The 57,090-nt window shown below is 64.8% G+C and carries 50 protein-coding genes (2 of these 50 running past the window's edge); 22 read left to right on the forward strand and 28 right to left on the reverse strand.

Translation table 11 applies throughout. The annotated features are described in order from the left end of the window. From AC54AF_RS08480 to AC54AF_RS08495, 4 genes are all read right to left on the reverse strand, one after another. Positions 1-543 carry the 5' end (the start) of a patatin-like phospholipase family protein gene (locus AC54AF_RS08480; protein WP_496636197.1) on the reverse strand. Its footprint begins 627 nt before the window's first position, so 543 of the gene's 1,170 nt are visible here — the first part of the coding sequence; it begins with the start codon at positions 541-543; its stop codon lies beyond the left edge, outside the window. A gap of 206 nt (positions 544-749) precedes the next feature. Continuing rightward, positions 750-2,525, reverse strand: a complete 1,776-nt coding sequence (ggt, locus tag AC54AF_RS08485) for a gamma-glutamyltransferase (RefSeq protein WP_496636198.1) — start codon at positions 2,523-2,525, stop codon at positions 750-752. An 84-nt stretch (positions 2,526-2,609) separates the two neighbouring features. Next, complete coding sequence (locus AC54AF_RS08490; RefSeq protein WP_496636199.1) at positions 2,610-3,368, reverse strand: 3-hydroxyacyl-CoA dehydrogenase; 759 nt, start codon at positions 3,366-3,368, stop codon at positions 2,610-2,612. 161 nt (positions 3,369-3,529) lie between these two features. Beyond that, the gene (locus AC54AF_RS08495) at positions 3,530-3,967 is read right to left on the reverse strand and encodes a hypothetical protein (RefSeq protein WP_496636200.1); all 438 of its coding nucleotides are present in this window, start codon (positions 3,965-3,967) and stop codon (positions 3,530-3,532) included. Positions 3,968-4,212: 245 nt separating this feature from the next. Between AC54AF_RS08495 and AC54AF_RS08500 the strand changes: the two genes are divergently transcribed. Beyond that, positions 4,213-6,288 carry a TonB-dependent receptor domain-containing protein gene (locus tag AC54AF_RS08500; RefSeq protein ID WP_496636201.1) on the forward strand — a complete coding sequence of 692 codons (2,076 nt, stop codon included), beginning with the start codon at positions 4,213-4,215 and terminating at the stop codon, positions 6,286-6,288. A gap of 51 nt (positions 6,289-6,339) precedes the next feature. Here the strand turns inward: AC54AF_RS08500 and AC54AF_RS08505 are convergent, their stop codons facing one another. The 7 genes from AC54AF_RS08505 to AC54AF_RS08535 all read right to left on the reverse strand — a co-directional run bounded on the left by AC54AF_RS08505 (position 6,340) and on the right by AC54AF_RS08535 (position 12,672). Further along, on the reverse strand, positions 6,340-8,463 hold the full coding sequence (locus AC54AF_RS08505; protein WP_496636202.1) for a sodium-translocating pyrophosphatase: 2,124 nt from the start codon (positions 8,461-8,463) through the stop codon (positions 6,340-6,342). A gap of 179 nt (positions 8,464-8,642) precedes the next feature. Further along, the gene (gene adk, locus AC54AF_RS08510) at positions 8,643-9,299 is read right to left on the reverse strand and encodes an adenylate kinase (protein WP_034782090.1); all 657 of its coding nucleotides are present in this window, start codon (positions 9,297-9,299) and stop codon (positions 8,643-8,645) included. A gap of 244 nt (positions 9,300-9,543) precedes the next feature. Continuing rightward, entirely contained in the window at positions 9,544-10,299 is a 756-nt protein-coding gene (gene kdsB / locus AC54AF_RS08515) for a 3-deoxy-manno-octulosonate cytidylyltransferase (RefSeq protein WP_496636203.1), read from the reverse strand. Between the two features lie 2 nt (positions 10,300-10,301). After that, positions 10,302-10,478: a Trm112 family protein gene (locus AC54AF_RS08520; RefSeq protein ID WP_010395789.1), complete on the reverse strand. Its 177-nt coding sequence runs from the start codon at positions 10,476-10,478 to the stop codon at positions 10,302-10,304. Beyond that, the gene (lpxK, locus tag AC54AF_RS08525) at positions 10,459-11,514 is read right to left on the reverse strand and encodes a tetraacyldisaccharide 4'-kinase (protein ID WP_496636204.1); all 1,056 of its coding nucleotides are present in this window, start codon (positions 11,512-11,514) and stop codon (positions 10,459-10,461) included. The genes AC54AF_RS08520 and lpxK overlap by 20 nt, the downstream gene beginning before the upstream one ends. 112 nt (positions 11,515-11,626) lie before the next feature. Beyond that, on the reverse strand, positions 11,627-12,070 hold the full coding sequence (locus AC54AF_RS08530; RefSeq protein WP_131687065.1) for an ExbD/TolR family protein: 444 nt from the start codon (positions 12,068-12,070) through the stop codon (positions 11,627-11,629). Next, entirely contained in the window at positions 12,067-12,672 is a 606-nt protein-coding gene (locus tag AC54AF_RS08535; RefSeq protein ID WP_353658435.1) for a MotA/TolQ/ExbB proton channel family protein, read from the reverse strand. Before AC54AF_RS08535 ends, AC54AF_RS08530 begins: the two co-directional genes overlap by 4 nt. Positions 12,673-14,001: 1,329 nt before the next feature. On the opposite strand from AC54AF_RS08535, the gene xseA reads away from it, so the two are divergent. Beyond that, on the forward strand, positions 14,002-15,363 hold the full coding sequence (xseA, locus tag AC54AF_RS08540; protein WP_496636260.1) for an exodeoxyribonuclease VII large subunit: 1,362 nt from the start codon (positions 14,002-14,004) through the stop codon (positions 15,361-15,363). A gap of 93 nt (positions 15,364-15,456) precedes the next feature. Here the strand turns inward: xseA and AC54AF_RS08545 are convergent, their stop codons facing one another. The 6 genes from AC54AF_RS08545 to AC54AF_RS08570 form a co-directional block, all read right to left on the reverse strand. Then, positions 15,457-17,907 (reverse strand): TonB-dependent receptor, encoded by a 2,451-nt coding sequence (locus AC54AF_RS08545; RefSeq protein WP_496636205.1) that lies wholly within the window; start codon positions 17,905-17,907, stop codon positions 15,457-15,459. 107 nt (positions 17,908-18,014) lie between these two features. Beyond that, complete coding sequence (locus AC54AF_RS08550) at positions 18,015-19,067, reverse strand: ABC transporter ATP-binding protein (protein ID WP_496636206.1); 1,053 nt, start codon at positions 19,065-19,067, stop codon at positions 18,015-18,017. Between the two features lies 1 nt (position 19,068). Next, positions 19,069-20,427, reverse strand: a complete 1,359-nt coding sequence (locus AC54AF_RS08555) for a GH1 family beta-glucosidase (RefSeq protein WP_496636207.1) — start codon at positions 20,425-20,427, stop codon at positions 19,069-19,071. A 41-nt stretch (positions 20,428-20,468) separates the two neighbouring features. After that, positions 20,469-21,287: a carbohydrate ABC transporter permease gene (locus AC54AF_RS08560; protein ID WP_496636208.1), complete on the reverse strand. Its 819-nt coding sequence runs from the start codon at positions 21,285-21,287 to the stop codon at positions 20,469-20,471. Beyond that, positions 21,284-22,273, reverse strand: coding sequence for a carbohydrate ABC transporter permease (locus AC54AF_RS08565; protein WP_496636209.1), 990 nt, complete (start codon positions 22,271-22,273; stop codon positions 21,284-21,286). Before AC54AF_RS08565 ends, AC54AF_RS08560 begins: the two co-directional genes overlap by 4 nt. A gap of 7 nt (positions 22,274-22,280) precedes the next feature. After that, positions 22,281-23,570 carry an extracellular solute-binding protein gene (locus AC54AF_RS08570; protein ID WP_496636210.1) on the reverse strand — a complete coding sequence of 430 codons (1,290 nt, stop codon included), beginning with the start codon at positions 23,568-23,570 and terminating at the stop codon, positions 22,281-22,283. Positions 23,571-23,984: 414 nt separating this feature from the next. Between AC54AF_RS08570 and AC54AF_RS08575 the strand changes: the two genes are divergently transcribed. The 4 genes from AC54AF_RS08575 (at position 23,985) to AC54AF_RS08590 (ending at position 29,345) form a co-directional block, all read left to right on the forward strand. Further along, a complete protein-coding gene (locus tag AC54AF_RS08575) occupies positions 23,985-25,004 on the forward strand; it encodes a LacI family DNA-binding transcriptional regulator (protein WP_496636211.1) in 1,020 nt (339 codons plus the stop codon). Between the two features lie 185 nt (positions 25,005-25,189). After that, positions 25,190-25,768: a superoxide dismutase gene (locus tag AC54AF_RS08580; protein WP_034751750.1), complete on the forward strand. Its 579-nt coding sequence runs from the start codon at positions 25,190-25,192 to the stop codon at positions 25,766-25,768. 120 nt (positions 25,769-25,888) lie between these two features. Then, the gene (locus AC54AF_RS08585) at positions 25,889-28,861 is read left to right on the forward strand and encodes a sensor histidine kinase (RefSeq protein ID WP_496636212.1); all 2,973 of its coding nucleotides are present in this window, start codon (positions 25,889-25,891) and stop codon (positions 28,859-28,861) included. A 112-nt stretch (positions 28,862-28,973) separates the two neighbouring features. Then, positions 28,974-29,345 (forward strand): lysozyme inhibitor LprI family protein, encoded by a 372-nt coding sequence (locus tag AC54AF_RS08590; RefSeq protein WP_496636213.1) that lies wholly within the window; start codon positions 28,974-28,976, stop codon positions 29,343-29,345. A gap of 110 nt (positions 29,346-29,455) precedes the next feature. Here AC54AF_RS08590 and AC54AF_RS08595 read toward each other — a convergent pair whose 3' ends face one another. Then, complete coding sequence (locus AC54AF_RS08595) at positions 29,456-31,036, reverse strand: CYTH and CHAD domain-containing protein (RefSeq protein WP_496636214.1); 1,581 nt, start codon at positions 31,034-31,036, stop codon at positions 29,456-29,458. A 121-nt stretch (positions 31,037-31,157) separates the two neighbouring features. On the opposite strand from AC54AF_RS08595, the gene mgrA reads away from it, so the two are divergent. Then, positions 31,158-32,198 (forward strand): L-glyceraldehyde 3-phosphate reductase, encoded by a 1,041-nt coding sequence (gene mgrA, locus AC54AF_RS08600; protein WP_496636215.1) that lies wholly within the window; start codon positions 31,158-31,160, stop codon positions 32,196-32,198. Between the two features lie 5 nt (positions 32,199-32,203). Here the strand turns inward: mgrA and AC54AF_RS08605 are convergent, their stop codons facing one another. From AC54AF_RS08605 to AC54AF_RS08615, 3 genes are all read right to left on the reverse strand, one after another. Beyond that, on the reverse strand, positions 32,204-32,692 hold the full coding sequence (locus AC54AF_RS08605; RefSeq protein WP_496636216.1) for a DUF2244 domain-containing protein: 489 nt from the start codon (positions 32,690-32,692) through the stop codon (positions 32,204-32,206). 77 nt (positions 32,693-32,769) lie between these two features. Beyond that, positions 32,770-33,087, reverse strand: a complete 318-nt coding sequence (locus AC54AF_RS08610; RefSeq protein ID WP_496636217.1) for a hypothetical protein — start codon at positions 33,085-33,087, stop codon at positions 32,770-32,772. A 149-nt stretch (positions 33,088-33,236) separates the two neighbouring features. Continuing rightward, positions 33,237-33,578 (reverse strand): hypothetical protein, encoded by a 342-nt coding sequence (locus tag AC54AF_RS08615; protein ID WP_496636218.1) that lies wholly within the window; start codon positions 33,576-33,578, stop codon positions 33,237-33,239. A 285-nt stretch (positions 33,579-33,863) separates the two neighbouring features. Between AC54AF_RS08615 and AC54AF_RS08620 the strand changes: the two genes are divergently transcribed. The 6 genes from AC54AF_RS08620 to AC54AF_RS08645 all read left to right on the forward strand — a co-directional run bounded on the left by AC54AF_RS08620 (position 33,864) and on the right by AC54AF_RS08645 (position 39,720). Next, positions 33,864-34,181 carry a DUF4148 domain-containing protein gene (locus AC54AF_RS08620; RefSeq protein WP_496636219.1) on the forward strand — a complete coding sequence of 106 codons (318 nt, stop codon included), beginning with the start codon at positions 33,864-33,866 and terminating at the stop codon, positions 34,179-34,181. 125 nt (positions 34,182-34,306) lie between these two features. Further along, positions 34,307-35,719, forward strand: coding sequence for an efflux transporter outer membrane subunit (locus tag AC54AF_RS08625; RefSeq protein ID WP_496636220.1), 1,413 nt, complete (start codon positions 34,307-34,309; stop codon positions 35,717-35,719). A 232-nt stretch (positions 35,720-35,951) separates the two neighbouring features. Continuing rightward, positions 35,952-36,458, forward strand: a complete 507-nt coding sequence (locus AC54AF_RS08630) for a transcriptional regulator, SarA/Rot family (protein ID WP_131687082.1) — start codon at positions 35,952-35,954, stop codon at positions 36,456-36,458. A 10-nt stretch (positions 36,459-36,468) separates the two neighbouring features. Continuing rightward, positions 36,469-38,613 (forward strand): FUSC family protein, encoded by a 2,145-nt coding sequence (locus AC54AF_RS08635; protein WP_496636221.1) that lies wholly within the window; start codon positions 36,469-36,471, stop codon positions 38,611-38,613. Beyond that, positions 38,603-38,803 (forward strand): DUF1656 domain-containing protein, encoded by a 201-nt coding sequence (locus AC54AF_RS08640; protein ID WP_086138240.1) that lies wholly within the window; start codon positions 38,603-38,605, stop codon positions 38,801-38,803. The genes AC54AF_RS08635 and AC54AF_RS08640 overlap by 11 nt, the downstream gene beginning before the upstream one ends. Before the next feature lie 41 nt (positions 38,804-38,844). Continuing rightward, entirely contained in the window at positions 38,845-39,720 is an 876-nt protein-coding gene (locus AC54AF_RS08645; RefSeq protein ID WP_496636222.1) for an efflux RND transporter periplasmic adaptor subunit, read from the forward strand. A 3-nt stretch (positions 39,721-39,723) separates the two neighbouring features. Here the strand turns inward: AC54AF_RS08645 and AC54AF_RS08650 are convergent, their stop codons facing one another. From AC54AF_RS08650 to AC54AF_RS08665, 4 genes are all read right to left on the reverse strand, one after another. Beyond that, positions 39,724-40,470, reverse strand: coding sequence for an SDR family oxidoreductase (locus AC54AF_RS08650; protein WP_496636223.1), 747 nt, complete (start codon positions 40,468-40,470; stop codon positions 39,724-39,726). A 90-nt stretch (positions 40,471-40,560) separates the two neighbouring features. After that, positions 40,561-40,785, reverse strand: a complete 225-nt coding sequence (locus AC54AF_RS08655) for a hypothetical protein (RefSeq protein ID WP_034782054.1) — start codon at positions 40,783-40,785, stop codon at positions 40,561-40,563. Positions 40,786-40,797: 12 nt separating this feature from the next. Continuing rightward, positions 40,798-41,469 carry a thiol:disulfide interchange protein DsbA/DsbL gene (locus tag AC54AF_RS08660; protein WP_496636224.1) on the reverse strand — a complete coding sequence of 224 codons (672 nt, stop codon included), beginning with the start codon at positions 41,467-41,469 and terminating at the stop codon, positions 40,798-40,800. Positions 41,470-41,615: 146 nt separating this feature from the next. Then, complete coding sequence (locus AC54AF_RS08665; RefSeq protein WP_496636225.1) at positions 41,616-43,151, reverse strand: TonB-dependent receptor domain-containing protein; 1,536 nt, start codon at positions 43,149-43,151, stop codon at positions 41,616-41,618. A 228-nt stretch (positions 43,152-43,379) separates the two neighbouring features. Here AC54AF_RS08665 and AC54AF_RS08670 point away from each other — a divergent pair, with 228 nt between their 5' ends. Further along, positions 43,380-45,668 (forward strand): M1 family metallopeptidase, encoded by a 2,289-nt coding sequence (locus tag AC54AF_RS08670; RefSeq protein WP_496636226.1) that lies wholly within the window; start codon positions 43,380-43,382, stop codon positions 45,666-45,668. After that, a complete protein-coding gene (locus AC54AF_RS08675) occupies positions 45,665-46,549 on the forward strand; it encodes a hypothetical protein (RefSeq protein ID WP_496636227.1) in 885 nt (294 codons plus the stop codon). Before AC54AF_RS08670 ends, AC54AF_RS08675 begins: the two co-directional genes overlap by 4 nt. Here AC54AF_RS08675 and AC54AF_RS08680 read toward each other — a convergent pair whose 3' ends face one another. Next, complete coding sequence (locus AC54AF_RS08680) at positions 46,550-47,440, reverse strand: LysR family transcriptional regulator (RefSeq protein ID WP_496636228.1); 891 nt, start codon at positions 47,438-47,440, stop codon at positions 46,550-46,552. Positions 47,441-47,552: 112 nt separating this feature from the next. On the opposite strand from AC54AF_RS08680, the gene AC54AF_RS08685 reads away from it, so the two are divergent. Next, complete coding sequence (locus AC54AF_RS08685) at positions 47,553-48,356, forward strand: DODA-type extradiol aromatic ring-opening family dioxygenase (protein WP_496636229.1); 804 nt, start codon at positions 47,553-47,555, stop codon at positions 48,354-48,356. Positions 48,357-48,425: 69 nt separating this feature from the next. Here AC54AF_RS08685 and ylqF read toward each other — a convergent pair whose 3' ends face one another. Continuing rightward, complete coding sequence (gene ylqF, locus AC54AF_RS08690; protein ID WP_496636230.1) at positions 48,426-49,373, reverse strand: ribosome biogenesis GTPase YlqF; 948 nt, start codon at positions 49,371-49,373, stop codon at positions 48,426-48,428. A gap of 258 nt (positions 49,374-49,631) precedes the next feature. On the opposite strand from ylqF, the gene AC54AF_RS08695 reads away from it, so the two are divergent. Both AC54AF_RS08695 and AC54AF_RS08700 read left to right on the forward strand, forming a co-directional pair. Next, the gene (locus AC54AF_RS08695) at positions 49,632-50,372 is read left to right on the forward strand and encodes a hypothetical protein (RefSeq protein ID WP_496636231.1); all 741 of its coding nucleotides are present in this window, start codon (positions 49,632-49,634) and stop codon (positions 50,370-50,372) included. Positions 50,373-50,527: 155 nt separating this feature from the next. After that, positions 50,528-50,854 (forward strand): hypothetical protein, encoded by a 327-nt coding sequence (locus tag AC54AF_RS08700; protein ID WP_496636232.1) that lies wholly within the window; start codon positions 50,528-50,530, stop codon positions 50,852-50,854. A gap of 12 nt (positions 50,855-50,866) precedes the next feature. On the opposite strand, the gene AC54AF_RS08705 is transcribed toward AC54AF_RS08700, so the two are convergent. Beyond that, entirely contained in the window at positions 50,867-51,793 is a 927-nt protein-coding gene (locus AC54AF_RS08705; RefSeq protein ID WP_131687096.1) for a histone deacetylase family protein, read from the reverse strand. Positions 51,794-52,019: 226 nt separating this feature from the next. On the opposite strand from AC54AF_RS08705, the gene AC54AF_RS08710 reads away from it, so the two are divergent. The 4 genes in view from AC54AF_RS08710 to mltB are tightly spaced (at most 5 nt apart) and all read left to right on the forward strand, a layout consistent with a single transcriptional unit that may run on beyond the window. Beyond that, complete coding sequence (locus AC54AF_RS08710; RefSeq protein WP_496636233.1) at positions 52,020-52,928, forward strand: AAA family ATPase; 909 nt, start codon at positions 52,020-52,022, stop codon at positions 52,926-52,928. Positions 52,929-52,933: 5 nt separating this feature from the next. Next, positions 52,934-53,935, forward strand: coding sequence for a DUF58 domain-containing protein (locus AC54AF_RS08715; RefSeq protein WP_496636234.1), 1,002 nt, complete (start codon positions 52,934-52,936; stop codon positions 53,933-53,935). Then, a complete protein-coding gene (locus tag AC54AF_RS08720; RefSeq protein ID WP_496636235.1) occupies positions 53,932-55,953 on the forward strand; it encodes a transglutaminase TgpA family protein in 2,022 nt (673 codons plus the stop codon). Before AC54AF_RS08715 ends, AC54AF_RS08720 begins: the two co-directional genes overlap by 4 nt. Then, positions 55,944-57,090, forward strand: partial view of a lytic murein transglycosylase B gene (mltB, locus tag AC54AF_RS08725; RefSeq protein WP_496636236.1) — the 5' portion only. The gene runs 32 nt beyond the window's last position; 1,147 of the gene's 1,179 nt are visible here — the first part of the coding sequence; it begins with the start codon at positions 55,944-55,946; its stop codon lies off the right edge, out of view. Before AC54AF_RS08720 ends, mltB begins: the two co-directional genes overlap by 10 nt.

The following is a 57,090-nucleotide window of genomic DNA, read 5'->3' on the forward strand; positions in this document are numbered from 1 at the left end:
CGTGCGCACCCAGGGCGCGATCTCGGCCCCCGTCTGGTAAAACGTCATGTGGCGGCTGCCCGAATACGACGACGCCGTGACGGCCAGCGCATGCAGCAGACCGTCGGCCAGGGCCGCGTCCAGGCGCGGCAGGTCGAGCATGCGGTGCAGCAGGCTGACCAGCGGCGTATTGTCGAGCAGGGAATTGGGCGGCGACGCATGCCACTGGCGCAGCAGCCAGCCGAACGACAGCAGCGACAGCCAGCGCGCGCCCGAGCGGATCACGCCCAGCGAATCGGCGCGATACACTTGCTCGACTTCGATGTGCTGCCACACGTCGAGCAGCTTTTGCACGCCTTCGCCAAAATTGTCGGCGCGGCAGGCCAGCGCCGTGGCGTTGATGGCGCCGGCCGAAGTACCGCAGATGATGTCGAACGGGTTGCGCGCCGGCGCCCAGCCCGCTTCCCACAGAATCGCTGAAATCGCCTGCAGCACGCCCACCTGGTAGGCGGCACGGGCGCCTCCTCCCGTGAGTATCAAGCCTGTTTTATTTTGCATTCCCATGCCGGCAGATTAGCAGGGTCTGGATGCTTTGTGGAAAAGTTTGGAAGGCAGACGCCAGTTCCTGCAGGTATATTGTTTGCATCACGGCGCCGGACAAAACCGTAGCGAGCGGAAGGGAGAGGCGGCTAAGAAGCGCAACCGTACTCTAGTACGGTGAGCATCGCAGGCCGCCTATACCGACGCGCAGTAGGTTTGGTCCGGTGCCCCTAATCCCCTCTGACCATGCCTTCCCGCCGCGGGTCCGCGCCGCCAAACCAGAAATCCTTGCCATGCGCGTTCAGGCGCATGATGCCCTGCAAGCCGGAATTCTGTTCGATGACGCGCACCTCGTGGCCCATGGCTTGCAGCGCCTCGATCTGCGCGGCCGGCGCGCGGCCCTTTTCCAGCTCCGTGGGGCCGTTGCGGCTGCCGAAGTTCGGCAGATTGATCGCCTGCTGCACATTCAAGCCCCAGTCCATGGTGCCGACCAGCACCTTGGCGACATAATTGATGATGGCCGAGCCGCCCGGGGACCCCGTCGCCAGCACCAGCTTGTGCGTGCCCTTCTCGAACACGAGCGTGGGCGACATGGCGCTGCGCGGACGCTTGCCCGCTTCGACCCGGTTGGCGATGGGGCCATCCGCATCGCGCGAATCGAACGAGAAATCCGTCAGCTGGTTATTCAGCAGGAAGCCGTCGACCATCTGGCGCGAACCGAACGCGTCTTCCACGCTGGTGGTCATCGACAGGCCGCCGCCAAAAGCATCCACGGCCACCAGGTGCGAGGTCGACGGACGCTGCAAGGCGTTGTCCATGCCCCACGCCACCTGCATGCCGGGCGGCGTGCCGGGCAAGGCGCGGCCCATGGATTTCTCGCCGATCAGGGAGGCGCGCTGCGCCAGGTAGGTTTTATCGAGCATCGAGGCGACGCCGTTGCCCGGCAGCGGCACGAAGTCCGTGTCGGCCACGTAGCGGTTGCGGTCCGCGTAAGCCAGCCGCCCCGCTTCCGAGAACAGGTGGATGGCTTGCGCATCGAGCACGCCGTCGGCCGGTGCATAGGGACGGATATCCTTCACTTCCAGCATGCCCAGCATCTGCGCGATGGCGATGCCGCCCGACGATGGCGGCGGCATGCCGCACACGGTCCAGGCCTTGTAGTCGCTGCAGACGGGTTCACGCACCTTGGCCCGGTAGCCGGCGATGTCAAGCGCCGTCAGCTTGCCCGGATTGGTCGGATGCGCCGCCACCTTGGCGGCGATGTCGCGCGCGATGCGGCCCTGGTAAAACGCGTCGGCGCCGCCGCGCGCGATCTCGCGCAGGGTGCGCGCCAGCTGCGGGTTTTTCAGCACGTGCCCGACGGGCCAGGGCTTGCCGTCCCGGTCATAGAAGTACGCGGCGGCGACAGGGTCGCGCTTCAATGCCTGGTCCCAGCTCAATAGGCCGTTGAGGCGCTGGCTGACGGGAAAGCCGCCGTGCGCAAGGCGGATGGCGGGGCCGAACAGGGTCGCCCACGGCAGCTTGCCGTGTTCCCTGTGCGCCAGTTCCAGCATGCGCAGCACGCCCGGCACCCCGACGGAACGCCCGCCTACCACGCCCGTGGCGCGCGAGACGGGACTGCCGTCCGCATTCTGGAACAGGTGTTCATCGGCGCTGGCAGGCGCCGTTTCGCGTCCGTCGAACGCCTGCACGCCCTTGGCCGTGGAATACAGCAGGAAGGCGCCGCCACCGATGCCCGACGACTGCGGTTCGACCAGGGTCAGCACCAGCTGCGTGGCGATGGCCGCGTCGATGGCGCTGCCGCCCTTTTTCAGCATCTGGTAGCCGGCATCGGCGGCCAGCGGATTGGCGGCGGCGACCATGAATTTCTGCGCCGCCCAGCCACCTTTTTCCGCATACGCGGTGGCGATTTCCGGCGCCTTTTGCGGCACTTCGGCAAATACGGGACTGGCGGCCAGGGCTCCCAGCAAGGTCAGGCTCAGCGCCAGCGGCTTCAATGTGATCATGGATTCTCCGATAAAAAAAGGGCGCACAGCCAAGCAAGGCTGTACGCCCCATACGGGGGTATCCTACATCAAATCACGCCGGGCTTATTTCGGTTGCATGCGGATGGCGCCGTCCAGGCGGATAGTCTCGCCATTGAGCATGACGTTTTCCACGATGGCTTTCACCAGTTGCGCGTATTCGCCGGGCTTGCCCAGGCGCGATGGGAACGGCACCATCTTGCCCAGCGCATCCTGTACTTCGGCGGGCATGCCGAGCAGCATGGGCGTTTCGAAAATGCCGGGCGCCACCGTCATCACGCGGATGCCGTTGCGCGACAGGTCGCGCGCCATCGGCAGGGTCAGTCCCACCACGGCCGCCTTCGACGACGCATACGCGGCCTGGCCGATCTGGCCATCGTAGGCCGCCACGGAGGCCGTGTTGATGATGACGCCGCGCTCGCCTTCGGCCGTCGCATCCTGTTTCGCCATGGCGTCGGCCGCCAGGCGGCACATATTGAAGGTGCCCACCAGGTTGATGTTGACGACCTTCTGGAACAGGGCCAGCGGATGCGGGCCATCCTTGCCCACGGTTTTCACGGCCGGCGCCACGCCGGCGCAGTTGACCAGGCCGCGCAAGGTACCCAGCCTGCCTGCCGCTGCCACCACGGCCATGCCGTCTTCTTCCGACGTCACGTCGCACTGCACGAACGCGCCACCGAGTTCAGCGGCCAGCGCCTGGCCCGCCTCCGTCTGCACGTCAGCCAGCACGACCTTGCCGCCCGCCGCCGTCAGCATGCGCGCCGTGGCCGCGCCCAGGCCCGATGCGCCGCCCGTGATGATGAATACATTGTCCTGAATCTGCATGAAATCTCCTGAGTATCCTGAGTAATAGGGGCCGTGTTCCCGGCGCCTGATGGTGGAAGCATGATGCCATGATTACGTTTACGTAAACGTAATGTCGGCGACAATTGTAGCCATTTTTGCGCTCACCGAGCGAAAACTTGCAGCGCTGGCGTACGGCGGGGTTAAAAACACTGGATAAAGGCGCCGTTGCGGTGGCAGATGCGTCCATTGGCATCGAGCGTGGCGTTGCCCGGGCCGTTGTAGCGCGCGCCGGCAGCGTCGCGGCAACCGCCCGTGTCGCATGAACCGATGGGCTGCGGCGCGCGCGGCATCGGTACGGCCGGGCTGGGCGGCAGGGGCGCCATGGGCACGAAGGGTGGCGCAGGCTGCGCCGGCATGCGGCCGATCACCTGCGCCACGGAACGGCGCGGCTGCGCGGGCGGCGCCGGGCGGCATGGCTCCACGGCCAGCTTGCCGCTGTCGCGCGGGTCGAGCTGGCACACGGGCAAAGGGGCAATCAAGGACTCGGCGGGCGCCGCCTGCTCCTGCGCCCAGGCATGGCCGCCAGCGAGCAGCATGGCACAGGCCAGCGCCGGTATGGTTTTTATCGTCGTCTGCATGCCACCTCCCCAAGCGTCGATCATACCGCTTTCATTATTGGCACACGCGGCGCCAGATGCCAACGCACCTTGCAGCGGTGTTTTATTTCCTCTCGGCACTTTCCTTCTTGCCAGCATGGCATTACAATAAGAACGATTCCCATTCTCATTCACAAAATGGGAGAGCAGTTTATTCTCTTTTCATTCATTCATACCCAAGCCACCCGGAAGGCAGCCAGGAAATAACAACATCCGGAAAGTTCACCATGACCCAGCGTAGCACCGCCTTCGTAGCCCCCGTCGCCACTCCCGCCCGCGCCATCCATTCCACCGCCATGCTCCTGCCCTGCCTGCTGTCGCTGGCCGTCAGCAGCGCCTGGGCCGAAGGCAATGTGGCCGCCGATCCCACCATGAATACGGTGGTCGTCACCGCGTCGGGCACGGCCATCGACATCAAGGATGCGCCGGCCAGCATCAGCGTCATCACGCGCGAGGAAATCGAGCGCCAGCCCGTGTATGACTTGAATACCCTGCTGCGCCGCATCCCCGGCGTGACGGGCGGCATCAGCCCCGTGGGCGAGGAATCGAAGATCAAGCTGCGCGGCTTGCCCGACAAATACACCTTGATCCTCGTCGATGGCAAGCGCATGGGCAGTTCGGCCGACACGGCTTACCGTCCCGACCTGGGCCGCCAGGACTTGAACTGGATCTCGCCCGAGATGATCGAGCGCATCGAAGTGGTGCGGGGACCCATGTCCTCGCTGTACGGTTCGGACGCCATGGGCGGCGTGATCAATATCATCACGCGCAAGGTGCCGGGCAAGTGGAACGGCTCGGCCACGGCCAACTACACGCAGCCGCAGGACAGCGGCCGCGGCACGGCGCACCAGCTGGGCGTGAACCTGGCCGGCCCCCTGTCGGAGTCGGTGGGCATGCGCCTCGGCGTGGCGCAATCGAAGCAAAATCCCGATGAGCGCAGCAGCGGCAAGGCGGGCGGCATTGGCGGCGAGCGCAACCAGACCGTTACCGGTCAGTTGAACTGGGCACTGAATAACAGGCACAGCCTGTCGCTGGACGCCAGCTATGGCCGCCAGGAAGCGAGCGATTCGCCCACGGTCGACGCCAAAGGCAGGCCGCTGTTCAGTGCCTGGGGCGCCAGCAAGCTGATACGCAAGAGCGCCAGCCTCGGCTATGAAGGCCGCTATGACTTCGGCAAGGCCAAGGTCAACCTGTACCACAACGATTATGACAACCAGTTCATCGGCACGGTGGCCAAGTCCAAGGACAGTACGCTGGACGCGACCCTGGAAAAACGCCTGGGCTGGGGCATCGAGCAATTATTGGTGATGGGCGGCCAATGGAAACACCAGGAGTTGACGAACACGGACACCATCGGCACCGTGCCCACCGATTACCTGGGCAATCCGGTGAGCGGCGCCACCCTGTCCGGCACCACCTCGGCCCTGTTTGCGGAAGATCAGCTGTTCCTGCGCGAGGACTTGACGGCCACGGCCGGCCTGCGCCTCGATCACCATAGCAAATTCGGCAACCACTACAGCCCGCGCCTGTACCTGGTGTACCACCCGCTACCTGCCTGGACCGTCAAGGGCGGCGTGTCGCAAGGCTTCCGCGCCCCCAGCCTGAAGGAAAATGCACCGGGCGCCGCCACCCAGTCGGGCGGCAACGGCTGCAACGGCTTGCGCCCGATGGGCTACATCACGGGCGGCTGCTACATGGCCGGCAATGCGGACTTGAAGCCGGAAACGAGCACGGCGGCCGAATTCGGCGTGGCGTACGAACACAACGGCTGGGATGCAGGGCTGACGTACTTCCACACGGATTTCAAGAACAAGATCGACTATACGCCGCTGGGCTTCTTCCAGGGACAATGGTGGACCAAGATGACGAATATCCAGAAGGCGCGCACCAGCGGGCTGGAAGGCACCCTGACCATCCCGCTGACGAAAAATGTAAGCTGGCGCAACAACCTGACCTATATGGCGGAAGCGAAAAACCTGACGACAGGCGTCAACCTGCTGTCGACGCCGAAAGTGTCGCTGTATTCGGCGCTGGGCTGGCAAGTGAACGACCAGCTGTTCGGCGAAGTGTCGGCCCAGTACACGGGCAAGGAACTGGACGCCGAAGCGCGCTCCTCGACGCGCCGCAAGCCCAACAAGGCCTACACCATCGTCGATGCCATCGTATCTTACAAGATCACGCCAAACTGGACCGTGCGTGGCGGCGTGGAAAACCTGTTCAAGAAGGGACCGGCCAACGACGGTCTGGTCACCTATTACGTGCCGGGACGCCGCATGTTTGCAGGCCTGACGTCGCGCTTCTGACGCGGCGCAGCCCTGCGGCATGTGCCGCGGGGCTACAGGGAATGCCTGGCCTTACTGGGCAGGCAAGCTTTGCACGGGCGTCGCCGGCGCCAGGATGGCCGGTGCGGGCGCGTGGACGGGCGCCGGCGCGGCCACGGCCAGCCAGCCCGTGGCCGGCAGCAGCGGCACCAGCAGCAGGGCCACGATATTGATGATCTTGATCAAGGGGTTCACTGCCGGACCGGCCGTGTCCTTGTACGGGTCGCCCACCGTGTCGCCCGTGACGGCCGCCTTGTGCGCGTCGGAACCCTTGCCGCCGAAATGGCCATCCTCGATGTATTTCTTCGCATTGTCCCAGGCGCCGCCGCCCGTGGTCATGGAAATGGCCACGAACAGGCCCGTGACGATGGTCCCCATCAGCAAGCCCCCCAGGGCCGCAGGCCCCAGCAGCATGCCGACGACGATGGGCACGACCACGGGCAGCAGCGATGGCACGATCATCTCGCGGATGGCCGACGCCGTCAGCATGTCGACGGCCTTGTCATATTCGGGCCGGGCCGTGCCTTCCATGATGCCCTTGATGTCGCGGAACTGCCGCCGCACTTCCACCACCACGGCACCGGCCGCGCGGCCCACCGCCTCCATCGCCATGGCGCCGAACAGATACGGTATCAGGCCGCCGATGAACAGGCCGACGATGACCATGGGGTTCGACAAATCGAACGTGATGTGCTGGCCCACGGATTCGAGTGCATGCGTGTAGTCGGCGAACAGCACCAGCGCGGCCAGTCCGGCCGAGCCGATGGCATAGCCCTTGGTGACGGCCTTGGTCGTGTTGCCGACGGCATCCAGAGGATCGGTGATGGCGCGCACGGAGTCGGGCAGGCCCGACATTTCCGCGATGCCGCCCGCGTTATCCGTGATCGGGCCATACGCGTCGAGCGCGACGATGATGCCCGCCATCGACAGCATAGCCGTGGCGGCGATGGCGATGCCGTACAGGCCGGCCAGTTGATACGAGACGAGGATGGCGACGCAGACGGCCAGCACCGGATACGCCGTGGACTTCATCGACACGCCCAGGCCGGCGATGATGTTCGTGCCGTGGCCCGTCGTCGACGCTTCGGCGATATGGCGCACGGGCTTGAAGTCCGTACCCGTGTAGTACTCGGTGATGTACACCATCAGCCCCGTGAGCACGATGCCGACGACGGTGGCGCCCAGCATCTTGTAGCGCATGGCGTCGTCGGGCCACAGCAGCCACGTCACCACGGCAAAGCCCACCAGCGACAGGCCGGCCGCCCACCACAGGCCCGTGTACAGGGCCGACATGATCTTCGCGCCGGGCTTTGTTTTCACCATCGAGCAGCCGACGATGGACGCGAGGATGGAGACGGCGCCCAGCAGCAGCGGGTAGATGATGGCCGTGCTGCTCGCCTCTGCCATCAGCAAGGCGCCCAGCAGCATGGTGGCGATCAGGGTCACGACATAGGTTTCGAACAGATCGGCCGCCATGCCGGCGCAGTCGCCCACGTTGTCGCCCACGTTGTCGGCGATGACGGCCGGGTTGCGCGGGTCGTCCTCGGGGATGCCTGCCTCGACCTTGCCCACCAGGTCCGCGCCCACGTCGGCGCCCTTGGTGAAGATGCCGCCACCGAGCCGCGCGAAGATGGAAATGAGCGAGGCGCCGAAGGCCAGGCCGATCAGGGGCTTGATCAGGTCATGCTGCGTGAGGCCGGGCGCGCCCGTCTTCACCAGCAGCCAGTAGAACAGGGTCACGCCCAGCAGGCCCAGGCCGACGACCAGCATGCCGGTGATCGCCCCGCCCTTGAAGGCCACGTTCAAAGCCTGGTTGATGCCCAGCGTGGCCGCCTGCGCCGTGCGCACATTGGCCCGCACGGAGACATTCATGCCGATGAAGCCGCAGGCGCCCGACAGCACGGCGCCGATCAGAAAGCCCAGCGCCGTCTGCAGGCCCAGCAGCACGTAGATGGCGATCAGCAGCACCACGCCGACGATGGCAATGGTGCGGTACTGGCGCGCCAGGTAGGCGGCCGCGCCCTGCTGGATGGCCAGGGCGATTTCCTGCATGCGCGCGTTGCCGGGATCCTGCCGCAGGATCCAGCTGCGCGACACCAAACCGTAAATGACTGCGACCACGCCGCAGGCTACCGCAAACCACAAACTGGCTGCCATATCGTCCCCTTCTGTTTTTATCCGACGTCATTGCCAACAGCTGCAGACCGCACCGGGTAGGTGCGCGCAGCCAGGAAAACACGACCTGCAAAAAAACTGAACCACGAAAACGATACGGCGCCCGGCTGAAGCGCGGGCACAAAAAAAGCGGACACTCGGGTCCGCTTTTCAACAACTGCTTATTCCGCCAGGGCGGCAAAGGCGCTGTCGCGGATTTGCTCGACCGGACCGACGCCGGCGATGCGGCGGTATTTCGGCGCGCCTGGCAGACCGGACTTGGCCCAGTCATTGTAGTAGCCGAGCAAGACCTTGGTCTGGTTGTGATACACGTCCAGGCGCTTCTTGACCGTTTCCGCCTTGTCGTCGTCGCGCTGGATCAGCGGTTCGCCGGTGATGTCGTCGATGCCGTCAACCTTGGGCGGGTTGAATTTGACGTGGTACACGCGGCCCGAACCCGGGTGGCTGCGGCGGCCATCCATGCGCTCGATGATCGAAGCGTCAGGCACGTCGATTTCCAGCACGTAGTCGACATTGATGCCGGCATCTTTCATGGCATCGGCTTGCGCGATGGTGCGCGGGAAGCCGTCGAACAGGTAGCCATTGGCGCAATCGGCTTCCTGCAGGCGGTTCTTGACCAGGCCGATCATGATGTCGTCCGACACGAGGCCGCCCGCATCCATGACTTTTTTCGCAGCCAGGCCCAGTTCCGTGCCTTCCTTGATCGCCGCGCGCAGCATGTCGCCCGTGGAGATTTGTGGAATGTTGTATTTTTCTTTGATGAAATTAGCTTGGGTGCCCTTGCCGGCACCGGGTGCTCCTAAAAGTATCAGACGCATTGATAAGTTCCTAAAAAACAGATTTTGGATGGTGGTATGTGTAATTATTTTTAGATGGTGTTGCCAAGGCTATCTTTCCCTACGAAACTTACCACAAAAAAACCCCGGAACGCCAGTTTGCTATCGAATTGCTATGTCCTGATTGATCAAAGCCAGCAATTCGCGAGACGGACGTTTCAAAATGTGGTTTTTACTGCAGGCACACAAAATTATATTTGCACGCCTGCCGTTTTGCGGGTAGCGCTTACAGGGCGCCGTAGTGGGCTTGCACCCGGGCAAGATCTTCCGGCGTGTCGACACCGGCGGCCGGGGCCGAGTCCGTGACATGCACGGCGATGGCGACACCGTGCCACAGCACGCGCAACTGCTCCAGCGCCTCGATGGCTTCCAGCGGCGAAGCGGACAATTGTGGGTATTCCTGCAAAAACGCATTGCTGTATGCATACAGGCCGATATGGCGCAGCGGCGCATAGCCTTGCGGCAAGCTCTCACGGGACTGCGCGAAGCCGTCGCGGTGCCACGGAATCGTCGCGCGCGAGAAATACAAGGCGCGGCCATTCTTGTCCAGCACGACCTTGACCACATTCGGATTGAACGCATCAAGCACGTCGTGCAGCGGATGCGCGCACGTGGCCATGGGGACGGCGGCGCTGATCTGCGCCGCGCAGGCGGCCAGCAGGGATGGATCGATCAAGGGTTCGTCGCCCTGCAGATTGACGACGACGGCGTCCGGCGGCAGCTCGAGCGTGCGCGCCACTTCGGCGATGCGGTCCGTGCCCGAAGGATGATCGCTGCGCGTCATGCACACTTCCACGCCATGCGCGGCGCAGGCGGCGCGAATGGACTCATGGTCGGTGGCGACGATGACGCGCGCGGCGCCCGACAAAGCTGCCTGCTCGGCCACGCGCACCACCATCGGCTTGCCGCCCAGATCAGCCAGCGGCTTGCCCGGCAGGCGCGTCGAGGCCAGGCGGGCCGGGATGATGACGATGAACGCCATCGTTATTCCACTGCGTCTTGCAGGGTGCGCGCTTCGTCCGCCCACATGATGGGGATGCCATCACGGATAGGATAGGCCAGGCGGTCGGCGCGGCAAATCAGTTCCTGCGCCTTCTTATCGTGTTCAAGCGGACCCTTGCAAACAGGGCAGACCAGGATATCAAGCAGTCGAGCGTCCACGACATTTCTCCACAATTTGTTGGGCCAGCGCGCTATCGATGCGCGCACTGACGGGGACGACCCACAGTCTCGGGTCATCTTTGAGATGTTCAATTTGCGCACATTTTACTGCATCCTTCTCGGTGATCAAGATCACATCCGTGTCGAGTGCCGCAAATGGCTGGTCGAGGAAGTCGTGGTGGTCGGGCAGCGGCAGCTCCATGAAGTGCAGTCCGGCGCCGCGCAGCATGGCAAAGAAACGCTGCGGGTTGCCGATGCCGGCCGCCGCCACGATGCGCTGGCCGCCTGCCGCCAGGTCAGCCAGAGCCATGCGTTGCGTGCGGTCGGTCAGGCGCTCGGCCACGCCACCGGCCAGCAGCATCTGCACCACCAGCCCGCCCTGCGGCGCGACACTGGCCACCAGCTCCGGCGCCAGCGCGGGCGCATTGATCACCGTCACGTCGCGCCGGCGGCGCGGCGATTCGCGCAAGGGTCCGGCCGGCAGCAGCCAGCCGTTGCCGGCGCCGCGGCCATCGAACAGCACGATTTCCACGTCGCGCCGCAAGGCGTAATGCTGCAAGCCGTCGTCCGTCACCAGCACGTCGACGTCGGGGTGCGCGGCCAGCAGCGCCCTGCCCGCCTGCGCGCGGTCGCGCCCCACCATCACGGGACAGCCGCCGCGCTGAAAGATCAGCAGCGGCTCGTCGCCCACCTGCTGCGGCGTGGAGCTGGCGGTGACGGCGCGCGGCGAACGGTCGGCGCTGCCATGGCCCCGCGAAATGACGCCCGGGCGCATGCCTGCCTCGCGCAAGGCTTGCACCAGCCAGATCGTCAGCGGCGTCTTGCCCGTGCCGCCGATAAAGATGTTGCCGACGACGACGACGGGCACGGGCAGGCGCGCCGATTTCAGTAGGTTGGCCCGGTACAAAACGCGCCGCACGGCGCTCAGGGCGCCAAACAGCAAGGAGATGGGCCACAGCGCGCACGCCAGCGGGCCGCGCGTAAGCCAGGCGCGGGTCAATGTGGTTTCAAGCTTGGCGGGGGGGGATGTGGGCATGAAGGAAGACGTAAAAATAGTGTAGGTCGGATTAGCTGCGCCGTCAGGCGCAGCTAATCCGACATGCTCGGCTGCGGCTTGTGTCGGCTTACGCCGTTCCGGCTAAGCCGACCTACTTGCTGCCGCCCGCCTGCGCCGCGAACGTCAGCTTTTCATAGCCGGCCAGGCGCGCCGCTTCCATCACGTGGATGACCATCTGGTGCATGGCAAACTGGTCGGCGTTGACCACCACCACGGGCGTTTGCGCGGGCGCCTTGCCGCCATTGGCTGCTTTCGCCGCGTTCTGCAGGGCGTCGGCCAGGCCGGCCACGTCGCGGAACGAGACGGGCTCGCGGTTCACCGTGTAGTTGCCCTTGGCATCGATGGTGACGTCGATCTGCTGCGGCTTGTCCTTGGCTTGCTCGGCGTCGGCCGTCGGCAAGGTGATCTGCAGCTCCGTAAATTTGCTGTAGGTGGTGCTGACCATGAGGAAGATCAGGATCACCAGCAGCACGTCGATGAACGGGATCAGGTTGATTTCGGGGTCTTCACGCCCCTTGCCTTTGCGGAAGTTCATTTGCGGCCACTGTGGACGATGTCGACGAACTTGACCGCTTGCTGCTCCATGTCAATGACGAAGCTGTCGACGAGGGCGCGGAAGTGGCGGTAGAAGACCAGGGCCGGCATGGCGATGGCCAGGCCAAAGCCCGTATTATACAGGGCCACCGAGATACCGTGGGCCAATTGTGCGGGATTGGAGCCGCTGGCGTTTTGCGAGCCGAAGATTTCGATCATGCCCACCACCGTGCCAAACAAGCCCATCAGCGGAGCCAGGGTGGCGATGGTGCCCAGGGTCGTCAGGAAACGTTCCAGCGTATGGGCCACGCCGCTGCCGGCCTCTTCGATCGATTCCTTCATCACCTCGCGCGGCGCGTCGACATTGCGCAGGGCGGCGGCCAGCACCACGCCCAGCGGCGAATTGTCTTCCAGCTTGGCCACCGTGTCCGGCGTAATCTTGCCGCTGCGATACACCTGCACCACTTCGTCGAACAGCTTGCGCGGCAGGATCTTGGCGCGTCGCAAATACAGCAGGCGCTCGATGATCAGGGCCAGGGCGACGATGGAAGCGATCAACAACAGCCAGATGGGCCAGCCAGCGGCTTGAAATATAGCGAGCAAAAGAAACTCCTGGTAAAGGGAAGGCGGTGAATTGCCCGAACAGCCTGTATTGTACCGAGCGCCAAAGAACGATGGTACGTCCGCGCGGGAATGGCGCAATGTAGCGCGTTGCCGCGCCGGCGGCAAGTGGCGCCCGCATGGCACTTGTCCACACCGCGCGGCGAGCACCTGCCACTGCGGCACAGTTTTGCACACTTTGTGTGGATAAGATTGTGAGCAAGCATGAAGTCCAGCATGCAAGCCCTTGATTTACATGAAGATTATTGCACTGCGCAAAATACAGGCATAGCAGCGCATCGCCAGTAGTCAATGTCAATAAATTAATATTTGAAGAGTTCTGCACATTTACTGTGGACAAGATTGTGTGCAAAGCCGAGGAATCAAATTAAGCCATTGATTTTAAAGGAAATTAAATCAATGAGTAAAAAAGTGGCAGCCAGCGCGAAATTGTCGGCAGACAAGCCGTCAAAGTTCTGCACACAATCTGTGGACAAGATTGTGCGCAAGCGCAAAGATACGCGCCAAGTACTTTGATTTATATCGTTTTTATTGCCTTGCATAAAAATGTAGCAAGGGCAAAAAAGCGCGCTCTTCGGCGTCTTATTTCTCTTCAAAACAGCACTTTTCCACCGCCAGCGCAGTTCCACACATAAAGTGTGGATAAGATTGTGAGCAAGCGGATTGACTCCATGCAAGAGCATTGATTTTAAAGGGATTTTTTTCTTTGCTCAAAAATAAGGCAACAATATACGACGTCCACGCAGTGGAAAACCCGGGCAAACCAGGAAACGGTTTATGCAGTTTTGCACACATTCTGTGGATAAGATTGTGAGCAAGGCCCACGACATGATGCTACACCCTTGATTTATATGGCTATTTTTATCCTGCGTAAAATTCAGGCAAGCCATGCCATGGACGCTCCAGTGGATAAATGGGGCGCTGCGCCAGAGTTCTGCACATTTTTTGTGGATAAGATTGTGCGCAAGGCCATGCATGGCATACTAAGCGCTTGATTCATATGGACTTTGTTTCCGTGCGCAAAAATGTAGCAAGGCATTTTTATCGCTCAGTATTGGTTTGCCGGGCCACGTTTGTCCAAGGCAAAAAGTTCCGCACACTTTCTGTGGATAACTTTGTGCGTAAGTGGCAGGGGCTGTACTGATGTGCTTGATATTAAAGGTTTTTTTCCCTGTGCACGCAAATCAGGCATACGGGAATTCATCATGAAATCAAATACTTAGAAATAGAACTTGTTGTTTTGCGCGATATATGACATAAGCATGACCTCGCCGATAATATGTGGACAGCTTCCCTCTTTCCCCCTGCCTGATGATGAACGACAACCCGACTGACAGCGGCTTTGCCGCCCCGCCCGTGCTGACCGTCAGCGCCCTGAACCAGGCCGTCGCGCGCCTGCTCGAACGCTCGTTTCCCCTGACCTGGATCGCCGGCGAGATTTCCAACTTCACACGCGCCGCTTCCGGCCACTGGTATTTCACCTTGAAGGACGATGGCGCCCAGGTGCGCGCCGTGATGTTCCGCGGCCGCGCCCAGTTTGCCGGCTTCACGCCACGCGAAGGCGACAAGGTCGAAGTGCGTGCCCTCGTCACCCTGTACGGCGCGCGCGGCGACTACCAGATCAACGTGGAAGCCATCCGCCGCGCCGGCGTGGGCGCCCTGTACGAGGCGTTCCAGCGCCTGAAGGAAAAGCTGGCCGCGCAGGGACTGTTCGAGCAGGAACGCAAGCGCGCCATCCCCATGTTCGCGCGCACGATCGGCATCGTCACCAGCCCGCAGGCGGCGGCCCTGCGCGACGTCTTGATCGCGCTCCAGCGCCGCGCGCCGCACGTCTCCATCATCCTGTATCCCACACCCGTGCAGGGCCAGCAGGCGCCGGAAAAGATCGCGCACGCCATTCGCACGGCATCAGCACGGGCCGAGTGCGACGTGCTGCTGGTGTGCCGTGGCGGCGGCAGCATTGAAGACCTGTGGTCGTTCAACGATGAAACCGTGGCATACGCGATCGCCGATTGCGCCATGCCCGTGATCAGCGGCGTGGGCCACGAGACCGATTTCACGATCGCCGACTTCGCGGCCGACCTGCGCGCGGCCACGCCGACGGCGGCGGCCGAACTGGCGGCCACGCCGCGCGCCGACTGGCTGGCCTCCCTGCGCGCCGATGCGGCCGACCTGCGCCGCGCCATGCGCCGCCGCCTCGACGATGCGGCGCAGACGCTGGACCGCCACAGCCGCCGCCTGCTCAACCCGAAGGCGCAGCTGCAGCAGCAGCGCCTGCAGCTGCTGGCCCTGTCGACGGCGATGACGCATGCGGCGCGCGCGCCCGTGACCCAGTCGCAGTACGCGCTGGAGCGCCTGCGTTCACGCTGGGCGGCCTTGCGGCCCGACGTCACGGCGCCGCGCGCGCGCCTGGTGGAAATGCAGAGGCGCGGCGGCGCGGCCATGGCGCAGCAGCTGGGCCAGCGGCGCCACCGCCTCGACGGCCTGGCGGCGCAGCTGGAGCTGTTGAATCCGCAGCGCACTCTGGAGCGGGGCTATGCCATCCTGCGCGATGAAAAGGGGAATATCGTGCGCTCGCCGGCCCAGCTGCAGGCGCGCCAGAACGTCAACGTGCGCCTGGCCGAAGGCAGCGCGCAGATCGGCATCGCCAGCGTGCAAGCCACCCTGGAATAAGCGTTGGAATAAAAAAGGCCGGGGAAGAACCCCGGCCCAACACCTGCCCTACTGAGTGGACTGCGACTGCGACTGCTCTTTCACCCTACCCGATCAGAACTTCATCGACACGCGCGCGCCAAACGTGCGCGGCGCGTTGTAGAAGGCGCCGTAGATCTGCTGCGTGGGCTGGCATGGCATGCCCACGTCCGTGCAGATTTCATTGACGTCGAGCTTGACGGCCTTGTCGGTGGCGTTCTGCACGAACGCTTCCACCGTGTAGGCCTTGTTCGCCGGCTGGAAGCGCAGGCTCAGGTCCAGCGTCGTGTAGGCTTCCTGGCGCTTGACACCCGCATGGCCCGGCACGTCGCCATTGAACGCGCCCGCGCCCACGTACGACATGGTTTCATAGTGCACCGAGGCGCGCGGCGTGAGCTGGCCGCCGGCGACAGTAAAATCATGCTCGTACTGCACCGTGGTGGAAAACTTCGGCGCATGCTTCATGGTACTGCCGCCCACGTTCACCAGTGGCGCCGTCGAGCCGCAGGACTGGCCATTCGCGCGCGCCGCGTCGACATCGCACGACATGAAGTCGTCATACACGGCTTTCAACCAGGTGGCGTTGCCCGTCAGGCGGTCGACCTTCGTTGGCCGCCACACCCACTCCGCTTCCAGGCCCTTGACGGTGGCGCCGGCCGCGTTGAAGTTGGCCAACACGCTGTTGACCACCTGCGATTCGAGCTTGTCCTTGTACTTCATCAGGAAGGCATCGAGGTTCAGCGTCAGTTCGCGGTTCAGCAAGTCCGACTTGAAGCCGATTTCATAGCTGGTCAGCTTTTCCGGCTTGGTGGTGGCGCCGCCGTCGCCGATGGCCGGCGAGTGGAAGCCCGTCGTCACGGAACCGAACAGCAAAATATCCGGGCGCAGCTTGTACTCGATGCGGCCCAGCCAGGTGGCCTGGCCGTATTTCAGGTCGGCCGTGTTGTCGCCCGGCGTATTGCCGCAGGCGGCGGCCGTGATGGCGCCGCCTGGCCCGATATTGTGCGTATTGGCCAGGCCCGTGCCGGGCGTGACGAGCTGGCGCAGCTGGTCGGCGGTGAGGACCGTGGTGCCCAGCGGCGTGTTGGCGGGCCAGTTCGGGCAAGCCCAGTTCTTGCCGCCGATGTCGAATTTATGGTCTTTCGTGTAGCGCGCGCCGGCCGTCAGCTTGATCTGGTCCGTCACCTGCTGGCTGACCTGGCCGAACACGGCCTTCGATTTGAGCTGGCGGTCGCCCTGGATGAAGGACATGGCCGAGGCATACTGGCCCACGGTCGGCTGCACGAAAATCACGGCGCCGTTGGCGATATCCTGATGCACGGCGGCCTGCGAAATCTGGCTGCGGTCGATATCGAAGCGCACCTTGTTCTTTTCATTGAACAGGAACAGGCCGGCCACCCACTGGAACGGCGCATCGTCGTCCGAGCGCGCCTGCAGCTCGTGCGAATAACTGTCGAACTGCGCCCAGTCGGTGCGGTTTTCCGATTTAAAGCCGGGGAACAGGCCCGCATCCGAGTCGTTGCTGTTCTGGCGCTTGTAGCGGCTCCAGCTGCCCAGGTACGTGAGGTCCAGCGCGTCCGTCGGCTTGTAATTGAGCTTGCCCTTGTAGGTGAGAATCGACTGGTCCAGGGTGCCCGGCGTGTCGATCAGGGCCGAGCGCAGCTTCTCGCCCGGCTTCGGTTCGGCGGCCAGGTAGACGTTGCCGGCCCCCTGGTCGAGGAAGTAGTCGGCGATGAAGGTGCCGCGCAGCTGCGGCGTGAACTTCCACAGCAGCGAGGCGCGCACGCCCATCTGGTCGCCGGCGCCATACTTGGCCGTGCCCGGCATGACGTTCGAGCCGCGGCGGAAGTCCACCGTGCCGTCGTGGCTATCCTTGATGGCGGCGATGCGCAGCGCCACGTCGTCGGAAAGCGGGATATTCAACATGCCCTGCGTCTGCAGGTGGCGGTAGTCGCCCACCGTGATGCCGGCCGAACCCATGAACTTGGCCGTGCTCGGCGCGGCCGACACGAGGTTGACGGCGCCCGCCGTCGAATTGCGGCCGTTCAGGGTACCCTGCGGTCCGCGCGCCACCTCCACGTGCGACAGGTCATACATCAGCGCCGTGGCGCCCTGCGGACGCGGCGAATACACGCCATCGACATAAAAGGCGACGGCCGGGTCGCCCAGCTCCGTGTGGTTGGCCGAACCGACGCCGCGCATGTAGACGTGCACGCCGCCCGAGTCGCCATGCTGTTCGACGACGAGGCTGGGTACCATGGTGGCCAGCGACGCCAGATCTTTCACTTGATTGTTTTGCAGGGTGTCCTGGTTGAAGGCGGTGACGGCCAGCGGCGTCTCCTGCACGAAGGTGTTGCGGCGCGTGGCCGTGACGACGATGCGCTCCATCTGTTCTGAGGCCGGTTTTTCCGCCTCCGTGGCTACCGCCTCCTGTGCCATGGCGGCGCCGCTGCCCAGCAAGATGAACTGGGCGAAGGTCGCATGCGCCAGGCTGAGGGCGATGGTATTGCGTTTGAGCTGTTGCATTGTTGTTGTCTCCTGTACCGCTGGTTGAGTGATGATCACATAGCTCTTTGGCTACTGCTGCACATTTTTGGGGTGTCAATCTGAAGTCATGTCGCCTCCGTGCGGGGTCAATGGGTGGCCACGGCGCGCCCGGCCGTGTCGAATAGAAAGGCATGGCCTTCTTCCGGCGCAAAGCCGATGGCGCTGCCCTGCGCCAGCGCGTGGCGCGCCTCGCCATGCAGCTTGATGGCCACCGCATGCGGGCCGCCGCCGATGCGGTCGTCCAGCGTCGCGTGGATGATCTGCGCATCGCCCAGCTGCTCGATCAGGGTTACGGTGGCGCCATAGCCTTCATTGCGCGGCACCAGGCGCAGGTGTTCGGGACGTATGCCGACCAGCATGCCCGCCGCGCCACCGAGCTGGCTGGCCAGCGCCGGGACGGCCGCGCACGGCAAGAAGTTCATGCGCAGTGCGCCGATGAAGCCGGCCACGAACTGGCTGGCCGGACGGCGGTACAGGTCCAGCGGCGCGCCCACCTGCTCCAGGTGGCCGCCGTGGAAGACGGCGACCCTGTCACCGAGCGTCATGGCCTCGACCTGGTCGTGCGTGACGTAAATCATCGTGGTGCCCAGTTCCTGGTGCAGCTTGGCCAGCTCGATGCGCGTCTGCACGCGCAGCGAGGCGTCGAGGTTGGACAGCGGCTCGTCGAACAAAAACACCTTGGGCTGGCGCACGATGGAGCGGCCGATGGCCACGCGCTGGCGTTCGCCACCCGACAAGGCCTTGGGCTTGCGCTCGAGCAGGTGCGTGATCTGCAAAATCTCGGCCACCTTGCCCACGGCCGCGCGCACTTCCGCTTCTGGTTTACCCGCCAATTTGAGGGCAAAGCCCATGTTGTCGCGCGCCGTCATGTGCGGATACAGGGCGTAGCTCTGGAACACCATGGCGATGCCCCGTTCGGCCGGCGCCACGTCGTTGGCCAGCAGGTCGCCGATGCGCAGCTGGCCCGCGCTGATGTCTTCCAGTCCCGCGATCATGCGCAGCAGGGTCGACTTGCCGCAGCCGGAGGGCCCGACAAAGACCATGAATTCGCCATCATGGATATCGAGGTCCAGGCCCTTGACGATTTCCGGGCCGTCGCCGTAGGTCTTGCGGATGCCGCGCAGGGAAATGGCGGCCATGTCAGTGCTCCCCGGCCAGAGCAGCGGCATGGGACGCGCGCTGCGCGGCGATGAAGTCGCGGTACCACAGGGCGCTGTCCTTGAAGCTGCGCTGCTGCGTGGCGTAATCGACGTACAGCATGCCGAAGCGCTTGGCGTAGCCCGAGTTCCACTCGAAGTTGTCCATCAGGCTCCAGTAGAAATAGCCGCGCACGTCGATGCCCTGCGCGATCACGGCGCGCAAGGCGTCCAGGTGCAGCCGCACGTACTCGATGCGCGGCGCGTCATGGATCTTGCCGTCGACGGGCTTGTCGGCGACGGCCATGCCGTTTTCCGTGATGTAGACGGGCGGCAGCCGGTATTCGCGGTGCAGGCCCACCAGCAGTTCCGTCAAGCCCTGCGGATAGGTTTCCCAGCCCATGTCGTTGACGCCGAGCTTGCACTCGGGCTTGCGCGGCGGCGTCTCGGCGCTCATGAAAGCGCGCGTGTAGTAGTTCACGCCGAGGAAATCGATGGGCTGTTTGATATCGATGAAATCGTTTTCAAAGATGGATAAAGCAGAAGCATCCGGGTGTTTCAGGGCCAGGGCCGGGTAGCGGCCCTTGAAGATGGCGTCCATATACCACTGCACCGAGCGCGCATATTCGAGTTCGGCCAGTTCGCGGTCCTGGGCGCTGTCGGTGGCCGGCGTGGCCGTCCATTGATTGAGCACGATGCCCAGTTTGGCCGGCGAATTCACGGCGCGCATGGCTTGCATGGCCAGGCCGTGCGACAGCAGCAGATGGTGCGACACTTGCACGGCGGCGGCCGGGTCGGCCATGCCGGGGGCGAACTGGCCCGTGCCGTGGCCCAGCACGGCCGTGCACCACGGTTCATTGTGCGTGGCGATGCTGGCGACCTTGTGGCCGAAGCGGCGCGCCACCTCGGCTGCATAGGCGGCGAAGTGGTAGCAGGTGGCGCGATTGAGCCAGCCGCCCTCGTCCTGCAAGGCTTGCGGCAAGTCCCAGTGGTACAGGGTCAGATGGGCATCGAGTCCCTTGGCGGCCAGCGCGTCGAGCAGGCGCGCATAGAAGTCGAAGCCGGCCTCGTTCCAGGCGCCGGAACCCGTGGGTTGCACCCGCGACCAGGACATGGAAAAGCGGTAGGCGTTCACACCCAGATTGGCGATCAGCTCCACGTCATCAAAGTAGCGGTGGTAGTGGTCGCAGGCCACGTCGCCATTGCTGCCGTCGATGATCTTGCCATCCGCATGGCTGAAGGTATCCCATATGGACGGGCCGCGGCCATCGATGGCGGCGGCGCCCTCGATCTGGTAGGCGCTGGTGGCCACGCCCCAGGTGAAGGTGGCGGGAAAGTTGGTGTCAATGTCGTCGTTATGCATGGTGGTGGTATCAGCGTGAGGGGTTGAAATAAGTGAGTGCATCAGCCTTTGACGGCGCCCTGGGTCAAACCTTCAATCAGGCGCTTCGAGGCGACAAAAAACAGCAGCAGCAGCGGCAGCACGGCGATCGCGGCGCCCGTCATCAGCGCGCCCCACTCCGTGTTGTTGGGCGCCTGCATGCTGCGCAGGGCCAGCGGGATCGTGTAGTTCTCGACCGAGCGCATGACCACCAGCGGCGTGATGAAATTGTTCCACGAGTTGATGAAGGTGATCAGGCCCAGGGTCCCCATGGCGGGGCCGATCAGCGGCAGCACGACCCGCCAGTAGATGGCGAATTCGCCGCAGCCGTCGATGCGCGCCGCCTCGATCAGGTCCTTCGGAATCGCCGTGCCGATATACTGGCGCATGAGGAAAATCCCCAGCGCGCCGGCCGCGCCCGGCACGTACAGGGCGCGCGGCTGGTCCAGCCAGCCGAGGAAATCCATCAGCATGAAGGTCGGGATCATATTCATGAACGACGGGATGATCATCGACGCCATCACCAGGGTAAACAAGGGCCGCTTGAAGCGGAACTCGTACATGGCGAAGGCATAGCCGCCCAGCGAACAAAAGAACAGGGTCAGCGCGGTGGTCATCAGGGCCACGTACAGGCTGATGCCGATATTGCGCCAGAACGGCAGGCGCTCCTGCAGCAGCTCGATGTTGTTGAGCAGGGCCGTGCCGAACCAGCGCGGCGGGGGCAGGCTGTAGATCTCGGCGCTCGTGTGCGTGGCGAAGACGAACATGAAATAGAACGGCGCGACCATGATCAGGGCGCCGATGGCCACCATGGCGTAAGCCGTCCAGCGGGTAGTTTTCATTTGGCCTCCTTGCGCTCGTTGCGGCTGAAGATGCGGTTATTCACCCAGGTGGTGCTGGCGATGATGAGGAACAGCAGCCAGGAAATGGCCGACGCCGTGCCGAAGTCGCCCGAGGAAAACGCCGTCTTGTAGACGAAGATGGCCGTCGTCATCACCGACTGGCTCACGCCGCTCGATTCGGCCACCAGCACGAAGGGTTCCTCGAACAGTTGCAGATTGCCCATGATGGTCAAGGTCACGGCCAGGTAGATCATGGGGCGCAGCTGCGGCAAGGTGATGTACCAGAATTGCTGGCGTGTCGAGGCGCCATCGATGGTGGCCGCTTCATACAAGTCCTTGGGGATGACCTGCAGCGCGGACAGGTACAGCACCAGGTTCCAGCCCAGGTAGCGCCAGAAAATGACGAAGGCGACGGCCGGCTTGATGAACAGCGAGCTGCCCAGCCAGTCGATCGATTCGGCAGGGAACAGGCCACCGATCAGCGGCAGGTTGGCGCACCATTGGATCAGCACATTGATCTGTCCATAGTCGCGCGAAAACAGCGTATTGAAGACCATCGCGATGGCCACGCTGGAGGTGATGAACGGTAAAAAGTAGATGCCGATCACCAGGTTGCGCGAGCGCTTGAAACTGTTGTGGATGAAGGCCGCCAGCGGAATGGCCACCAGGTGCTGCGGCACGCCCGAGGCCAGTGCCAGCCACACGGTATTGCCCAGCGAGCGCAGGAACCACGGGTCGCTCAAGGCATATTTATAGTTGTCCAGGCCCACCCACTGCATGGCTTCCACGCCGCTGGCCGCTTCCCACTGGTTGAACGACAAATAGATGGAAAACAGCAGCGGGAACAGGCTGAAGACGGCGAACAAAATGAAGAAGGGGCTGATGAAGATGTACGGCGCCCACTGCTTCATGTTGAAGCGTTTTTTTGCGGGCCGCGCTGCTGCTGCAGCGGGCGCGCCCTCGGTACAAGGCATGGAGGTAGTCATGCTGCTCCTAGCGCCGCGCGCGGTGGGTGATCAGGGCTTTGGCGTCGGCCAGCGCCGTCTTGATATCCTTGTTTTGCGCCAGCACGCTTTCCAGTTCCATGTTGACGATGTCGCGCGCCACGGCGTCGAACTTGTCGACGCGGATGACGGGAATCTTCGCCGCCGTGTCGCGCGCCAGCAGGCGCGTCTTCTGGCCGCCGAAGTACGGCTGCGGCTCGTCCATCATCGGGTCCGCATAGGCTGCCTTCAGGGCCGGGAAGGCGCCGATCTCTTTCAGCGAATGCAGCTGGATATCCTTGTTGACGGTCATGAACTTGATGAATTCCCAGGCCTGAATTTTATTCGCGGCCTTTTTCGGGATGCCGTAGAAGGAGCCGCCGTAGGACGCCAGCGCGCCGGCCGGCAGGTTCGCCGCGCGCCACTGGCCGGCGGACGCAGGCGCCAGCCACTTGGCCAGGTGGCCGCTGAGCCAGGAACCCATCATCTGACTGGCCACCTTGTCGCGTTTGAAGCCTTCGGCCCATTCGCCCGTCCAGGCCACGGTGCGCGCATCGATGCCGGCCACGCGCGCCGCCTTGGCCAGTTCGAAGGCTTTGACGAAACGGGGCGAGTCGACCAGCACCTGGCCCTTGTCGCCAAAGTAAATGCCTTCGCCATCTTTCAGATTGGCGCGGATATAGATGTCGGCCAGGTCGCTGGCGCCGGCCAGCAGATAGGTGCCGGTGGCGGCCTTGAGCTTCTTGCCGGCGGCGATGTACGACTCCCACGATTGCGTCAAATCGCTTTCCTTGATACCCGCCTTGTCCATCAGGTCCTTGCGGTAGAACAGGGTGCCCGGCCCCAGGTCGGCCGGCATGGCGCCCAGGGTGCCGCGCGAACTGGTCGCCTGCACGAAGGTGAACGGCACGAACTGGGCGCGGTACTGCCCTGCCCCGTAGGGCGGCAGCAAGAGATCTTCCATGCCCTTTGATTCGGCGAAGCTGCCGACATAGCGGAAGTCGATGGCCATCACGTCGGGCAGGCGCGCGCCGGCCGCCAGCGCCGTCGTCATCGAGTTATGGTGGTCGTCGATCTGCAGGCTGACCAGCTTGACCTTCACTTGCGGATACAGCTTTTCCCACAGGGGCAAGGCCGTCTTGACGGCGCGGTCCAGGTCGGGAAACGAGGCGACAGTAATCGTGGCTGGCGCCAGCGACGGCAGAGGTGCGGCAGCCTGGACGACTGCGGGCGCGGCGGCCACGCTGGCGGCCAGGGTCAGCGCTGCCAGCGGGGCGGCGCCAAGGATGCTTGACTTCATTATTTCATCTCCGTTTATTGAGCGTCTTCTATCTTGAAAACGTTTTCACAACACGTGTCCATTTAACACCGCAAAGAAAATCAAGTCAACCGAAAAAGTTGTCATTTTTATTGAGGACAGCGTGGCAAGCGGGGCGCTGCTGCGCGTGTTCTCCTATGAAAAAGCACAAAAAATTCGCCATTTTGAGAGGCGTTGTTTTTTGTGAAAACGTTTTCAGACATAGATCGGGTTAGCGGGGCCGCCGAGGTGCGCAAGCGCGTAATCCGACGTGAACGGCCAACAATATGTCGGGTTACGCCCGCAGGGCTAACCCGACCTACGCCGGCCTACGGCCCTGCGGCCATTTATGGTAATCTTTCACTGAAAAGGTTTTCAGAGCACTGACAACCGGCCATCTTGATACCAGGAATCACCTTGAACGCTAGCGCCCACGCCGCTCCCCCTTCCACCCTGCTCGACGTCGCGCGCCAGGCCGGCGTGTCGCCCAGCACCGTCTCGCGCATCCTGAATGGCACGGCCAGGGTCTCCGACGACAAGCGCGACGCCGTGCTGGCGGCCATCGCGCACATGAAATTCGCGCCGAACCAGATGGCGCAGGGCTTGAAAAAGGGCCGCTCGATGACCATCGGCATCGTGGTGCAGGATATTTCCAGCCCCTTCTTCGACGAAAGCCTGCGCGGCGTGGACGACGGCCTGAAAGACACGGGCTATGCGTCCGTCATCGTCAGCGGGCACTGGAATGCGCAGGAAGAGGCCGACCGCATCCGTTTGCTGCTGGCAAGAAAGGTCGACGGCATCATCCTGCTGTCAGGGCGCATCTCGGACCAGAGCGTGCTCGATTTCTCGCAGCAGCGGCCCATCGTATCGACGGGACGCCTGCTGGCCACGAAAAGCGCCATCGGTTTCAAACTCGACAACGAATACGGCGCCTACCTGGCCGTGCGCCACCTGGTGGAACTGGGCCACCGCCGCATCGCGTTCGTCGCCGGTCCGGCCAACAACACGGATGCGGCCGAGCGCCTGACGGGCTACCAGCGCGCGCTGCGCGAAGCGGACATTCCCATCGATCCGAAGCTGATGGCGGAAGGCGATTTCCACGAGGCAAGCGGGATGCTGGCCATGAACCGTTTGTTCGATACGCAGCAACAATTTAGCGCCGTCTTCGCCGCCAACGACCTGTCCGCCTATGGCGTGCGCCTGTGCCTGTACCGCAAGGGCATCCGCGTGCCCGACGATATCTCGCTCGTCGGCTTCGATGACTTGCCCGGCTCGTCCTACACGACGCCGCCGCTGACGACCATCCACCAGCCCCTGTACGACATCGGCCGCATCGCCACCGAAGCGCTGCTGGGGCTGATCAATGGCGAAGCCGTGCAGGCAGCCATTCCGCCTTTGGCGCTGATCGTCAGGGAAACAACGCGCCGTTTTCGCTAGGCTCGGCGCTGAACGAGAATCACTACGCCACCGGCATCCGCGACGCGTGCCGGAATCTGCAGCAATGGCGCATCCGCTTTACAATAGTGGCTCGTTCAGCAAGAATGCCTGCTTCAAGCAAGCTTGGCTCAACCCTCCGGCCACAGGCTGGAAGACTCCGAACACTCACCACAAAGGGACATCACATGGAACATACTCTGCCACCACTGCCGTATGAAATGGACGCTCTGGCGCCGCATATTTCGAAAGAAACCCTGGAATACCACTATGCCAAGCATCACCAGGCGTATGTCACCAACTTGAACAACCTGATCAAGGGCACCGAGTTCGAGAACCTGTCGCTGGAAGAGATCATCAAGAAATCGTCGGGCGGCATCTTCAACAATGCGGCGCAAGTATGGAACCACACCTTCTACTGGAACGGCATGAAGCCGGCCGGCGGCGGCGCGCCTGCGGGTGCCGTGGCTGACGCGATCAACGCCAAATGGTCGTCGTTCGACAAGTTCAAGGAAGAATTCACCAAGTCGTGCGTGGGCAACTTCGGTTCGGGCTGGACCTGGCTGGTGCAAAAAGCCGACGGCTCCGTCGACATCGTCAACACCTCGAACGCCGGCTGCCCGCTGACCACCGGCGACAAGCCGCTGCTGACCTGCGACGTCTGGGAACACGCCTACTACATCGACTACCGCAACCTGCGCGCCAAGTACGTGGAAACGTTCTGGGGCCTGGTCAACTGGGACTTCGTTGCCAAGAACTTCGCGTAAGCGATTCTTGTCAACGTAGGACGAAAAGAGGCCTGCGCCACACGGCGCAGGCTTTTTTTTGCCTGCGAAAAAGCCAGGCGCTGCGCTACAATCAGCATCCTCCCACCTCGCCCTGCCCCGATGTCCGCTCGCCTGCTGCGCCGCCTGTTGCTGTTGCCCCTGCTGGCGTGCCACCTGCACGCGTGCGCGGCCCCCCCATCGCCCCTGCTGTCCGACTACACCCACAACGCCTGGGGCGCCTTGCAAGGCGCGCCCGTCGATGTGCTGAAATTTGCCCAGGGCCAGGATGGCTGGCTGTGGATCGCCACGGCCACCGGTCTGTACCGTTACGACGGCGTGCACTTCGAGCGCGTCGACAGTGTGTACGGCCACCGCCTGCCGTCAAGCAATGTGCTGGGCCTGGCCACGCCGCCGGACGGCGCCGTCTGGGTCGGCTACCGCCTCGGCGGCGTCAGCGTCTTTCGCCAGGGGCGCGCGCGTACCTACCGGGAAGCGGACGGCTTGCCGTCGGGCGCCGTGTTCCATATCGAGGCGGCGCCCGACGGCACCATCTGGGTCGGCACGCGCGATGGCGCGGCGCGCCTGGCACCGGGCGCCGACCGCTTCGAAGCGCAGGCCGCCAACGTGGGCCTGCCCGACAAGCGCGTGTACCAGATCCTGTTCGGACGCGACGGCACGCAGTGGATGGGCACCATGCATGGCGTCTTTTTCCGCAAGCCGGGCCAGGCGCGCTTTTCCCATGCCTGGCCACGCACCATGCTCGTCAGCATGGATGAAGCGCCCGATGGCGCCATCTGGGCCGTCGACAACCAGAACAATTACTATCGCGTGCGCACCAGCGCGCCGCGCGGCGATGCCCCCATCCGGCCCGACGCCAGGGGCAACGGCCTGCGCTTCGACCGCGCCGGCACCATGTGGCTGATGCAGCCCGACGGCATTGAACGCAAGTTCGATCCTTCCGGCCCCAGCCTGCCGGCCCAGCGCCTGACGCGCCAGAACGGCATCAGCGGCCCGCTACCGCAAACGTCGTTCCAGGACCGCGAAGGCAATCTGTGGTTCGGCACCTCGACCGGCCTCGATCGTCTGCGGTCGAACCGCCTGCAGACCTTGCCCGTCGCCGTCCCCTTCGACCATCCCGGCATGCTGCCGGGACCCGATGGCGACGTGTGGATCGGCGACTACGTGGGCGACGTGCGCAGCTTTACCGCCGACGGGGTGAAAAAAGTGGAACTGAAAGGGACGCTGGCGGCCAGCCACTGGGCGCCCGACGGCACGCTATGGCTGGGCAACGAGCAGGAGCTGCACCATCGCGCGCGCAACGGCGCCATGACGCGCGTGGTGCCGCCCGTGCTGGGGGTCGATCCGCAGGCGCTGCAGCAGGACCGTTCGGGCGCGCTGTGGGCGTCGTTTTCCGGCGGCGGCCTGTTTCGCCTGAGCGAAGGAAAATGGATGGCGAACGGCGGCCTGACCGGCCTGCCGGCGGCGCTGACCACGGCCATGGCGCTCGATGGCGCCGGCACCGTCTGGCTGGGCCATGCCGACAATACGCTCAGCCTGGTGGCCGACGGCCAGCGCGCGGGCGCCGTCAGGCGGCTCGGCGCGCCCGAGGGCCTGCAGGTGGGCACCGTGCTGCAGCTGTACCGCGATGGCGAGGCGATGTGGGCCGGCGGCGAAAACGGCGTGGCCCTGTACCGCGCCGGCCGCTTCCAGATGCTGCGCGGCGCGCACGGCGCGGCGTTTCGCGGCGTGTCGGGCATCGTGCGCCTGCCGGACGGCGACCTGTGGCTGCATGGCGCGGATGGCATCGATCATATCGGCGCCGCCAGCCTGGCCGCGTGGATGCGCGACGGCAGCGCCGTCGTCTCGGAACGCTTCGACGCGCTCGACGGCTTGCAGGGCCATGCCTCGCAGCTGCGCCCCGTGCCGTCGCTGATCCATGCGCCCGACGGCAAGCTGTGGTTTTCCACCTCGGCCACCATCGCCATGCTCGACCCGCTGCATATCCGCCGCAATCGCCTGCCGCCGCCCGTGCAGATCCACAGCTTGCTGGCCGATGGCGTGCGCTATGCCCTGGACGCCGGCAAGCCGCTGCACCTGCCGCAAGGCAGCAAGACCCTGCAGATCGGCTTCACGGCCCTGAGCCTGTCGATGCCGGAACGCGTGCGCCTGCGCTACCGGCTGGCGGGCGTGGACGCCGGCTGGCAGGAAGCGGTGGGACGCCGCGAAGCCTATTACACCAATCTGGCGCCCGGCAGCTACCGCTTCGACGTCACTGCCGCCAACGAAGACGGCGTCTGGAACACGCAAGGGACAGGGCTCGACATCGTCATCGCGCCAGCCTTCGTGCAAACGCCATGGTTCGTGCTGTTGCTGGCGCTGGGCGGCGCGCTGCTGCTGTATGGCGGCTATGTGCTGCGCATCCGCCACCTGACGCGCAATATGCAGGAACGGCTGCAGGAACGCTTGCAGGAGCGCCTGGCCGAACGCTCGCGCATCGCCCGTTCGCTGCACGACACACTGCTGCAAAGCGTGCAGGGCCTGATCCTGTCGTTCCATGCGCATGCGGACATGCTGCCCAAGGGCACGCGCGAACGGGCGCGCCTCGATGGCACCCTCAATCTGGCCGACCAGCTGCTGATCGAAGGCCGCGACCAGATCATGGACTTGCGCGCCTCGGCCGAACCCGACGAACTGCGCCTGGCGCTGCAGCAATTCGGCAAGGGCCTGGCCGAGCACCGCGCGCACGCCTTCGCGGTGCATGTCAGCGGCATCTGCCGGCGCCTGCAGCCGCGCGTGCATGACGAGATCTATGCCATCGCGCGCGAAGCGCTGTTCAACGCCTCGCGCTATGCCGAGGCGGCAAACATCGTGCTGGAACTCGACTATGCGGAGCAGGCATTCACCCTGCGCGTGCGCGACGACGGCTGCGGCCTCGATGACGCCGTGGCGCAAACGGGCCAGCGGCCCGGCCACTGGGGCCTGGTCGGCATGCGCGAGCGCGCCGCCGGCATCAAGGCCAGCCTGCGCATCGACAGCCGGCCCGGCGCCGGCACGCAGATCGAAGTGAGCGTGCCGGGCCGCCTGGCCTACTGACGGCCAGGCACGCAGGCAAGCGTCTGCGGCCAGGATAGAAAATGTTATACGATGCGCAAGAGCACTGCCTTGCTCGCCCATCCTGCCCCCAACCACTTTCTGAAAGCCCACCATGCAAAAATACCTGCTCGCCCTGCTCGTGTTTGCCTCCGGTTCCACCTTCGCCAACTCGGCCTGCGACACGCCGCGCAACGACTTCGACGGCCTGTATTGCCTCAACAAGGTGTACCAGGAGGCGGACAAGGAACTCAACGCCAACTACAAGAAGCTTGGCTCCCGGCTCGATGCCGGCGGCAAGCAAAAGCTGAAAGCGGGCCAGCTTTCCTGGATCAGCGAGCGCAACGAGCGATGCTCGAAAAAGGATGGCTCGGGCTTCTATGTGAACCTCGACTGCGCCACGCGCACCACCATCGAACGCGCGCAATTCCTGCAAGACCGGGTGCGCGAATGCGTGAGCGCCGGCTGCCAGAACAGCAAACTGTGAGCTGAACCGGCGCGCCATGGCCGCCCTCCCCACAGGTCGCCGCTGGCCTCGTTGAGCGCCGCTTGCAACGTCCGCGGGCCTGGCGGGGCCTCACGCCACTGCCAACCGGCTCAGGCCGGCAAGCGGGCCGCCTTGAAGCGCCGCCATGCCTTGTGCATGCGGCCATCGCTGCCCTGCGCCTGCGCGCGCGCCGCCAGATAGCCGCGGATGAAGGCCGCGTGCAGGCGCAGCCCGTCCTGGGCGGACTGGTCAGCCTGGTCGGCCTGGGCATCGGGCAATTGCAGCAGCAGCCGGTCGGCCACCTGCACGTCATTCAGCCAGCCCAGTTCATCCTGCAGGTCCGACAACCGCCCCACATACGGTTGCACTTTGCGCGCGGCAAACAGCGAGGCAAAAAATTCCGTCGCATAGCGCGTCTTCTTGGCCGCGATGCGCACCCGGTGGCGCTGCTGCGGCGTGGCCTGCAGCAGGCGCTTGCCGCGCTTCATCAGGCGGCGCTGGTCTTCACGCAGGGTAGCGCGGGCAAACGGCGCGACGCGCGCGTCCAGGCGCCGCAATTGGCGCACGGAACAACCGTCGCGCCAGGCACGCGCCTGCAGCCAGCGCTGCAAGCCCAGCATGCAAGCCGTGTAGCGCGCCGAGGTGACGGCCTGAGCCGCTTGCACATGCTTGCGCCGCGCCTGCGCGTGCGCCGCCGCTGCCAGCGCCGCCGCATCTGCCTGCGCCTCGCCATCGAGCTGCGCCAGGGTATTGCCAGCCAACACATCCCAGTCGCGCGCCTCGCCCAGCGCGCCGCCCAGCCAGCCGAGTTCACTCTTCAAGGCGTCCGGCAGCGCCAGCAAGGACTGGAACATGCCCAGCGCCGAGCGCAAACGGCGCAGTCCCACGCGCATCTGGTGCACGCTTTCCACGTCCTCGCCCCCCGCCACGCCATCCTGGTTGCCGCTGACCTGCTCCAGGCAATTGTCGGCGATGGCCAGGAACACTTGCTCCACTGACATCGCCGCATCCAGCGCCAGGGGCTGCGCCTTGACGGCGCGCAAAGGCTGCGGCACTGCGAGGCGGTAACCGCGCTCCGCCTTGCTCATGTGGCCCAGCTGCAGCGGCACGTCTTGCAGCAGGGCCAGCGCCACGTCGAACAGGCTGGCCGCCTGCCCCTGCTTCAACTCCAGTTCAATCTCGCTGACGGGCACGCTGCGCGCAGCCCCGCCCACCCCATCCGCACCGCTTTCAATGACCCCCTGATCCAGCACGCATTCGATCCGGTCGCCCTGCGGCGTGCGCAGCTGCCATACGGTGCGCTCGATGCGCGTGGTAAACACGGGCTGCAAGGCGTCGCGGATGGCGTCCTGGCGCAGCAGCGCGCGGATGGGCTGCTTGCGGCCGATGGCAGAGTCGAGCGCGGCGAGGTCCGGTTGCGGCCCCGGCACGTCGCCTTCCCATTCGTGGCGGCTGTGCAAGCCGCCGCTGACCTTGCCGCCCGCCTTCAGGGTTTGCACCCAGCGCCCGTCCACCTGGCGCACACGCAAGCCCGCCTGGTGGCGGCACAGCTGCAAATCGGGCGTATCGACATAGATATCGTGCATGTGCAGCAGCAGTGGCTCACCTTGCGCAGTCTGCGCCAGCAGCGGGTGGGCGCGCAGACGGGGCGCGTCTTGCGGCTCCAGCAACAATTTCAATTCGATTTCCATGACCGCTCCTTGCGAAACTCCTCAACGCCTATTGTAAGGCGCGTCCCGTCGCGCGCAAGGCGCACGCACGCACACCTTGATTTTGCGCGAAAATAAGCGCTTCATTCAAGCAGGAGATGCCATGACCTACCACGCCGCCGAGAACCGCTACGACAGCATGCCATACCGCACGTGCGGTCGCAGCGGGCTGAAACTGCCGCTGCTGTCCCTGGGACTGTGGCACAACTTTGGCGACAGTAACAGCCTCGCTTCGCAGCGCGACATGCTGCGCACCGCGTTTGACCTGGGCATCACGCATTTCGACCTGGCGAATAACTATGGCCCACCGTATGGCAGCGCCGAAAGCAATTTCGGCAAGCTGCTGCGCGACGATTTTTTACCATACCGCGATGAACTGATCATTTCCACCAAGGCAGGCTGGGACATGTGGCCGGGTCCGTACGGCCAGGGCGGCGGTTCGCGCAAATACGTGCTGGCCAGCCTGGACCAGAGCTTGCGGCGCCTGGGCCTCGACTACGTCGACATCTTTTACTCGCACCGCTACGACGCCGACACGCCGCTGGAAGAAACCATGGGCGCGCTGGCCAGCGCCGTGCAACAGGGCAAGGCGCTGTACGTGGGCCTGTCGTCGTATTCGCCGCAAAAGACGGCCGAGGCCGCCGCCCTGCTGAAGGAATGGAAAGTGCCGTGTCTGATCCACCAGCCGGCCTACAACATGCTCAACCGCTGGATCGAGGAAGACGGCTTGCTCGACACCTTGCAGCAGGAAGGCATGGGTTGCATCACGTTCACGGCACTGGCGCAGGGCTTGCTCAGCGACAAGTACCTCGATGGCGTGCCGCAGGATGCCCGCGTCAACCGTCCCGGCGGCGGTTCGCTGCTGCAACAGCACCTGAGCGCGGAAAACCTGGCCCGCGTGCGCGCCCTGAACCAGATCGCCGCGCAGCGGGGGCAAACCCTGGCGCAGATGGCGCTGGCCTGGGTGCTGCGCGATCCCCGCGTCACCTCGACCCTGATCGGCGCAAGCAGCAGCGCGCAAATCCGCGAAAACGTGGCCGCGCTGCAGCAACTGACGTTCACAGCCGACGAGCTCGCCGCCATCGACGTGCAGGCGCGCGAAGGCCATATCAATCTGTGGGAAGGCCCGTCGCGGGCCGTGTAAGGCGATCACGGCGGCGCTGGCGGCGGCAAGGGTGGTGGAAGCAGGGCCAGCAGTTCCTGCGCCACCTGCCAGCGCCGTTCGGGCGTGGCAAACACGCCCACGTCCACCTGCGCGCCGCCAGCGCCGATATCCTTGATGTGTATCAACTGGCGCGGCCCTTGCGGCATAGCGATGCGCGTGCGCCACGGCGAAAAATGGTGGCGCCGGCAACGCCCGGCGCTGACCTGTTCAATGATCAGCTCGCCGTCGCGCAGGGCGATGTGTTCATAGTCGCGCGCATGGCGCAGGTAATGCTGCAAGGCGATGGCCACCAGGCCCAGCTCGGCGAACGAAAAGACGGGAATGATCCAGAGGCCACGCAGCGCAAAGGCGGCGGTAATGACGAGGGAAAACAGGCATAGCAAGCCATAGGCGCGCAGCAACTGGCGCGCCGTCAAGGCACTGTGGCGCGCCAGCAGCCATTGCGGCTGCTCGCGCGAGTGATCGCGTGGCATGGCGCCCCCCGCACTGTCGCTCCATCACCGCCACGGCCCTGGCAGTGGCCGCCAAGTGCAGCCAGAATGCGCCCGGCTCAGGCGCCCATGCGCACCAGCGCGTGGCCCACGTGCTGCCACCAGTGATCGCGCGACTTGACCTGTTTCAGGCACGACGTGTCGATTTCCGTGGGGAACACGCGATCCTGGCACACCTTCGTTTCCAGGGCATGGCGCTGGTTTTCCGCCGCCACCAGGGCCACGACGAGCCAGAACGCCAGCGCCAGCAAGACCACCAGCAAACTCCAGGCCAGGTGATTGGTATCACTTTTTTCACCAAAAAACTCGCGCGGCCGCGTCTCGCGGTACATCGACATCAAGTCTTTTTCTTTCTCTTCCGACATCTGCGTTTGCATCCTCTGACATCCTATCCTGTGCCGGCCGGCTGGCCATGGCGGCGCGCGCGCCGCCTTGCCTGCATTTTACGCTGATGGCGCAGGGGAGGCGGTAAATGAGGCGGTAAATGAGGCAGTAATTCCTGGCGGCCATTCGCCGCCGCCAGCGATCAGAGACGCGGCACCGGCGCCGGCCGCGTGCGCGGTTCGGTGCGCGGTTCGTCCTCGTCCCCTTCTGCCGGCGGCACGGGCGTCAGGCTTTCCACATGATCGACGTCGATGTCGCCGCCATCGGGTGCCCCGTTATGCGGCTCCACCCCGGCCCGCTCGCCCGTGCCTGCCGCATCGCTGTCGTTATCGAGCTCTTCCGCATCCTGGCCCGGCACACCCTGCATGTCGCTGCCGCTGTCGGAACTGTCGCTGGGACCAAGCGCCCCCTTGCCATGGCCGCTGCCCAGGACGCGGTCGGGCGTGACGGGCAAATTGTCCGGATCGAGTGTGCTGCCGCTCATGGCTGACTCCCTTCATCAAAAAACCAGCTTACTCCCCTGGCACGGCCAGCGGCGCACGCCTGCACGGCATTGTTCGCAGGGAAAATGCGGCGGCGCACAAATATTTTCAGAAAATACTTCACAAATGTACTATTCATTGATATAATTAATTCAAGTAAGCATCTTCTCATCCAGAAACTGCTTCATCGGCGGCACGGCGCCCACCAGCGCCGTGCCGCCGAACCGACCGGTACGTGGCGAGCCGGCCCATCCACCCAGCCATCATGCACATATTGGAGTCTTATCATGCAAGCCAAATCACTGATCGCAGCATTGTTTGCCATTACCACCGCCACTTCGGCTTTTGCCCAAAACGCCGCGCCTGCCGCTGCCAGCCAGCAACTCACGCGCGCCGACGTCACGGCCGAATACATCCATGCCCGCAACGCCGGCGAAATCGCCACGAGCGAAGTCGACTACCCGAAAACGCCGGCCACCGCCGCCAGCAAGGTGACGCGCGAGCAAGTCATGGCCGAGTTCTACGCCGCCCGCAAGGCTGGCCTGATCCCGCAAACGGAAGCGGACTTTGATGTCGCGCAAACGACCAAGCACGTCGTCAAATAAGAAACCAGTCAGCCGGTTTCAATCAGTAACAACTCAGTTGCGGCGCAGCACCCGGGCCACTCCCGAAGCTCACCGCGGCGAGCTGTCAGCATCACCCCCAACACGATCTCTCCCGGAGTCCCTGCATGTCCCTGCACCGCCGTTTGCTTGCCGCCAGCCTGATCCTTGCCTTGAGCGCTTGCGCCGACATGGGCCATATCGCGCCGCAATCGGCCATGCTCGACGCCAACAAGCTGCAAGCGAGCCAGGCCATGGGTGCCGCCGCCAGCGCCGCCATCCAATGGCCGCGCACGCAATGGTGGCAAGACTTGCACGATCCCCAATTGAACCGTTTGATGGACCAGGCGCTGGCCGACAGTCCCACCCTGCGCGGCGCCCAGGCACGCGTGCGCCAGGCCGAGGCGCTGGCCGGCGCGTTTGAAGACAAGACCCGCCCGCAGGCGGACGCGAATGTCTCCGTCAACCGCGAACTGTATTCGCAGCACGGCAGCACGCCGGCGCCGCTGGCCGGCAACTACGCGTGGCGCAACCAGGCCACCGTCACGGCCTCGTACGACCTGGACCTGTGGGGCCGCAACCGCGCCGCCCTGTCCGCCGCCCTGGGCGACGTGCAGATGGCGTCGGCCGAATCGCAGATGGCGCGCCTGGCCCTGGAAACGGCGCTGGTGCGCACCTACATCCAGCTGTCGTATGAATTCCAGCTGCAGGACGTGATCGAACGCAGCCTGGCGCAGCGCGCCCGCATCCTCGACATCACGCGCCAGCGCAAGCAAGCCGGCATCGGCACGGACATCGACGTGGCGCAGATCGAAACCACCTTGCCGGCCGGCCGCCGCCAGCTGGAACAGTCGGCCGAATCGCTGGCCCTGCTGCGCAACCAGCTGGCCGCGCTGGCGGGCAAGGGTCCGGGCGCCGGTGCGGCGCTCACGCGTCCCGTGCTGCGCCTGGACCAGCCGCTGGCCATTCCGGCCGCCCTGCCGGCCGACCTGATCGGCCGACGCCCCGACATCGCCGCCCAGCGCTGGAGAGTCGAAGCGGCGGCGCAGCGCATCGACGCCGCCAAGGCCGAGTTCTATCCGAACGTCAACCTGGTGGCCTTTGCCGGTTTCCAGGCCTTCGGTTTCAGCCACTTTCTCGACGCCAATTCGCAGGTGCGCGGCGCCTCGCCCGCACTGAGCCTGCCCATCTTCGCCGGCGCCCGCCTGCGCGCCCAGCTGGGCAGCCAGACGGCCGTGTACGACGGCGCCGTGGAGCAGTACAACGCCACCGTCATCAACGCCATGTCGGACGTGGCCAACGCCGTCACCCGCGCCCAGTCGCTGAAAAAGCAGCACCAGTTGACCATGCAGGCGCTGGCCACGGCGCAGCGCGCGCGCGACCTGGCGGAAAAGGCCTACAAGGCGGGCATGAGCGACGCCATCGCCATGCTCAACACGCAAGTGGCGCTGCTGGCGGAAGAACAACAGCAGGCGCAGAATGGGGCGCGTGAGCTCGATCTGTACGTTTCCTTGATGAATGCACTGGGAGGCGGCATCTAAGTAACCCCCAATAAATTAATGTGATTTCTGACTTCCATAACCGGTGCTCTGCGGCGTTGCCCACCGCTCGCAGTGCTCGCACTGCGTCGCGGCGGACGCCTTGCATAGCACCCGGCTCTGTTCGTCATAATTTCACAATAATTTCCTGACGATTACTCAGCTTGCAATCCTGGCATTGCCCTAGCTCAACAAGATACAATCGGAACTTTATTCACACATGAAGGAATATGACATGACCGCTTTTGACGCCACCTCCAAGCGGCTGCAAAACATCCGCACGCGCATGCCAGGCTTCCCCATGGAACTGATGCGCCTGTTGCGCATGACGTACCACATTCAAAAGGGCATGAAGGACCTGACCAATGCGGCGCTGAAAAAGCACGACCTGGTCGATGCCAGCTACATGGTGCTGGCCGTGCTGTACGGCACGGACGACGAAACCTCGAATGCCTGCACCCTGGGCATGGCCTGCCATGAAAAGCCGGCCAACCTGACGCGCGTGTGCAACGACCTGGAAACGCGCGGCCTGATCCACCGTGGCACGCGTCCCGGCGACCGCCGCTCGGTGATGATATCGCTGACCGACAAGGGCCGCGCCCTGATCGAAACGGCGCTGCCCGACGTGTACCAGGAAACCTCGGCCCTGTACGAAGGGTTCACGGACGAAGAGCTGCGAGTGCTCGACAAGCTGTACATGCGCCAGCTGCGCAACCTGAACAATCTCAACAACCAGAACTGATAGCCTATCGATGACGCCAGCCACAGCAATAACACCTACATATGGCCCCCTGAGCCGGGCGGCCCGCTGGCTGGCGCTGGCGCTGCAGGACTGGCGCACGACGGAAGGCGAGCGCTGGATCTACGTTGGCAAGACCCTCATCGCCGCGTTCTGCGCCCTGTGGCTGGCCTACCGCCTGGGTCTCGATTCGCCCAGCACGGCGATGACCACCACCATCATCCTGGCCCTGCCCAGCAGCGGCATGGTGTTGGAAAAAAGCTTTTACCGCCTGTGCGGCACCCTGCTCGGATGCACGGCCGCGCTGACCCTGATCGGCCTGTTCCCGCAGCAGCCCGTGCTGCTGTTCGCCGGCCTGGCCCTGTGGGTGGGCCTGTGCACGAGCGGCTCGGCCCTGCACCGCAACGCCCAGTCGTATGTGTACGTGCTGGCCGGCTATACGGCCTGCATGATCGTGCTGCCCGCCATCGAGCAGCCGATGCAGGTGTTCGCGCTGGCCGTCACGCGCGTGGCCGAAGTGAGCCTGGGCATCATCTGCTCGGCGGCGGTGTCCAGCGTGCTGCTGCCGCGCCACCAGGGCACGCAGGTGATGCGCACGGTGCAGGCCCGCTATGGCAAATTCCTCACCTTTTGCCAGGACGTGCTGCAGCAAAAACTCACGCCGGCGCAGGTGGAACTGACGCATCTGCAGTTTGCCGCCGACGTCGCGGCGCTGGAACTGGGCCGCTCGGCCGCCCTGTTCGAAGTCACCAGCAAGGTCAGTCACGTGCGCGCGCAAAACCGCAAGCTGCACGCCTTCAACGCCACCTTCATGACGGCGCTGACGACCTTCTATACCTTCCACCGCCTGTTCGACCGCCTGCAGCGCGATGACGAAATCCAGGTCATGCAGGCCTGCGCGCCGTTGTACGCCATCGTCGCCGAGTCGCTGCAGGCGACGCCCTCGCAAGACTCGCTCGACACCATGCAGCGGCACCTGCAGACGGCGCTGGACCAGGCCCGCTCGGACATCGATAGCGCCACCATCGCGCATGCGCAGCGCATCGATTTCGACACCGTGTGCGAACTGCTCGAGCGCTTCGCGCGCGACATGAGCCGCTTTCACGAAGTGTATTTCAGCCTCGTGCACGACACGCCGCTCGAAGTGAGCACGCCGCAGGCGTATGCGCCGAAGACGCCGCCCGCGCTGGTGATCGCCAGCGGCGCGCGCGCCGGCATCAGCCTGGCCCTGCTGGCGCTGGGCGCCTACTTCCTCGCCTGGTCCTACGCCGGCACGGCGATGCTGATGGCGGCCGTGTTCTGCGCGCTGGCCTCGTCCTCGCCGCGCCCCATCCTGATGATCCGGCAAGTGCTGGCGGGCTTCTTGATCGCCATGCCGCTGTCGCTCGTGTGCGTGTACTTCGTGCTGGTGCACGGCGACGGTTTCCCCATGCTGGTGCTGAGTTTTGCGCCGTTCCTGGCCGTCGGCCTGTACCTGATGACGAATCCCGCCAAGCTGGGCGTGGGCCTGGGCGTGTCGACTTTCATCACGCAGATGGCGCCGACGAATCTGATGCATGTCGACGGCGCCGCCTTTCTCAACACGGGCCTGGCCCTGATCGTCGGCCTGATGCTGGCCGCCCTCGTGTTTGCCGTGCTGCTGCCCGAGCACACGATGGGCCACAAGGATCATATCGGCCGCGCCCTGTGGCGCGAAGCGCTGCATGCGTGCACGGCGCCGGCGCGGCGCGTCAAGCACCGCTTCGACAACCGCGTGCGCGACCTGCTCAGCCAACTCAACGCGGCGGCCGGCCCGGCGCCGGGCGAGGCCACGCGCGCCGTCGTGCGCCAGGCCTTGACTTTACTGGAAATCGGCCACTCGGTGATCGAATTGCGCGAACTGATCGCGACGGCCCGGCCAGGCGCCACGCGCCACGCGCTGCAGCAGTGCGTGGACCACATCGCCGGCTGGCTGCGCACGCGCAGCGACACGGCACTGCAGGCGGCGCTGGCCGCCACACTGCAGGCCGGTGCCGTGGTGCGCGCAGCCCAGACGGAAGTCGATGCGAGCGCCGAACGCAGCGCGCGCCTGCAGACGGCATTGGCCGACCTGCACTCGATCTACACTTCATTGCTCGACCATATGGCGCCTGGCGCCGGAGACCACCATGCCGCGTGAATTCGCCCTGTTCGGAATTCTGATTCCTACCCTGCTGCCCCTGTTCATCCTCAGCATCGTCCTGCAGACCCTGCTCGACCGCGTGCTGGGCTGGCTGGGCGTGTACCGCATGGTGTGGCACCCATCGCTGGCGCGGCTGTGCATCTTCATCGCCATCTTCGGCGCGCTGGCCCTGTCGCTGTACAAATAATTAAAAAAACTGTTCAACCCAATCAAGGAAAGGCTGCCGACATGGTAAGCAAATTGACCCGCTATGCAATCACCTTGCTGCTCCTGGCCGCAGCCCTCTGGATAGGCAAGACCGTCTGGGACCGCTACATGGAGTCGCCGTGGACGCGCGACGGCCGCATCAAGGCCGACATCGTCAACATCAGCGCCGATGTAGCCGGCACCGTCACGGACGTGCTGGTGCGCGACAACCAGGTGGTGCAAAAAGGCGATGTGCTGTTCGTCGTCGACAGGGAACGCTATGCAAGCGCGCTGGCGCAGGCCGACGCCGTGCTGGCCGCACAAAGGACAGAGCAGGGCCGCCGCGGCAAGGAAGCGCAACGCCGCGCCGGCCTTGACGCCAGCATCATCTCGACGGAAAGCCGCGAAAGCGCGGCCTTTGCCGCCAGCTCGGCCTCGTCGCAGGTGCAGGCGGCGCTGGCCGCCCGCACCCTGGCGCAATTGAACCTGGAACGCACCACCGTGCGCGCCCCCGTCAGCGGCTACGTGACCAACCTGAACGTGCACAAGGGCGATTTCGCCGCCGTCGGCGCGGCCAAGCTGGCCGTCATCGACAGCGCTTCGTATTATGTCGTCGGCTATTTCGAAGAGACCAAGCTGGGCATGCTGGCGCAGGACGACAAGGCGGAAATGAACCTGATGAGCGGCGGCACCCTGCATGGCCACATCGAAAGCATCGCGCGCGGCATCACCGACCGCGACGCCGCCACGGGCCGCGAACTGCTGGCCGACGTCAACCCCACCTTCAACTGGGTGCGCCTGGCGCAGCGCGTGCCCGTGCGCATCCACATCGACGAGCAGCCGAAGGGCCAAATGCTGGTGGCCGGCACCACCTGCACCGTGGTGATCACGCCCCATTCGGCGCCAGCCAAAGCGTAACTTTTAGCGCCCGCCCGCCACGTCGAGGATACTGCCCGTCACATAGCTCGCACCTGGCCCCAGCAGGTACACGATGGCGTCGGCGATTTCCTCCGGCTGGCCGCCCCGCTGCATGGGCACGCCGGGCGCCAGGCGCGCCACCCTTCCCGGCTCGCCGCCCGAGGCGTGGATCTCCGTGTAGATGATGCCGGGCCGCACGCCGTTGACGCGGATGCCCTCGGCCGCCACTTCCTTCGCCAGGCCCACGGTCAAGGTATCGACGGCGCCTTTCGAGGCCGCGTAATCGATGTATTCGCCCGGGGAGCCGAGGCGCGCCGCCACCGACGAGACGTTCACGATGCGTCCGCCCTGCCCGCCATTGGCCGTCGACATGCGCCGCACGGCCTGCTGGCAGCACAAAAAATAACTGATCACGTTGGTGCGCAGCACGCGTTCGAGGCGCTGCGCGGAAATGTCGACCAGCCGGCATTTCTGCTCCAGCACACCCACATTGTTGACCAGCGCCGTCAAGGTCCCCAGGCGCGCATCGACTTGCGCAAACAGGCGTTCCACGTCTTGCGCATCGCTGACGTCGGCCTGCACGGCGATGGCCTCGCCCCCGTCGGCGACGATGCGCGCGCACAGCGCGTCGGCCGCCTGCGCATCGCGCACATAGTTGACGCACACGGCATAGCCCTGGCGCGCCGCCAGCAAGGCAGTCGCCGCGCCGATGCCGCGGCTGCTGCCGGTAACCAGGATCACTTCCTTCATCGTCCCTCCCGAATGGTTGTGGTTGCTTGTGGCTGCATCATACGCGGACGAAAAAAAACCCGCGCGCGGCGGGTTTTCATGCAGGCGCATTCAATTTCGGAAATGCGTCATGGCGTAAGTGAGGTGCTGCCACCAGTGTTCGCGCGACTGCACGGACGCCAGGCATTTCGCATCGACCTCGTTCTTGAACGCGGGGTCCACGCACGCCTTGGTCACCAGCGCATTGCGCTGGTTTTCCACGCTGACGACGGCAATCGCCAGCCACGCCACGAGGGCGAGGGCCAGTGCGCACAAGGTCCAGGGCAGCTGTTTCATGACGCTCTCCGCTTACTTTTTCGCTGGCGCGGGAGCGCGCTCTTTCAGCACGCGCGCCACCAGTTCATCCATCACGCGCAGGGTCGCCGCCTGGGTCTGCGGCTCGGACTGGCCCGGACGCGACAGCTGCGCCGGCGACGTGACGAAGCGGCCATCGATGACGATGGTCGGCGCGCTGTCGATCTTGCTGGCGGTGATGAGCTGCTCGTTGCGTTTCAGCTTGGTCTGCACGCCGAAGGAATTGAACATGTCCAGGTATTTCGCCTTGTCGATGCCGTTCTTGACCAGCAGGTCGAGGATGGCGTCATCGCGGTTCAGGCGGTTGCGCTCGACGTGGATGGCGCGGAAGATCTTGTCGTGGAACTGCTCCAGCTGGCCCATCGCTTCCAGGGTGGCATAGGCGTGCGCCTGCGGATCCTTCGGGCCCGAGAAGGCCAGGTGGATGCGGCGGAAGGCGATCTTGTCGCCCTGCTTCTTGACCCAGTCGTGCATCAGCGGATCGAGCGCGTAGCAATGCGGGCAGGAATACATGAAGTATTCCACCACTTCCACCTTCTTGCCCGTGTCCGTGCGCACTGGCGTGGGGAGCGTGGTAAAGCCGGTATCGGCCGCCATGGCGCCGCCGGTGGCCGCCACCAGGGTGACGGCGGCAAGCAGGGGACGCAAGAAACGCAGAAAACGCATAATAATCCTTCATCATAAGTGGTCGTGAACGGGGCGAGATTACCACTTTTTGCGCCGGGCGATGACACCCGGGCGGAAAAAATCCGTGTTTATCGTCCCCGTTTGCGCCCGCTTAAGCCGCATTTAAGCCCCGCTGCGCCTCTGCCTCAGAAATGGTAGCGCGCCGACACGCGCAGCTGGCGCGCATCGTTGAGGTAAATGCTGGAGCGGCAGCCCGGCGCATCGCCGTAATGGCGGCGGTTGGCCAGGTTGCTGCCGGCCAGTTCCAGCTCCCAGGCGCCCAGCTTGCGCACATAGCGCCCATCCACGGTGGCGAACGCGGGCACTTGCGCCAGGCAGCTGCTGGCGAAGTCGGGACCATAGCGCAGGGCGCGCAGCCATTGCAGGCCGACGTCGGCACTGGCGCCCCCCTGCCCCGTCCAGTACAGGCGCAGGCTGGCCAGGGTCTTGGGCACGAGGGCGATATCCGGGCCGTCATAGGCGTAATCGTCATAGCGCGCATGCACTTGCCGCAATTGTGCGTCGAGGCGCCAGTCGCGCGCCAGCGCCATGCTGGCCTCGACGGCAATGCCGTCGCGGCGCGAGGGGTCGAGGTTGCCCGCAAAGCCCAGCTGGCCCAGGCTCTGGTCGAAGACGATCTGGTTGCTCAGGCGCTCGCTGAAGACGCGCACGGCGGCGCTGCGCGCCGCGTCGCCGAAGGTGGCGCCCACCTCCATTTCGCGCCGCAGCTGTCCCGCCAGGGGGCGGTAGCCGGCGCTGGTATAGCCATCATCGTCGATGCGGTAGCTGCGCGCGGCCTTGGCGTACACGCTGACTTGCGGACGCAATTGCAGGCTGCCCTGCAAGTCCCAGGCATTCTGATTTTCCCAGTCGCTGCCGCCGGCGGGCATGTCGGCCGGATCGAGCTGGAACTGTTCATGCCGCAATCCCAGCAGCATGCGCGGCGCGTACGGGCCGCCGAAGGCCAGCTCCTCGCGCAGCAGCAGCGCGCGCGAGTACTGGCGGCGCTGCCCATCGCCATCGCGGCCCGAGCGCCGCTGCCATTGCATCAGATCCAGGCCCACTTCCGTATCCGTGCCCACGCCGCCCACCTTGCCGTAATGGCGCAGGCGCGGCGCCAGTTGCCGGCGGCGACTGCTGTACCGCGATTCGCTGCTGCCGTCCTCGCCCGCATACTGGGCCGTGGCGCGCTTTTCCCGCTGCGACAGCTCCACGCCCAACTCGAAACTGCCCACATAGCGCTGCACGAAGGCGCTGGCGCGCCGCACCTCATAGCGGTACATGTCCTCCGGACGGGCCGCCAGCAAGGCCAGGAACGGCGCCTCGGGCGCCGGATAGCGGGTGTCCTGGTTCAGCTGGTCGGCGCTGAAGCCGAAGCGGCCCTGGCGCACCTTCCATTCCGCGCCGCCATTGAAGCCGCGCTGGTGAAATACGCTGCCATCGCGGTAATTGCCATTGCGCAGCCCGTCGATGGCCACGTCGAGCGTCATGCCGCCCTGCTCGCGCGACAGGGCGCCGCGCACGCTGTGCTGGCCGCCCTGGCCCAGTTCGGCGGACAAGTCGCCATACGTGACGCCGGCCGTGACGCCATCCACGCCTTCCTGCGCGCACGCCGGCATGCCCAGGGCGCACAGCAGCAAGGCGCGCGTGGCAATGGTCAGGACGGGAGGGGCAGGCATCATGGCGGCAGGCTTGAGGCATCACCGGGGCGCGAACGCACGGTAGTGGAAGAGATGGATGGCAAAAGCGAATCATTATACGCACGGCGCGCGGCGCCGCAACAGCCAGCGGGGCTGCTTGCGCAATTCATTGCTTATTTGTAATTTTTGCGGGTATATTAAGCTGCACCCGGCGATCCTGAGCGCAGCCGACTGCATTTGAAAATCAACAAATCACTGTGGGAGTCACGCATGGAAAGTCGTAGCACAACGCGCCAGGGGCCGCCAAGTCCCCGCGGCACGCGGCGCAGCATTGGTTTTTTCCCCATCTCGGGCAAGCTCAAAGCCCTTTCCATCGCCGCCCTGCTGCTGGCCGGCCTGGCCCTGCAGGCCGACCTGTTCGCCCAGCCGGGCCAAGGCAAGCCGGCCAGCGCGCCCATGCCGCTGGCGCCATCGGCCGAAGGCATGGCCCTTGCTTCGCCGCACGCGTCCGCCGTCAGCACGCCCAGCGCCAGCAACGCCTGGGGCGGCGCGCGCACGGGCGCGCAAGCGACCCTGTCGGACCGCGTGGTCGACTACCAGATCGAAGCGACGCTCGATCCCGTCAAGCACACGATAGCCGGCCAGCAGAAACTGCGCTGGCGCAACCGCAGCGCGCAAGCCGTCAGCAGCGTCTATCTGCACCTGTACCTGAACGCCTTCGAAGGCGAACATTCGACCTTTTTTACCGAAAAGCGCAAGCTCGACAAGGGCTTCCGCTCGGGCGTCGACACGCGCGACGGCGAGTGGGGTTACATCGAACTGCGCAGCATGACGCAGAACGGCACCAAGGCGCCCTGGCATTTCGTCCAACCCGACAACGGCCCGGCCACCGACCACACGGTCGTGCGCGTCGACCTGCCGCAGGCCGTCGCGCCAGGCGCCGAGACAACGCTCGACATCCGCTTCTTCGACCAGTTGCCGCGCGTCATCGCGCGCACCGGCTATTTCGGCAGCTTCCACCTGGTGGGCCAGTGGTTCCCCAAGATCGCCGTGCTGGAACTGCCCGGCGAACGGGGCGCCACCGCACCGCGCTGGAACGCGCATGAATTCCACCTCAATTCGGAGTTCTACGCCGACTTCGGCAACTATGACGTGAAGCTGACCGTGCCCAAGGAGTACACGGTGGGCGCCACGGGCGAACTGCAGGGCGCGCCGCAGGAAAAGAACGGCATGCTCACGCATCACTATGTGCAGGGCGACGTGCACGATTTCGCCTGGACGGCCGACAAGCGCAGCGCGCCGCCATTGACGGGCAGCTGGAGCGGCCCTGGCAGCCCGCCGGTGGCCATCAAGGTGCTGTACCCGCCCGAGTACGCGTCCAACGCGGCGCCGGCGCTGCAGGCGGCCAAGGATACACTCACGTATTTCTCGCGCACCCTGGGCCCGTATCCGTACAAGACGCTGACGGTGGTGATTCCGCCGTTTAATGCGGCCGAAGCGGGCGGCATGGAATATCCGACCTTCATCACCGCCTCGAGCTACGCCAACCTGCAGCCGCAGACCATACCCGAATTCGGCCTCGATTTCGTCACCATCCATGAATTCGGCCATGGCTATTTCTATGGCATCCTGGCCTCGAACGAATTCGAGGAACCGATCCTCGACGAAGGCTTGAACGAGTACTGGGACCAGCGCATGCTGCGCGCGCGCGGCCAGGACATCCACGCCACCACGCCCCTGCTCAAGCGCCTGGGCTTCGATCCCGTCTTCAAGGTCTTCGAATTCGAGCGCATGGCCGCACCGCGCCAGGATGCGGCCGACCCGCTGGGCCAGAACGCGTGGGACCGACTGCAGGGCGTGGGGCCCGTCTACAGCCGCACGGCCATCACCATGCGCGACTTGGAAGCGCGCATCGGCAGCGAGGCCATGGAATGGGGTTTCAAGGCGTATTACGAACAGTGGAAATTCCGCCACCCGAGCGTGGCCGACCTGCGCGAAACGCTGGCCGAAGCGACGGGCCAGCGCCGCATCGTGGAACAGGTCTTCGCGCAGCAAGTCTATGCCAGCGCGAATATCGACGACCGCATCGGCAGCTTCAGCAGCGACGAGCAGACGCCGCTGGCCGGCATGGCGCTGGAAAACGGCAAGCGCGTGGAACAGACGGCCGAAGCGCTGGAAAAGGAGGAGGAAAAAGTACGCGCGGCGTGGGACAAGGCGCATCCTGACGCCAAGCCCGGCACGGGCCCGTATCCCTATCTGACCAGCGTGGTGCTGCGCCGCCGCGGCGCGCCCGTGCCGCAGGTGCTGCTGGTGAAGTTCGCCGACGGCAGCTCCGAACGCGTGGTGTGGGATAACGATCAGCTGTGGCAGCGCTACACCTGGAGCAAGCCCGTGAAGGCCGTCTCGGCCGAACTCGATCCCGACCGCGTGCACTACCTCGACGTCAACAAGCTCGATGACAGCCGCACCCTGAAGGCCGACAAGTCCGCTGCGCGGCGCTGGAGCATCGACCTTGCCGCCACCTTCCAATACCTCCTTTCCCTGATTGCCATCGTATGAGCGCCACTTCCACGACACGGGCCAGCGGCCTGACCCTGACCACGCGCGCCAGCCGCGCCGCCCTGCAATGGCGCCTGCTGCTGCTGTGGGCCGGCCTGCTGCTGATCCCCGCCATCCTCGCCGTCATTCCCCTCTGGCGCACCCTGAGCGCCAGCCTCGATCACGCCGTGCATGCGGCGGCCCTGGCGCACGAACTCGACCTGATGACCCTGGCCGACCTGGTGGCCAATGCGGGACGCAACGGTGCCGCCATCGGCCAGGCCGCCATCACCGGCATCGTGCTGGCCTTGCTGCTGTCGCCGCTGCTGAGCGGCCTGGTGGTGACGGCCGCGCGCGCGCCTGCGCCACCCGGCTTCGGTCCCCTGCTGACGGGCGCCTTCAGCGAATACGGCCGCATGCTGCGCATGCTGCTGTGGAGCATCGTGCCGCTGGGCCTGGCGCTGACGATCGGCGCCGGCGCGCTGAAACTGGCCGACAAGCACGCGGCGAAAGCCATCCTGGAAGCCGATGCCGACCTGGCCCGGCACCTGGCCTTGCTGTTCGCGGGCTTGCTGTTCCTGCTGGCCTGCGCCACGCTCGATGCGGGCCGCGCGGCGCTGGCCATCGACCGTCGCCGCACCTCGGCCGTCAAGGCATGGTGGCGGGGCCTGGGCATGCTGCGCCGGCGTCCGCTGGCCAGCCTGGCCATCTACCTCGCCATCACCTTGCTGGGACTGGCGCTGTATGCGCTGCTGGGCGTAGCGCGCCTGAACCTGGCCGCGCCCGGTCCACTGGCCATCGTGGCCGGCTTGCTGGTGACGCAGCTGGCGGCGCTGGCGCTGGCGTGGATGCGCAGCGCGCGCCTGTTCGCGCTGATCGACGTGAAGCGCTCACTCGCGTAATCAAGCCCCCAGGCGCCCTTCATCAGCGAGGAAGTCGATGAAGGTGCGCACTTTCGACGACAGGTAGCGGCGGCTCGTGTAGACGGCATATACGCTGCCGCCCGCCAACTTGAAATCGTCGAAGAGGCGCACCAGCCGCCCCGCCTCCAGATCCGCATCCGTCTGCCACGACGGCAGCAGGGCGATGCCCATGCCGTCGAGCGCGGCCGCGTGCAGCAGGCTTTCGTTATTACATTGCAGCACGGGCGTAAACTTCACCGTCTCGTGTCCCTGCGGGCCGTCAAACGTCAATTCATTGCCATTTGACAACAGCGAATAACTGATCATGGCGTGCTGCGCCAGATCCTGCGGCACCACAGGCTGGCCCGCGCGCGCCAGGTAGGCGGGCGCGGCCACCAGGTGAAAGGCGATGCTGCCGATGGGCCGCGCGATCAGGCTCGGCGATGGGGCCTGGCTCACGCGCAGGGCCAGGTCGAAGCCCTCTTCCACCAGGTTGACCACCCTCCCGCTCAAGTCGATGTCAAACGTGACTTCCGGGTAGCGCTCGCGGTAAGCCACCAGGGTGCGCGTAAAGATGGCGTTGGCGAACCAGACGGGCGCGCTCAGGCGCAGCATGCCGCGCGGCACCACCGTCGTGCGGCCCACGGTCGCTTCCACCTCGTCGAGATTGTCGAGCATGTCGCGGCACTGTTCAAAATACACCTTGCCGATTTCCGTCAGGCTCAAGTGGCGGCTGCTGCGGTTCAGCAAGCGCGCGCCCAGGTGGCGCTCTAGGTGCATCACGTGCTTGCTGACCATGGCCGGCGACAGATCCAGGCGCTCGCTGGCGCGCACAAAACTGTCGAGTTCCACCACGGCGCGAAACACGCGCATGCTGCGCAAGGTATCCATGACTGCCCGATCATCAACAAAATGGAAATGATATATCAATAATTGCGATCTTGATCAACTGGTCACGCATGACTATCATCGATAGCATCAGCCATTCCACTCCGGAGCCGCCATGCAAGAGCGCACCTTCCCTACCTATTTCCTGTCGCACGGCGGCGGCCCGTGGCCGTTCATGAAAGACCAGTTCGGCGGCCGCTACGACGTGCTCGAAGCGTCCCTGCAGGATATCCCGCGCCAGGTCGGCGCGCGGCCGACAGCCGTGCTGGTGGTCACGGCGCACTGGGAAGGGCCGCAGTTCCTCGTCTCGGCCAGTCCCCGGCCGGGCATGATCTACGATTATTCGGGCTTTCCGCCGCACACGTACCAGATCCAGTACCCGGCGCCCGGCGCGCCGGAACTGGCGGCGCAGGTGAAACAGTTGCTCGACGGGGCCGGCCATCCGGCGCGCCTCGACCATGAGCGGGGTTTCGACCACGGCACCTTCAGCGCCCTGTTCCCCATCTACCCGCAGGCGGACATGCCGCTGGTGCAATTGTCGCTGAAACACGGCTACGATCCGCTCACGCACATCGAGGTGGGCCGCGCGCTGGCCAGCCTGCGCCGGCAAGGCGTGCTGATACTCGGCAGTGGCCTGTCTTACCATAACCTGCGCCAGTTCGGCCAGGCCGGCGCCGCCGCTTCGCACCAGTTCGACGCGTGGCTGCGCCAGGCCATGGCCCTGCCGCCGGCGCAAAGGCTGGAACAGTTACTGGCCTGGGACCAGGCCCCGGGCGCGCGCCAGGCCCATCCGCAGGAAGACCATCTGCTGCCGCTGATGGTGGCGCTCGGCGCGGCCGAGCAGGAAGCGGCGCAGGTCGTGTACCACGAGGAGGATTTTTTTGGCGCGCTGGCCGTGACCAGTTTCAAATTCGGATAATCGGATAGCGCATGAAAAAAGCGCCGTGACAGGGATGCCGCGGCGCTTTTTTCATGGGTGTCGCTTGAATTACGTGCCGCGCTTGCCGCGCGCCGCATTCTTCGCCTTCTCGGCAGCAATCTCCGCTGCCCTGGCCCCTTTTTCCGCCATCTCGGCCGCGTGCTGGGCCAGCAGGGCCGCGCGCGTGTCCGGTGTTTCCAGAGAGATACGCCCGAGGATGCCGCTGCGGTAGTCGAGCAGCAGGGTGTGCGACGCTTTCTCGAAATCGTAGTCGCCGCCCTTGATGCGGAAGCCGCGCTTGGCGGCGATGCCTTCGACCACGCCGATGGCGTCGACTTCATCGACCTTGGTGCCGTAGCGGGCCGCCAGCAAGTCCGGGTAACGCTTGAGCAATTCCTCGGCCAGGAACACGGCCACTTCCTCTTCGATCAGCGCGTTCGAGCCGATGGCGTGGCTGGCCGCCAGCATCAGGCCGTCGCTGGGGATGGCGATCTTTGGCCACAGCATGCCGGGCGTGTCGACGAGGATGGTGTTCTTGTCCAGGTATAGCTTTTGCTGCATTTTGGTGACCGCCGGCTCATCGCCCACCTTGGCCACGCGCTTTTTCAGCAGCGCGTTCATCAGGGTCGACTTGCCCACGTTGGGGATGCCCATGATCATGATGCGCAGCGGCTTCGTCGGCACGCCGCGGTGCGGCGCCAGCGACTTGGCCAGGTCGGGAATGCGCGCCACGTCGCCCGGCTTCTTGGTCGTCATCGCATACGCGGTCACGCCTTCCTGGGCATTGAAATAGGCGACCCAGGCGGCTGTCGCGGCAGGGTCGGCCAGGTCGGTCTTGTTGAGGATTTTCAGGCAAGGGCGCTGGCGGAACAGGCGCAGCTCGTCCACCATGGGATTGCAGCTGGCTGCCGGCAGGCGCGCGTCCACCACTTCAATCACCAGATCGGTGTTCTCCATGGTCTCGGCCGCTTTCTTGCGGGCCGCGTTCATGTGTCCTGGGTACCATTGTATCGCCATGCTCTTGCTTTCAAAATCGTTCGGTCAATCCGCTATTTTACGTGGTTGCCGCCACGACGTCCCATTTTCCGCCGCCAGCGCCAGCCGTGCGACGCGGACGAGACAATTGGTGATAATTTCGCAGTTACATGAATGATAAGATCCGCAGTCCGTCCAGCCTGGCCGGTTTCCCCATTGCACGCTCAACCTGGCACGCATTCCATGCACTTTCCCCGCCTTTGCCTCCTCGCCGCCCTTTACGTCTGCCAGCTGCCCGCCATGGCCCAGGAACAAGGGGCGGCGCCGGGCGACTTGGCGAACCAGGCAATGCAGCAGATTGTCGACGTGCAAAGCACGCGCGATCCCGACCTGCGCCCCTACCGCACCATGCTCAAGGGACTCGATGCGTATGCCGACCACCAGCGCCTGGCGCCGGATGCGCCGCTGCGCTTCATGCTGATCCCCGCCACGCCGCAGGCCAGGCTCGATGGCGTGACCCTGCATCTGTCGGCCGACAACCTGTCGATCCCCGTACCGCTGGCAGCGGACGGCGGCTTCACCTTGTCGCGCGACAAGACCACCTACGATGCGAATGCCGACCTGGTCAGCAACAAGAAGCGCGACACCTTGCGCTGGCGCGCCGACATCCACACGCCGGGCCTGCCCCAGAACGTGCGCCGCCTGGGCGACTTGCGCCTGGAATGCGAGATTCGCTGGGCCGTCGAGCAGGATGAATTGTCCTTTGTCCGGCGCAACCTGTTCCGCCTGGCGGGCGGGCCGTGCCACTCATCGCTGATCCACGTGTCGTTTCCCGTGTCCCGCAAGCTGCTTGCCGTGCAGGCGCGCTCGGGCGAACGCACGCTGGACATCCGCGTCACGCACGACCGGCAGCGCTACGTGCCACCGCTGCATGACGTGAGCTGGGACGACAATACCCTGCTGACTCTGACGCACGCCGACGATGGCAAAATGGCCGGAGCCGCCCCCGCAGCGCCATTGAAGGCAGCGCAGCACCAGTGAGGCGCGCCCGGGAAGCCGGGTAAATTATTTCCACATGGATTTTTATATTTGCTGAAAGAAACAAAAAAGTGTGCTCTAATATCGCCTCTTAAATGAAAAGCAATTATTTCCAGGCTGGCTCCCGCCAGGGAAATAGGCGATGGGGATAGTTCGATATGATGATGGAACACACTGGCACGGCGCCCAAGCCCGTGCCGCGCAATGACTGGAAGAAAGAATGCCGGCAGTTGCGGGGGCAAGTGGCGCAGCTGGAAGAGCGCCTGAAACGCCAGAGTGCGGACAGCTATGGCTTGCAGATGCTGTATGACCAGTTGGTCAATGAAATCAAGCACCACCGCGACATGTTGCAGCTCGACAGTTTTGATGCGGATAAATCATCGCTCGTCTACACGCAAGCCTGGCGCCGCTTCATGGCCGGCGACGCGCTCGACTACCAGACCCATCGCCACACCAATTCCAGCAGCCTTCCCAGCTTGCTGTAGTTCGCTGCACCGTTACAGCTCCGCCAGCGCCTTCACGTGCGCCGCCACGCTGCGGCCCAGCGAAGACAGGTTGTAGCCCCCTTCGAGGCAGCTGACGATGCGGCCCTTGCCATACTGATTGGCCACGGCCATCATTTGCTGCGTCATCCACGTGTAGTCGGCCTCCACCAGGCCCATGCCGCCCACGTCGTCTTCGCGGTGAGCATCGAAACCGGCGGAAATGAAAATCATCTGCGGCTGCTGCCGGTGCAGCGCCGGCAGCCAGTGGTCAAGCACCAGCTGGCGCACGGCGTCGCCTTTCGAGCGGGCCGGCACGGGCACGTTGACGCGGGTATCGGTGTAGGACTCCACGTCGCTGTACGGATAAAACGGGTGCTGGAAGAAGCTGACCATCAGGATGCGCGGGTCGTTCGCCACGGATTCGGCCGTGCCATTGCCGTGGTGTACGTCGAAGTCGACGATGGCGACTCTTTCCAGCCCACGCACATCGAGCGCATGCTTGGCGGCGATGGCGATATTGTTGAACAGGCAAAAACCCATGGGTTCGCTGGGCCGCGCATGGTGGCCGGGCGGGCGGATCGCGCAAAAGGCGTTGCTGATCTCGCCATCGATGACGGCGTCGGTGGCTGCCACGGCCGAGCCAGCGGCGGCCAGCGCCGCCTCGTAGCTATGCGCGTTGAGCAAGGTATCGCCGTCGAGCGGATAGTAATCGCCCTCCGGCGGCACATTGTCGCGCACCAGCCCGATGGCCGTGGCGCTGTGGTTGCGCTCGATATCGGACAATTGCGCGCGCACGCCGTCGCGGTGCTCGACCAGGTCGCTGATGTGCGCGAGGATCAATTGATCGTTGATGGCCTGCAAACGGGCCGGCGATTCGGGATGCCAATCGCCCATTTCATGGCGCTGACAATCGGGATGGGTATAAATGGCTGTGCTCATGCGCTGTACTGGTTACCTCTGTCTCTGTCCATTCTCTGTGCATATTGGGAACACTGCATGGCATTCCTGTTCGCCCTGCGCGTTCTCGCATAAAATCACTGGCCGGTCTGTGCCGCCCTTGCATCAGCGCTAATCTACCACGAGCGCGCAGGTGGCGGGCAGCGCCGTTTGACCTGGCCAAAGCGATTGTAAATTAAATAATCCGTCTTACTGTGATAGAAATAGCATGTTTCCGAAAATACACCAGGCCGCACAGCAGATCGGCGAAGTTCTCGTCGGCAAACACTTGCAGATCCGCCAGACTCTCGCCTGCGTGCTCGCGGGCGGCCACCTGCTGATCGAAGACGTGCCCGGCGTGGGCAAGACGACCCTGGCCCACGCGCTGGCCATCTCGCTGGGCCTGCAATGGAAGCGCCAGCAATTCACCAGCGACCTGCTGCCCGCCGATGTGGCCGGCATGAGCGTGTATGACCGGGGCAGTGGCAGCTTCGTCTTCCACCCTGGCCCCCTGTTTACCCAGGTGCTGCTGGCCGACGAGATCAACCGCGCCACGCCGAAGACGCAATCGGGCTTGCTCGAAGCGATGGAAGAGCGGCAAGTGAGCCTCGATGGCGTCACGCGCGCGCTGCCGCAGCCGTTTTTCGTCATCGCCACGCAAAACTGCGCGCACCAGCTGGGCACCTTCCCCCTGCCCGAGTCGCAGCTTGACCGTTTTCTCATGTGCGTCACCCTGGGCTACCCCGATGCGGCCGCCGAACGGGAACTGCTGCTGGGCGCCGACCGCCGCGCCATGCTGCAGACCTTGCCGGCCGTCATGAATGCGGAAGAATTGCTGCAGGCGCAAGCAGGCCTGCGCGACATCCACGCTGCGCCCGCCGTCGTCGACTATGTGCTGGCCCTCGTGCATGCCACCCGCGTGCCGGGCGTGTTTGCCGATGGCCTCAGTCCGCGCGCCGCGCTGGCCCTGCTGCAGGCGGCGCGCGCCTGGGCCGCCCTGGCCGGACGCGACCACGTCGTGCCCGACGACGTGCAAGCCGTGCTGCTTCCCGTCTGCGCCCACCGTCTGCATGCCACGCAAGGGTCCGCAGACAGCCGCAGCCTGCTGCAGCAATTGCTGCTGGCTACCCCCGTCTGACCGGGATGCGCCCGCGCACCAGCGGCTGGCTGCCGGCGCGCCCCTGGCTGGGCGCGCAGCGCGTGCACATCCGCCCCTCGCGCGCGGGCCTGGCATTTGCCGCGCTGCTGCTGGCGCTGTGGATCGCCGCCGTCAATTACCACCTGGGCCTGGGCTACGCGCTGACGTACTTCGCGGCCGCCTGCGCCATCGCCGACATGCTGTTTGCCAGCCGCAACCTGGCGGAGCTGGCGCTGGCCGCCGCACCCGGCAAGCCCGTGTTCGCGGGCAGCCAAGCCTGTTTCACCTTGCGCCTGATCAACCGCAGCGCGCGCCCGCGCCATGCGATCCACCTGACCGTGCGCGATGCCACGGCAGCGCCCAGCCTGGCCGATATCGCCGCCCACGGGGAAACGGCCGTCAGCATCGTCGTGGCGGCACGGCAACGGGGCTGGCTGGACTCTCCAGCCGTGCGCCTGTCGGGCAGTTTCCCGTTGGGCCTGTTTATCACCTGGTGTCATTGGCAGCCCGAGGCGCGCGTACTCGTGTATCCGCAGCCCGAGCACAACGCGCCCCCGCTGCCCTTGCCCGCCGGAACGGAACAGCTGGCAAAGCCGACGCCACCACAGTCGCGCTCGTCCGGTGGCACCCTGGAACTGGCGGGAGTACGCGCCTACCAGCCAGGCGATCCCTTGCACCGCCTGGCCTGGCGCCAGATCGCCCGCCATGATGGCGAGCATCTATTCAGCAAGCAATTCCAGCCTGCCGCCGATGCGCCCGTGAGCGCAGTCCGTGGCAGCATCCTGCTCGAGCACGCCACGCTGCACGCGCTGGCGCCGGAAGCGCGCCTGTCACGCCTGGCCGCCTGGGTGCTGCAGGCGGAACGCACAGGCTTGCCATATGGCTTGCGCCTGGGCACGCTGACTCTGGCGCCGGCCCTGGGCGCCAGCCAGCGCGATGCCTGCCTGCGCGCGCTGGCCCTGCACGATTTGCCGCAGAATTTGCCGCAAGATCAGGCCACGGCATGAGGCAATGGCTGACCAACTTGCCGCGCGACCAGGCCGACATTGTGCTGCTGTTGCTGGCCGCCGCCATGGTGCTGGCGCCGCACGCGCTGCACCTGCCCCCGTGGCTGTCGGCCTCCGCTGCGACCCTCCTGCTGTGGCGCGCCGTCATCACCGTGCGGGGCCGGCGCCAGCCGCAGCTGGCCGTGCTTGCGCCGCTGGCCTTGCTCGGCATCGCCGCCGTCTACGCCAGCTACGGCAGCGTGCTGGGACGCGACGCGGGCGTAGCCATGCTGGCCCTGCTGCTGGCCTTGAAATCGCTGGAAATGCATGGCCGGCGCGACATCTTCGTCTTTGTCTTCCTCAGTTTTTTCCTCCTGCTGGCAAACTTCTTTCATGCGCAAGGCATCCTCAGCGCCGCCTGGATGCTGGCCACCGTCATCGTCCTGCTGGCCGCGCTGCTGTCAGCCCAATATGGCGCCGTGCAGCCGCGCCTGGCGCAACGGTTAAGTTTGCTGGGACGCATGCTGGCGCTGGCCCTTCCCCTGTCGGCCGTGATGTTTCTTGCCATGCCACGCGTCGACGGTCCCCTGTGGGGTGCCGCAGCAGAAGGCGCGCAGGCGCGCACGGGCTTGTCCGACAGCATGCAGCCGGGCGCCATCGCCTCGCTGGCCCTGTCAAGCGACCCCGTCTTCCATGCCCGTTTCAGCACAACACTCCCGCCGCAAGACCAGCTGTATTGGCGCGGCGTGGTGCTGGGAGACTTCGACGGCGCTACCTGGACACGCAGGGGCGCGAAGGGGCGCGCGCCTGCCAGCGACAGCCGGATAGACGTCGCACTGGAAGGCCAGCCCAGCCGCTACGAAGTGATCTTGCAAGCGAGCGGCCAGCGGCGCATCTTCGCACTCGACGTGCCGCGCAGCATCGAACGCTTGCCCGGTAACCCGTATGTCGTGTCGTCCGCGCTGGAAGTGCTGACCATACAGCCTATTACTTCGACCGTGCGTTACCACGTCAGTTCCCAGCCACGCTACCGGCTGCAGGCAAGCTTGTCGGTCGCGCAGCAGCAGCCATGGCTGGCCTTGCCCGCTGGCAGCAATCCGCGCAGCGTGGCCTGGGCCCGCGCATTGCGCGGCAGCGGCCCCCAGGCGCTGGCGCCCGCCGCCGCCATCGCTGCCGTGCTCGATCACTTCCGCCGCGCGCCTTTCCGCTACACCTTGCAGCCACCGCTGCTGGGCAAGCATGGCGTCGACGACTTCCTGTTTGCCACGCAAGCGGGCTTTTGCGAACACTACGCGGGCAGCTTTGTCGTGCTGATGCGCGCCATGGGCATTCCCGCGCGCGTCGTCACGGGCTACCAGGGCGGCCTGCGCAACGGGACAGATAACAGCCTGAGCGTGCGCCAGTCCGACGCCCATGCCTGGAGCGAAGTGTGGCTGGCGGGCCGGGGCTGGGTGCGCATCGATCCCACCAGCGCCGTCGCGCCCCTGCGCACGGAGCACAACCTCGATGCCGCCCTGCCACCGGCCCCGTCGCCGCTGACGGCCTGGCGCGCCCTGGCCGGCCTCGATGGCGGCGCGCACGGGGCGGCTGCCGCGTGGCGCCAGCAATGGCAGCAGGCCGAGCACGCCTGGAGCCGCTGGGTGCTCGACACCACGCCGCAACGCCAGCGCGCCATGCTCGATGGCTTGAAAAACTTGCCAGCGCACAAGCTGGCAGTCGCTTGCGCCGTGCTGGCCCTGCTGGCCGCGGCGGCGGGCGCACTGGTCTGGTGGCGGCAGGCGCGGCAAGGCGATCCGCTCGACGCCCTGTACGCGCAGTTTTGCCAGCAGCAGGCGCGGCGCGGCTACAGCCGTGCGCCGCATGAAGGCCCGCACGGTTATGCTGCCCGGCTGGCTGCGGGCAAGGCCACACCCGAGGCGCACGCCGCCATCGCACAGTTTCTGGCAATCTATGCCGCGATGAAGTATGGTAATGCCAACCCAGACGAACAACTCCGCGCGCGGCGCAGCTTGCGCCGCCTGTTAACCCAATGCCGATGAGACGCTCCTTGTTACCGATCAAAACCTCCGCCCTGTCCCTGCTCCTCTCCCTTCCTCTGTGCTTTGCCACCGCGCACGCTGGCGAAAACAGCAATATTTCCGCTGCCGACCGTGCCCGTGCCGTGCGCGCGGCCAAGGCCCAGCCTGTCAAAAAGGTGGCCGGCAAGCCGGCGGCGAAGAAAGCACCGGCGAAATTCGACTTCGAAGGCGAATTTGTCGACTATGCCAACTGGAAAGAAGTCCGCGCCTTCCTCGACGATATGTCCGCCAAACACGGCTTTGACCGCGCCGAACTCGATGTCCTGATCGGCAAGGTGCGCTATGTCGAGTCGACCGTGCAACTGATGAAGCCGGCACCGCCGGGCAAGCCGAAGAACTGGCAAGCGTACAGCGCCCGCTTCATCGAGCCGGTGCGCATCAATGCGGGCGTGAAATTCTGGGAAGAGAATGCGGAAGCGCTGGCGCGCGCCGAGCGCGAATATGGCGTGCCGGCCGAGATCATCGTCGGCATCATCGGCGTGGAAACCGTGTACGGACGCAACACGGGCCGCTTCCGCGTGCTCGACGCGCTGACGACCCTGGCGTTTTCCTATCCGGAAAGCCCGACGCGGGCCGCGCGCATGGCGTTTTTCAAGGGGGAACTGGAAAACGCGCTGCTGTACGCGCGCAAGGATGGCATCGATCCCTTGACCCTGCTCGGCTCGTATGCGGGCGCCATCGGCCTGCCCCAGTTCATGCCCAGCAGCATCATGCAGTATGCGGTGGACTTCGATGGCGATAGTCACATCGACTTGCGCAATTCCACGACCGATGCCATCGGCAGCGTCGCGCATTTCCTCGTCGAGCATGGCTGGAGGCGCGATGACCCGGCCATCAGCACATATCCCGTCACCGTTTCGGCCAGCCGCGCCTGGGAAAAGTTCATCGGCCAGGGCTTGCAGGCCAAATACCGGTTGGAGGAATTGCAGGAAGCTGGCGTGAATACCGTCACGGCCACGCCCCAGAACATGTTGTTCGGCCTGATCGATTTGCAAAATGGTTCCGAAGCAACTGAGTATCACTTGGCAAGCAATAACTTCTTTGCTATAACTCAGTACAACAGAAGTTATTTTTATGCCATGTCCGTCATTGACCTGG

It is taken from the genome of Janthinobacterium sp. JF4 (assembly GCF_059617925.1).

Bases quoted from the DNA above. Each gene is read 5' to 3' on its own strand.
- ggt (WP_496636198.1), bottom strand. From the start codon at position 2,525: ATGATCACATTGAAGCCGCTGGCGCTGAGCCTGACCTTGCTGGGAGCC.
- AC54AF_RS08490 (WP_496636199.1), bottom strand. From the start codon at position 3,368: ATGCAGATTCAGGACAATGTATTCATCATCACGGGCGGCGCATCGGGC.
- AC54AF_RS08495 (WP_496636200.1), bottom strand. From the start codon at position 3,967: ATGCAGACGACGATAAAAACCATACCGGCGCTGGCCTGTGCCATGCTG.
- AC54AF_RS08500 (WP_496636201.1), top strand. From the start codon at position 4,213: ATGACCCAGCGTAGCACCGCCTTCGTAGCCCCCGTCGCCACTCCCGCC.
- AC54AF_RS08505 (WP_496636202.1), bottom strand. From the start codon at position 8,463: ATGGCAGCCAGTTTGTGGTTTGCGGTAGCCTGCGGCGTGGTCGCAGTC.
- adk (WP_034782090.1), bottom strand. From the start codon at position 9,299: ATGCGTCTGATACTTTTAGGAGCACCCGGTGCCGGCAAGGGCACCCAA.
- kdsB (WP_496636203.1), bottom strand. From the start codon at position 10,299: ATGGCGTTCATCGTCATCATCCCGGCCCGCCTGGCCTCGACGCGCCTG.
- lpxK (WP_496636204.1), bottom strand. From the start codon at position 11,514: ATGCCCACATCCCCCCCCGCCAAGCTTGAAACCACATTGACCCGCGCC.
- AC54AF_RS08530 (WP_131687065.1), bottom strand. From the start codon at position 12,070: ATGAACTTCCGCAAAGGCAAGGGGCGTGAAGACCCCGAAATCAACCTG.
- xseA (WP_496636260.1), top strand. From the start codon at position 14,002: ATGATGAACGACAACCCGACTGACAGCGGCTTTGCCGCCCCGCCCGTG.
- AC54AF_RS08545 (WP_496636205.1), bottom strand. From the start codon at position 17,907: ATGCAACAGCTCAAACGCAATACCATCGCCCTCAGCCTGGCGCATGCG.
- AC54AF_RS08550 (WP_496636206.1), bottom strand. From the start codon at position 19,067: ATGGCCGCCATTTCCCTGCGCGGCATCCGCAAGACCTACGGCGACGGC.
- AC54AF_RS08555 (WP_496636207.1), bottom strand. From the start codon at position 20,427: ATGCATAACGACGACATTGACACCAACTTTCCCGCCACCTTCACCTGG.
- AC54AF_RS08560 (WP_496636208.1), bottom strand. From the start codon at position 21,287: ATGAAAACTACCCGCTGGACGGCTTACGCCATGGTGGCCATCGGCGCC.
- AC54AF_RS08565 (WP_496636209.1), bottom strand. From the start codon at position 22,273: ATGACTACCTCCATGCCTTGTACCGAGGGCGCGCCCGCTGCAGCAGCA.
- AC54AF_RS08570 (WP_496636210.1), bottom strand. From the start codon at position 23,570: ATGAAGTCAAGCATCCTTGGCGCCGCCCCGCTGGCAGCGCTGACCCTG.
- AC54AF_RS08580 (WP_034751750.1), top strand. From the start codon at position 25,190: ATGGAACATACTCTGCCACCACTGCCGTATGAAATGGACGCTCTGGCG.
- AC54AF_RS08585 (WP_496636212.1), top strand. From the start codon at position 25,889: ATGTCCGCTCGCCTGCTGCGCCGCCTGTTGCTGTTGCCCCTGCTGGCG.
- AC54AF_RS08590 (WP_496636213.1), top strand. From the start codon at position 28,974: ATGCAAAAATACCTGCTCGCCCTGCTCGTGTTTGCCTCCGGTTCCACC.
- AC54AF_RS08595 (WP_496636214.1), bottom strand. From the start codon at position 31,036: ATGGAAATCGAATTGAAATTGTTGCTGGAGCCGCAAGACGCGCCCCGT.
- mgrA (WP_496636215.1), top strand. From the start codon at position 31,158: ATGACCTACCACGCCGCCGAGAACCGCTACGACAGCATGCCATACCGC.
- AC54AF_RS08605 (WP_496636216.1), bottom strand. From the start codon at position 32,692: ATGCCACGCGATCACTCGCGCGAGCAGCCGCAATGGCTGCTGGCGCGC.
- AC54AF_RS08610 (WP_496636217.1), bottom strand. From the start codon at position 33,087: ATGCAAACGCAGATGTCGGAAGAGAAAGAAAAAGACTTGATGTCGATG.
- AC54AF_RS08615 (WP_496636218.1), bottom strand. From the start codon at position 33,578: ATGAGCGGCAGCACACTCGATCCGGACAATTTGCCCGTCACGCCCGAC.
- AC54AF_RS08620 (WP_496636219.1), top strand. From the start codon at position 33,864: ATGCAAGCCAAATCACTGATCGCAGCATTGTTTGCCATTACCACCGCC.
- AC54AF_RS08625 (WP_496636220.1), top strand. From the start codon at position 34,307: ATGTCCCTGCACCGCCGTTTGCTTGCCGCCAGCCTGATCCTTGCCTTG.
- AC54AF_RS08630 (WP_131687082.1), top strand. From the start codon at position 35,952: ATGACCGCTTTTGACGCCACCTCCAAGCGGCTGCAAAACATCCGCACG.
- AC54AF_RS08635 (WP_496636221.1), top strand. From the start codon at position 36,469: ATGACGCCAGCCACAGCAATAACACCTACATATGGCCCCCTGAGCCGG.
- AC54AF_RS08640 (WP_086138240.1), top strand. From the start codon at position 38,603: ATGCCGCGTGAATTCGCCCTGTTCGGAATTCTGATTCCTACCCTGCTG.
- AC54AF_RS08645 (WP_496636222.1), top strand. From the start codon at position 38,845: ATGGTAAGCAAATTGACCCGCTATGCAATCACCTTGCTGCTCCTGGCC.
- AC54AF_RS08650 (WP_496636223.1), bottom strand. From the start codon at position 40,470: ATGAAGGAAGTGATCCTGGTTACCGGCAGCAGCCGCGGCATCGGCGCG.
- AC54AF_RS08655 (WP_034782054.1), bottom strand. From the start codon at position 40,785: ATGAAACAGCTGCCCTGGACCTTGTGCGCACTGGCCCTCGCCCTCGTG.
- AC54AF_RS08660 (WP_496636224.1), bottom strand. From the start codon at position 41,469: ATGCGTTTTCTGCGTTTCTTGCGTCCCCTGCTTGCCGCCGTCACCCTG.
- AC54AF_RS08665 (WP_496636225.1), bottom strand. From the start codon at position 43,151: ATGATGCCTGCCCCTCCCGTCCTGACCATTGCCACGCGCGCCTTGCTG.
- AC54AF_RS08670 (WP_496636226.1), top strand. From the start codon at position 43,380: ATGGAAAGTCGTAGCACAACGCGCCAGGGGCCGCCAAGTCCCCGCGGC.
- AC54AF_RS08675 (WP_496636227.1), top strand. From the start codon at position 45,665: ATGAGCGCCACTTCCACGACACGGGCCAGCGGCCTGACCCTGACCACG.
- AC54AF_RS08680 (WP_496636228.1), bottom strand. From the start codon at position 47,440: ATGGATACCTTGCGCAGCATGCGCGTGTTTCGCGCCGTGGTGGAACTC.
- AC54AF_RS08685 (WP_496636229.1), top strand. From the start codon at position 47,553: ATGCAAGAGCGCACCTTCCCTACCTATTTCCTGTCGCACGGCGGCGGC.
- ylqF (WP_496636230.1), bottom strand. From the start codon at position 49,373: ATGGCGATACAATGGTACCCAGGACACATGAACGCGGCCCGCAAGAAA.
- AC54AF_RS08695 (WP_496636231.1), top strand. From the start codon at position 49,632: ATGGCCCAGGAACAAGGGGCGGCGCCGGGCGACTTGGCGAACCAGGCA.
- AC54AF_RS08700 (WP_496636232.1), top strand. From the start codon at position 50,528: ATGATGATGGAACACACTGGCACGGCGCCCAAGCCCGTGCCGCGCAAT.
- AC54AF_RS08705 (WP_131687096.1), bottom strand. From the start codon at position 51,793: ATGAGCACAGCCATTTATACCCATCCCGATTGTCAGCGCCATGAAATG.
- AC54AF_RS08710 (WP_496636233.1), top strand. From the start codon at position 52,020: ATGTTTCCGAAAATACACCAGGCCGCACAGCAGATCGGCGAAGTTCTC.
- AC54AF_RS08715 (WP_496636234.1), top strand. From the start codon at position 52,934: ATGCGCCCGCGCACCAGCGGCTGGCTGCCGGCGCGCCCCTGGCTGGGC.
- AC54AF_RS08720 (WP_496636235.1), top strand. From the start codon at position 53,932: ATGAGGCAATGGCTGACCAACTTGCCGCGCGACCAGGCCGACATTGTG.